Origin of the sequence: Nocardia sp. NPDC051900 (assembly GCF_044452545.1) — a bacterium.
In the GTDB taxonomy this organism is placed as follows: Bacteria; Actinomycetota; Actinomycetes; order Mycobacteriales; family Mycobacteriaceae; genus Nocardia; species Nocardia sichangensis.
On record NZ_JBITBU010000002.1, the window covers coordinates 111547 to 169217 of the forward strand.

At 68.3% G+C, this 57671-nt stretch carries 52 protein-coding genes and 1 tRNA gene (2 of these 53 only partly in view); 28 read left to right on the top strand and 25 right to left on the bottom strand.

Annotation, left to right across the window (positions count from 1 at the left end; translation table 11 throughout):
* Positions 1-224: the beginning of a response regulator transcription factor gene (locus ACIA5H_RS03235; protein WP_040865082.1), read on the bottom strand. It extends 454 nt beyond the left edge of the window; 224 of the gene's 678 nt are visible here — the first part of the coding sequence; its start codon is at positions 222-224; its stop codon lies off the left edge, out of view.
* Positions 225-241: 17 nt separating this feature from the next.
* A complete protein-coding gene (locus ACIA5H_RS03240; protein WP_355073554.1) occupies positions 242-787 on the bottom strand; it encodes a PH domain-containing protein in 546 nt (181 codons plus the stop codon).
* Between the two features lie 159 nt (positions 788-946).
* On the opposite strand from ACIA5H_RS03240, the gene ACIA5H_RS03245 reads away from it, so the two are divergent.
* Positions 947-1900: an acyl-ACP desaturase gene (locus ACIA5H_RS03245; protein WP_379252113.1), complete on the top strand. Its 954-nt coding sequence runs from the start codon at positions 947-949 to the stop codon at positions 1898-1900.
* Between the two features lie 18 nt (positions 1901-1918).
* On the opposite strand, the gene ACIA5H_RS03250 is transcribed toward ACIA5H_RS03245, so the two are convergent.
* Positions 1919-2722, bottom strand: coding sequence for a biotin--[acetyl-CoA-carboxylase] ligase (locus ACIA5H_RS03250; RefSeq protein ID WP_355073550.1), 804 nt, complete (start codon positions 2720-2722; stop codon positions 1919-1921).
* Positions 2723-2749: 27 nt separating this feature from the next.
* A complete protein-coding gene (locus tag ACIA5H_RS03255; RefSeq protein WP_356964601.1) occupies positions 2750-2938 on the bottom strand; it encodes a hypothetical protein in 189 nt (62 codons plus the stop codon).
* A 205-nt stretch (positions 2939-3143) separates the two neighbouring features.
* Between ACIA5H_RS03255 and ACIA5H_RS03260 the strand changes: the two genes are divergently transcribed.
* The 3 genes from ACIA5H_RS03260 to ACIA5H_RS03270 all read left to right on the top strand — a co-directional run bounded on the left by ACIA5H_RS03260 (position 3144) and on the right by ACIA5H_RS03270 (position 5943).
* The gene (locus ACIA5H_RS03260) at positions 3144-4784 is read left to right on the top strand and encodes an acyl-CoA carboxylase subunit beta (protein ID WP_355073546.1); all 1641 of its coding nucleotides are present in this window, start codon (positions 3144-3146) and stop codon (positions 4782-4784) included.
* Between the two features lie 203 nt (positions 4785-4987).
* On the top strand, positions 4988-5314 hold the full coding sequence (locus ACIA5H_RS03265) for an acyl-CoA carboxylase subunit epsilon (RefSeq protein WP_379252112.1): 327 nt from the start codon (positions 4988-4990) through the stop codon (positions 5312-5314).
* Positions 5311-5943 (top strand): nucleoside triphosphate pyrophosphatase, encoded by a 633-nt coding sequence (locus tag ACIA5H_RS03270; protein ID WP_397073599.1) that lies wholly within the window; start codon positions 5311-5313, stop codon positions 5941-5943. Before ACIA5H_RS03265 ends, ACIA5H_RS03270 begins: the two co-directional genes overlap by 4 nt.
* On the opposite strand, the gene ACIA5H_RS03275 is transcribed toward ACIA5H_RS03270, so the two are convergent.
* Positions 5872-6645, bottom strand: a complete 774-nt coding sequence (locus tag ACIA5H_RS03275) for a helix-turn-helix transcriptional regulator (RefSeq protein ID WP_397073601.1) — start codon at positions 6643-6645, stop codon at positions 5872-5874. The two genes, ACIA5H_RS03270 and ACIA5H_RS03275, sit on opposite strands and share 72 nt — an antisense overlap.
* 169 nt (positions 6646-6814) lie before the next feature.
* On the opposite strand from ACIA5H_RS03275, the gene ACIA5H_RS03280 reads away from it, so the two are divergent.
* From ACIA5H_RS03280 to ACIA5H_RS03290, 3 genes are all read left to right on the top strand, one after another.
* Complete coding sequence (locus ACIA5H_RS03280; protein ID WP_397073603.1) at positions 6815-7732, top strand: sulfurtransferase; 918 nt, start codon at positions 6815-6817, stop codon at positions 7730-7732.
* A 197-nt stretch (positions 7733-7929) separates the two neighbouring features.
* Positions 7930-9735 (top strand): acetyl/propionyl/methylcrotonyl-CoA carboxylase subunit alpha, encoded by a 1806-nt coding sequence (locus tag ACIA5H_RS03285; RefSeq protein ID WP_397073605.1) that lies wholly within the window; start codon positions 7930-7932, stop codon positions 9733-9735.
* Between the two features lie 133 nt (positions 9736-9868).
* The gene (locus ACIA5H_RS03290; RefSeq protein ID WP_397073607.1) at positions 9869-10807 is read left to right on the top strand and encodes a patatin family protein; all 939 of its coding nucleotides are present in this window, start codon (positions 9869-9871) and stop codon (positions 10805-10807) included.
* Between the two features lie 179 nt (positions 10808-10986).
* Here ACIA5H_RS03290 and ACIA5H_RS03295 read toward each other — a convergent pair whose 3' ends face one another.
* Positions 10987-12948 (bottom strand): protein kinase, encoded by a 1962-nt coding sequence (locus ACIA5H_RS03295; RefSeq protein WP_397073609.1) that lies wholly within the window; start codon positions 12946-12948, stop codon positions 10987-10989.
* Positions 12949-13118: 170 nt separating this feature from the next.
* Positions 13119-14570, bottom strand: a complete 1452-nt coding sequence (locus ACIA5H_RS03300; RefSeq protein ID WP_397073611.1) for a protein kinase — start codon at positions 14568-14570, stop codon at positions 13119-13121.
* A gap of 183 nt (positions 14571-14753) precedes the next feature.
* On the opposite strand from ACIA5H_RS03300, the gene ACIA5H_RS03305 reads away from it, so the two are divergent.
* On the top strand, positions 14754-15098 hold the full coding sequence (locus ACIA5H_RS03305; RefSeq protein ID WP_355073528.1) for a hypothetical protein: 345 nt from the start codon (positions 14754-14756) through the stop codon (positions 15096-15098).
* Between the two features lie 23 nt (positions 15099-15121).
* Here ACIA5H_RS03305 and ACIA5H_RS03310 read toward each other — a convergent pair whose 3' ends face one another.
* The 3 genes from ACIA5H_RS03310 to ACIA5H_RS03320 form a co-directional block, all read right to left on the bottom strand.
* The gene (locus ACIA5H_RS03310) at positions 15122-16363 is read right to left on the bottom strand and encodes a beta-propeller fold lactonase family protein (protein ID WP_397073614.1); all 1242 of its coding nucleotides are present in this window, start codon (positions 16361-16363) and stop codon (positions 15122-15124) included.
* Between the two features lie 126 nt (positions 16364-16489).
* Entirely contained in the window at positions 16490-17824 is a 1335-nt protein-coding gene (lat, locus tag ACIA5H_RS03315) for an L-lysine 6-transaminase (protein WP_397073616.1), read from the bottom strand.
* Between the two features lie 64 nt (positions 17825-17888).
* Positions 17889-18341 carry an Lrp/AsnC family transcriptional regulator gene (locus ACIA5H_RS03320; protein WP_355073522.1) on the bottom strand — a complete coding sequence of 151 codons (453 nt, stop codon included), beginning with the start codon at positions 18339-18341 and terminating at the stop codon, positions 17889-17891.
* A 112-nt stretch (positions 18342-18453) separates the two neighbouring features.
* Here ACIA5H_RS03320 and ACIA5H_RS03325 point away from each other — a divergent pair, with 112 nt between their 5' ends.
* The 6 genes from ACIA5H_RS03325 to ACIA5H_RS03350 all read left to right on the top strand — a co-directional run bounded on the left by ACIA5H_RS03325 (position 18454) and on the right by ACIA5H_RS03350 (position 22821).
* Positions 18454-19983, top strand: coding sequence for an aldehyde dehydrogenase family protein (locus ACIA5H_RS03325; RefSeq protein WP_397073618.1), 1530 nt, complete (start codon positions 18454-18456; stop codon positions 19981-19983).
* Positions 19984-20190: 207 nt separating this feature from the next.
* Positions 20191-20568, top strand: coding sequence for a DUF4258 domain-containing protein (locus ACIA5H_RS03330; RefSeq protein ID WP_397073620.1), 378 nt, complete (start codon positions 20191-20193; stop codon positions 20566-20568).
* A gap of 62 nt (positions 20569-20630) precedes the next feature.
* On the top strand, positions 20631-20714 hold the full coding sequence (locus tag ACIA5H_RS03335; protein ID WP_364433334.1) for a toxin C-terminal domain-containing protein: 84 nt from the start codon (positions 20631-20633) through the stop codon (positions 20712-20714).
* Position 20715: 1 nt separating this feature from the next.
* Positions 20716-21099 carry a hypothetical protein gene (locus tag ACIA5H_RS03340; RefSeq protein WP_397073622.1) on the top strand — a complete coding sequence of 128 codons (384 nt, stop codon included), beginning with the start codon at positions 20716-20718 and terminating at the stop codon, positions 21097-21099.
* Between the two features lie 18 nt (positions 21100-21117).
* The gene (locus ACIA5H_RS03345; RefSeq protein ID WP_397073624.1) at positions 21118-21414 is read left to right on the top strand and encodes a hypothetical protein; all 297 of its coding nucleotides are present in this window, start codon (positions 21118-21120) and stop codon (positions 21412-21414) included.
* A 63-nt stretch (positions 21415-21477) separates the two neighbouring features.
* Positions 21478-22821: a DoxX family protein gene (locus ACIA5H_RS03350; RefSeq protein ID WP_397073626.1), complete on the top strand. Its 1344-nt coding sequence runs from the start codon at positions 21478-21480 to the stop codon at positions 22819-22821.
* A 13-nt stretch (positions 22822-22834) separates the two neighbouring features.
* Here the strand turns inward: ACIA5H_RS03350 and ACIA5H_RS03355 are convergent, their stop codons facing one another.
* Positions 22835-23218, bottom strand: a complete 384-nt coding sequence (locus ACIA5H_RS03355; protein WP_355073508.1) for a DUF2511 domain-containing protein — start codon at positions 23216-23218, stop codon at positions 22835-22837.
* Positions 23219-23351: 133 nt separating this feature from the next.
* Here ACIA5H_RS03355 and ACIA5H_RS03360 point away from each other — a divergent pair, with 133 nt between their 5' ends.
* Positions 23352-24401 (top strand): glycosyltransferase family 2 protein, encoded by a 1050-nt coding sequence (locus ACIA5H_RS03360; protein WP_397073629.1) that lies wholly within the window; start codon positions 23352-23354, stop codon positions 24399-24401.
* On the opposite strand, the gene ACIA5H_RS03365 is transcribed toward ACIA5H_RS03360, so the two are convergent.
* The 5 genes from ACIA5H_RS03365 to ACIA5H_RS03385 are packed head-to-tail and all read right to left on the bottom strand — an operon-like array spanning position 24402 to position 28141.
* Positions 24402-25277: an ATP-binding cassette domain-containing protein gene (locus tag ACIA5H_RS03365; protein WP_397073631.1), complete on the bottom strand. Its 876-nt coding sequence runs from the start codon at positions 25275-25277 to the stop codon at positions 24402-24404.
* Between the two features lie 17 nt (positions 25278-25294).
* On the bottom strand, positions 25295-26068 hold the full coding sequence (locus ACIA5H_RS03370; RefSeq protein WP_397073633.1) for a hypothetical protein: 774 nt from the start codon (positions 26066-26068) through the stop codon (positions 25295-25297).
* Entirely contained in the window at positions 26065-26679 is a 615-nt protein-coding gene (locus tag ACIA5H_RS03375) for a hypothetical protein (RefSeq protein ID WP_397073635.1), read from the bottom strand. The genes ACIA5H_RS03370 and ACIA5H_RS03375 overlap by 4 nt, the downstream gene beginning before the upstream one ends.
* The gene (locus ACIA5H_RS03380; RefSeq protein WP_397073637.1) at positions 26676-27575 is read right to left on the bottom strand and encodes a hypothetical protein; all 900 of its coding nucleotides are present in this window, start codon (positions 27573-27575) and stop codon (positions 26676-26678) included. Before ACIA5H_RS03380 ends, ACIA5H_RS03375 begins: the two co-directional genes overlap by 4 nt.
* The gene (locus tag ACIA5H_RS03385) at positions 27572-28141 is read right to left on the bottom strand and encodes an RNA polymerase sigma factor (RefSeq protein WP_397073639.1); all 570 of its coding nucleotides are present in this window, start codon (positions 28139-28141) and stop codon (positions 27572-27574) included. Before ACIA5H_RS03385 ends, ACIA5H_RS03380 begins: the two co-directional genes overlap by 4 nt.
* Positions 28142-28396: 255 nt before the next feature.
* On the opposite strand from ACIA5H_RS03385, the gene ACIA5H_RS03390 reads away from it, so the two are divergent.
* The 7 genes from ACIA5H_RS03390 to ACIA5H_RS03420 all read left to right on the top strand — a co-directional run bounded on the left by ACIA5H_RS03390 (position 28397) and on the right by ACIA5H_RS03420 (position 36432).
* Entirely contained in the window at positions 28397-28573 is a 177-nt protein-coding gene (locus ACIA5H_RS03390; protein WP_281875328.1) for a gallidermin/nisin family lantibiotic, read from the top strand.
* A 76-nt stretch (positions 28574-28649) separates the two neighbouring features.
* A complete protein-coding gene (locus ACIA5H_RS03395) occupies positions 28650-31763 on the top strand; it encodes a lantibiotic dehydratase (RefSeq protein ID WP_397073642.1) in 3114 nt (1037 codons plus the stop codon).
* Complete coding sequence (locus tag ACIA5H_RS03400) at positions 31760-33151, top strand: lanthionine synthetase C family protein (protein WP_397073644.1); 1392 nt, start codon at positions 31760-31762, stop codon at positions 33149-33151. Before ACIA5H_RS03395 ends, ACIA5H_RS03400 begins: the two co-directional genes overlap by 4 nt.
* Before the next feature lie 14 nt (positions 33152-33165).
* Entirely contained in the window at positions 33166-34092 is a 927-nt protein-coding gene (locus tag ACIA5H_RS03405; RefSeq protein ID WP_397073646.1) for an ABC transporter ATP-binding protein, read from the top strand.
* Positions 34089-34883 (top strand): ABC transporter permease, encoded by a 795-nt coding sequence (locus ACIA5H_RS03410; RefSeq protein ID WP_397073648.1) that lies wholly within the window; start codon positions 34089-34091, stop codon positions 34881-34883. The genes ACIA5H_RS03405 and ACIA5H_RS03410 overlap by 4 nt, the downstream gene beginning before the upstream one ends.
* Positions 34880-35875, top strand: a complete 996-nt coding sequence (locus ACIA5H_RS03415) for a DUF6895 family protein (RefSeq protein WP_397073650.1) — start codon at positions 34880-34882, stop codon at positions 35873-35875. Before ACIA5H_RS03410 ends, ACIA5H_RS03415 begins: the two co-directional genes overlap by 4 nt.
* Positions 35872-36432, top strand: coding sequence for a hypothetical protein (locus ACIA5H_RS03420; protein WP_397073652.1), 561 nt, complete (start codon positions 35872-35874; stop codon positions 36430-36432). Before ACIA5H_RS03415 ends, ACIA5H_RS03420 begins: the two co-directional genes overlap by 4 nt.
* On the opposite strand, the gene ACIA5H_RS03425 is transcribed toward ACIA5H_RS03420, so the two are convergent.
* The 5 genes from ACIA5H_RS03425 to ACIA5H_RS03445 all read right to left on the bottom strand — a co-directional run bounded on the left by ACIA5H_RS03425 (position 36354) and on the right by ACIA5H_RS03445 (position 41054).
* Positions 36354-37064, bottom strand: a complete 711-nt coding sequence (locus ACIA5H_RS03425) for an ATP-binding cassette domain-containing protein (RefSeq protein WP_397073654.1) — start codon at positions 37062-37064, stop codon at positions 36354-36356. The genes ACIA5H_RS03420 and ACIA5H_RS03425 overlap by 79 nt on opposite strands.
* 2 nt (positions 37065-37066) lie before the next feature.
* Positions 37067-37876 carry an ABC transporter permease gene (locus ACIA5H_RS03430; protein ID WP_397073656.1) on the bottom strand — a complete coding sequence of 270 codons (810 nt, stop codon included), beginning with the start codon at positions 37874-37876 and terminating at the stop codon, positions 37067-37069.
* A gap of 78 nt (positions 37877-37954) precedes the next feature.
* Positions 37955-38209, bottom strand: a complete 255-nt coding sequence (locus ACIA5H_RS03435) for a DUF2283 domain-containing protein (RefSeq protein WP_397073657.1) — start codon at positions 38207-38209, stop codon at positions 37955-37957.
* Between the two features lie 55 nt (positions 38210-38264).
* Complete coding sequence (locus ACIA5H_RS03440) at positions 38265-40292, bottom strand: M13 family metallopeptidase (protein WP_397073659.1); 2028 nt, start codon at positions 40290-40292, stop codon at positions 38265-38267.
* 12 nt (positions 40293-40304) lie between these two features.
* Entirely contained in the window at positions 40305-41054 is a 750-nt protein-coding gene (locus ACIA5H_RS03445; protein ID WP_397073661.1) for a hypothetical protein, read from the bottom strand.
* A gap of 479 nt (positions 41055-41533) precedes the next feature.
* Between ACIA5H_RS03445 and ACIA5H_RS03450 the strand changes: the two genes are divergently transcribed.
* From ACIA5H_RS03450 to ACIA5H_RS03460, 3 genes are all read left to right on the top strand, one after another.
* Positions 41534-41607: transfer RNA gene (locus ACIA5H_RS03450), tRNA-Met, on the top strand.
* A gap of 610 nt (positions 41608-42217) precedes the next feature.
* Positions 42218-42847 (top strand): hypothetical protein, encoded by a 630-nt coding sequence (locus ACIA5H_RS03455; protein WP_355073472.1) that lies wholly within the window; start codon positions 42218-42220, stop codon positions 42845-42847.
* A 395-nt stretch (positions 42848-43242) separates the two neighbouring features.
* Complete coding sequence (locus ACIA5H_RS03460) at positions 43243-44706, top strand: subtype B tannase (RefSeq protein ID WP_379252100.1); 1464 nt, start codon at positions 43243-43245, stop codon at positions 44704-44706.
* A gap of 145 nt (positions 44707-44851) precedes the next feature.
* Here the strand turns inward: ACIA5H_RS03460 and ACIA5H_RS03465 are convergent, their stop codons facing one another.
* On the bottom strand, positions 44852-48325 hold the full coding sequence (locus ACIA5H_RS03465; protein ID WP_397073982.1) for an indolepyruvate ferredoxin oxidoreductase family protein: 3474 nt from the start codon (positions 48323-48325) through the stop codon (positions 44852-44854).
* Between the two features lie 286 nt (positions 48326-48611).
* Here ACIA5H_RS03465 and ACIA5H_RS03470 point away from each other — a divergent pair, with 286 nt between their 5' ends.
* Both ACIA5H_RS03470 and ACIA5H_RS03475 read left to right on the top strand, forming a co-directional pair.
* Positions 48612-49091 carry a hypothetical protein gene (locus ACIA5H_RS03470; protein ID WP_355073468.1) on the top strand — a complete coding sequence of 160 codons (480 nt, stop codon included), beginning with the start codon at positions 48612-48614 and terminating at the stop codon, positions 49089-49091.
* Positions 49092-49483: 392 nt separating this feature from the next.
* On the top strand, positions 49484-50638 hold the full coding sequence (locus ACIA5H_RS03475; RefSeq protein ID WP_379252184.1) for a lipase family protein: 1155 nt from the start codon (positions 49484-49486) through the stop codon (positions 50636-50638).
* A gap of 54 nt (positions 50639-50692) precedes the next feature.
* Here the strand turns inward: ACIA5H_RS03475 and ACIA5H_RS03480 are convergent, their stop codons facing one another.
* The 3 genes from ACIA5H_RS03480 to ACIA5H_RS03490 all read right to left on the bottom strand — a co-directional run bounded on the left by ACIA5H_RS03480 (position 50693) and on the right by ACIA5H_RS03490 (position 53083).
* Positions 50693-51529 carry an SDR family NAD(P)-dependent oxidoreductase gene (locus ACIA5H_RS03480; RefSeq protein ID WP_397073665.1) on the bottom strand — a complete coding sequence of 279 codons (837 nt, stop codon included), beginning with the start codon at positions 51527-51529 and terminating at the stop codon, positions 50693-50695.
* Entirely contained in the window at positions 51526-52473 is a 948-nt protein-coding gene (locus ACIA5H_RS03485) for a patatin-like phospholipase family protein (protein WP_397073667.1), read from the bottom strand. Before ACIA5H_RS03485 ends, ACIA5H_RS03480 begins: the two co-directional genes overlap by 4 nt.
* A 61-nt stretch (positions 52474-52534) precedes the next feature.
* Positions 52535-53083 (bottom strand): histidine phosphatase family protein, encoded by a 549-nt coding sequence (locus ACIA5H_RS03490; RefSeq protein ID WP_379252095.1) that lies wholly within the window; start codon positions 53081-53083, stop codon positions 52535-52537.
* Between the two features lie 108 nt (positions 53084-53191).
* Here ACIA5H_RS03490 and ACIA5H_RS03495 point away from each other — a divergent pair, with 108 nt between their 5' ends.
* Positions 53192-57671, top strand: partial view of an ATP-dependent helicase gene (locus ACIA5H_RS03495; protein ID WP_397073669.1) — the 5' portion only. 413 nt of this gene lie beyond the right edge of the window; the window shows 4480 of its 4893 coding nt (coding positions 1-4480); the start codon lies at positions 53192-53194; the stop codon falls past the right edge of the window.

A 57671-nucleotide genomic window follows, 5' to 3' on the forward strand; every position in this document is an offset into this window, starting at 1 on the left:
GCCAGATCCGCGCCGCGGGCGCGCACCTGACGGCAGACCTCCAGCCCGTCCATGCCGGGTAGGCCGAGATCGAGAATGAGCAGGTCGTGCCCGCCTTCCAGAGCCCGCTGCAGCACGGCGGGGCCGAAACTCTCGACAGTCACCGAGTAGCCCTCGCGGCCGAGCGCGCGCGACAACGGGGCCGCGATGGCATCGTCGTCCTCGGCCAGCAGTACAGCGGTCATACGCCCAGGTTACGGGCTCACCGGTAGCTGCGGCGGTCGTCCCAGCGCTCGTCACGCCCGTCCCGATGGCGTTCGACCTCGAACACTTGGTGGTAGAGCAGCGAATGCACCTGCTGGACTGCGGGGATGTCGTCGTATTCCAGCGGCTCCGAGGAGGACGACTCGATGATCAACGTCCCGGTGCCGAGCAACCGATCGAACAGCCCATGCCGGAACTGCACGCTGGAGATCCGGCTCATCGGGATGTCGATGCCGCTGTGGGTGATGACGCCCTGGCGCACCAGCACCCGCCGGTCGGTGACGATGAAATGCGTCGACTTCCAGCTGATAACCGGTACGGCGCAACGCCATAGCAGAATCGCCACATACACCACGAGCACCGTGATGAGCAGCGCCGAGGCGGTGGTGCCCGTGGCCTTCTGCGAAATGAGTCCCCCTGTGAAACCCGCGAGAGCGGTGGCGACGATCAGCGTCACGATCGGCCAGAAGAGCATCTTCCAATGCGGGTGGCGATGCAGCAGCAACCGTTCGTCGGGCGCCAGCACATCCTCGGGATAACCCATGTAGGAACAGTACCGCGTCAAGATGCCCGAACGGCTGACACCGCAGCGCGTCATGCTGCACAATCGGCACCCTGCGTGTGACTATTTCCGCGCAGTGGCTCTCTGTATCGCGCAACGCCCGGCTCACCATCATCGCCGATTCCGACCGTGGAGGAACGCGTGACCAAAGACCTGACCCCGCTGCAGATCCTGGCCGAACTCGAACCCGTCGCCGAAGAGAACGTGAATCGGCACCTGTCCATGGCGAAAGACTGGAACCCGCACGATTATGTGCCGTGGAGCCAGGGCCGCAACTTCGCCGCCCTTGGCGGCGTGGATTGGCAACCGGAGCAATCGCACCTCAGTGAAGTCGCCCGGGTCGCGATGATCACCAACCTGCTCACCGAGGACAACCTGCCCTCCTACCACCGGGAGATCGCGCAGAACTTCTCCGAGGACGGACCGTGGGGCACCTGGGTCGACCGCTGGACCGCCGAGGAGAACCGCCACGGCATCGCCATGCGGGACTACCTGGTCGTCACCCGCGCCGTCGATCCGGTCGCCCTGGAGGAGGCCCGGATGATCCACATGAGCAACGGGGTCCGATCGCCGGACGGGTGGGGCGGGTTCCTGGCGAGCGTCGCCTACGTCACCTTCCAGGAACTGGCCACCCGTGTGTCGCATCGCAACACCGGCAAGGCATGCAACGACGCCGTCGCCGATCGCCTGCTCCAGCGCATCGCCGCCGACGAGAACCTGCACATGATCTTCTATCGCTCCCTGTGCGGCGCGGCGCTGGACCTGGTGCCCGACCAGGCGCTGCCCGCGATCACCAGGATCATCACGAACTTCCTGATGCCAGGCGCCGGGATGCCCAACTTCCGCCGCTACGGCGTGCTGATGGCCAAGCACGGCATCTACGACCTGCGCCAGCACCTGGAAGAGGTCGTCGAGCCGGTGCTCAAACAGTGGAACGTCTTCGACCGCTCGGACTTCGGGCCGCGCGGCGAGCAGGCGCGCGACGAACTGGGCACGTTCGTGGAGCAGCTGGCCAAAGACGTGATCAAGTTCGAGGAGCAGCGCGATCGCGCACTCGCCCGGGACGCCGCGCGCGACGTCGCCCAGCACGTCTGAGGCCGCCGCGAGAGGCGGTCAGTACTGGGCGCGCAGATGCGTGACGTCGCCCGCGGACACCGCTTCGCCACCGATGAGCAGACGGCCGTAGTCGTCGACGCCCTCGGCGATGCCGGTGAGCTGTCGGCCGCCTGGTAGTTCGGCGCGGACCTCCGTGCCGATGGTGGCGCACCGCTCGCGGTAGGCGGCGGCCAGTTCGTCGGTCGCCCAATCCGCGTCGCGCCACGCGGTGAAGCGACGGGCGAACTCGGTCAGCAGCGACCGCACGAGCACCGTGCGGTCGGTCTGCCGCGCACCCGCGATGGTCAGCGACGTGGCGTGCGGCACCGGCAGTTCCTCTTCGGTCAGGCTCACGTTGAGCCCGAGCCCGATCACGACGGCGGGCGCGCCGCCCCCGCTCGCCGCGACCTCGGCCAGGATGCCCGCGACCTTGCGTCCGTCGATCAGCACGTCGTTGGGCCACTTGAGTTCCGCGGCGACGCCCGCCGTGGTCCGCAGCGCGTCGACCACGGCGACGCCGGTGAGCAGCGCCAGCCAGGCGAGCGAAGCGGGGCCGATCCCGGGCAGACGCACCAGCACCGACATCGCCAGTTGCGCCCGGGGCGGGCTGACCCAGGTCCTCGCGTGCCTGCCACGCCCCTGCACTTGGGTTTCCGCCAGCAGAACGACGTGGTCGGCGTCCGGATCGGCCGCCAGCGCGATCAGATCCGCGTTCGTGGACCCGGTCGACTCGACCACGTCGATCCGCGAGAAGAACGACAGTTCCGGCGAGTCGACGGCACTGCGCCGCAACTGCTCTGCATCCAACGGTGGCCTCTGCACACCGGCAGGCTACTCGCCGCGCGGGCGCTACCCGGCCAGGTCGTACCCGGAGACGAGCGGGTCGCGCGCCGCCATGCCCGCGCGGTCGTTCTCCGGCTCGCCCTCGGCGGTCTCGGTCCAGCACTCGGGCTCGCCGTACTTCGGAGCCGTCTCCGTGGTCCGTGTCCACGCCGCGGCGGCAGCGTATTCGGCGAAAGTCCTACCCCATTCCCACATGACGCGCTCCTCCCCTGAGCCGAAAATGTTTCGCCCTCAGGCTATCCGGACCCGACCGGTGGGCGATACTCATTTTCCGCCTCCCCAACGTCGCTACCGACCAGGAAGTTTGCCTCCGAAAATTGATCTAGCTGCGGTTTTCTACTCGCCGGTAGCCCCCGTCTGGGTTAGAGAGACGCACTGGTACTGGTTACACTCCGATGCCATGACGAGTGTCCAGCAGCAGCCCGCATCAGGTCCCGCGGGTTCCCCCGATATCCACACCACCGCCGGGAAGCTGGCTGACCTGCGGAATCGGCTGGAAGAGGCGAAGCACCCGATGGGTGAGGCCGCGGTCGACAAGGTGCACGCGAAGGGCAAGATGACCGCCCGCGAGCGCATCCTCGCCCTGCTGGACGAAGGCTCCTTCGTCGAACTCGACGCCCTGGCCCGCCACCGCAGCGTGAACTTCGGCCTGGAGCACAACCGCCCGCTCGGCGACGGCGTGGTGACCGGTTACGGCACCATCGACGGCCGCGATGTCTGCATCTTCAGCCAGGACGTCACGGTGTTCGGCGGCAGCCTCGGCGAGGTCTACGGCGAGAAGATCGTCAAGGTGATGGACCTGGCCCTGAAGACCGGCCGCCCCCTGATCGGCATCAACGAGGGCGCGGGCGCGCGCATCCAGGAGGGCGTGGTCTCGCTCGGTCTCTACGGCGAGATCTTCCACCGCAACATCCAGGCCTCCGGCGTGATCCCGCAGATCTCGCTGATCATGGGCCCGGCCGCCGGTGGCCACGTGTACTCCCCCGCGCTGACCGACTTCGTCGTGATGGTCGACGGCACCAGCCAGATGTTCGTCACCGGCCCGGACGTCATCAAGACCGTCACCGGCGAGGACGTCACCATGGAGGACCTGGGCGGCGCGCACACGCACATGACCAAGTCCGGTGTGGCGCACTACGTCGCCTCCGGCGAGCAGGACGCCCTGGACTACGTCAAGGACCTGCTGTCCTACCTGCCGAGCAACAACCGTGCCGAGGCGCCGCGCTTCCCGGCCACCGACCCGATCGACGGCGCGATCGAGGACTCGCTCACCGACGAGGATCTCGAGCTGGACACGATCATCCCGGACTCGCCGAACCAGCCCTACGACATGCACGACGTGATCCGTCGCCTGCTCGACGACGACGAGTTCCTCGAGGTGCAGGCCGAGCGCGCGATGAACATCATCGTCGGCTTCGGCCGGATCGACGGCCGCAGCGTCGGCATCGTGGCCAACCAGCCCACCCAGTTCGCGGGCTGCCTGGACATCGACGCCTCGGAGAAGGCCGCGCGCTTCGTGCGCACCTGCGACGCGTTCAACATCCCGATCATCACCCTGGTCGACGTGCCCGGCTTCCTGCCCGGCACCGGGCAGGAGTACAACGGCATCATCCGGCGCGGCGCGAAGCTGCTCTACGCCTACGGCGAGGCCACTGTGGGCAAAATCACGATCATCACGCGCAAGGCCTACGGCGGCGCCTACGACGTCATGGGCTCCAAGCACATGGGCGCCGATGTGAACCTCGCCTGGCCGACCGCCCAGATCGCCGTCATGGGCGCTTCGGGCGCCGTCGGCTTCGTCTACCGCAAGCAGCTCCAGCAGGCCGCCAAAGACGGCGGAGATGTCGATGCGCTGCGGCTCGAGCTCCAGAACGAGTACGAGGACACACTCGTGAACCCGTACGTCGCCGCCGAACGAGGCTACGTGGACGCGGTCATTCCGCCGTCGCACACCCGCGGCCAGATCGTCTCCGCGCTGCGACTGCTCGAACGCAAGATGGTCACCCTGCCGCCGAAGAAACACGGCAACATCCCGCTGTGATCGAGCGATACCCTCGATAGGCCGCGCACAAAGGGTGGGGCATCGGCCTCGGTAACACTTACGCTGGCGTGTACCGGCTTGTTGCAGAGAAGCAAAGAGTGCGTCCGAGGACGATTGCTTCATCCATAACTTGTCGGAAAACGGGAACAGCCTGATCAGTTCCGCTGATAAGGGCGAAGAGAGGACCTGGCACTGTGACGACCGTGGCAGAAGAAGATGTGTTGAGCGCCGTCGAACTGGATCTCACAGTCGACCCGATCGCAGACGAGGCCGGTGCGTCCACCGGTTCGACCGCGACAGCGCAATCCGCAGAGGCCACCCCGGAGCCGTTCTTCCGTGTCGTGAAGGGCTCGCCGACCGACGAGGAACTCGCCGCGCTGGTGTGCGTCCTGTCCGCCGCCGCGAACAGCGCCGCGCCGGGCGGGCCCGCAGGCCCGCCCGACCTGTGGGGCCACCCGACGCTGATGCATCGCGGCGCTTCCCCGTTCTCCCCGTACTCCTTCCCACAGCTGTCCCACCTGCGCGGGTGACGCGGCTGATCCTGGCCTCCGCGTCCCCGGCCCGCCGGGAGGTGCTCCGCTCGGCGGGCATCGACCCGATCGTCCGGGTCTCCGCCGTGGACGAGGACGCGGTGGCCGCCGCCCTCCCCGAGGGCACCCCTCCGCAGGGGGTCGTGGTGGAGTTGGCGCGCGCCAAAGCGGCGGCCGTCGCCACCGCGGTTCCGGAGTTCGCCGCCGACTGCGTTGTGGTGGCCTGTGATTCCATGCTGCTCGTGGACGGCGAGTTGCAGGGCAAGCCGCACACCCCCGAGGTCGCCCGCGCGCGCTGGGGCGACATGGCCGGACGCAGCGCCGATCTCGTCACCGGGCACTGCGTGCTGCGGATGCGGGACGGTGGGATCATCGCCGAAGCGGTCGACTGCAGCAGCACCACCGTGCATTTCGCCAAGCCCGAGCCGGACGAGCTGGACGCCTACATCGCGACCGGCGAGCCGCTCCAGGTGGCGGGCGCGTTCACCCTCGACGGGCTCGGCGGCTGGTTCGTCGACCGCATCGATGGCGACCCGTCCAGCGTCATCGGCATCGGGCTACCACTGCTGCGCCGACTGCTTGGCGATGTTGGGATCGGCGTTACGCAGCTGTGGGGCCACACGGGCTGACGGCGTGGTGAACGCCTCGGCGTCACCGCCGGGCACCTTCGCGGTCTCCTGGGCCTCGGCGCGCTGCGCCGCGATGAGTTCCAGACGGGCCACGCACAGCTCCGGCTCCACGAACGGATGCATCCGCACGTCGATGGTCCCCTGCGCGCCGCCCCGGCGGAGGACGTCTTCGAGCAGCCCGAGGTGCACGCCGCAGACCACTTCGGAATGCGTTCGCGCGAGTTCGCGCAGCGGACACGCGGTCATCCGGATCAGCACCTTCCCCTCGTTCTCCGGGGAAGAGTCGCGCTCGGGCGCGAAACCCAGTTCCGACATCAACGTCATCGTGAGATCCTTGGCGTCCTCCAGCGACTCGACCCGATGGTCACCGACGTCGAGTCTGCTGCCCCAGGCGCGGCCCGCCGCATTCGCCGCCTCCGCCCTGCGCCGGGGATCCGGGCCGAGCTGGTCGGCGAGCACCTGGGCGAGATCCTGGTAGCCCACCGATCGCTGCACCGCGCTGTATCCGATGCGCGGTCGCCCGCGGCCACGCGGCGGCTGCTGGAACTGCCGGACGAGGGATTCCCTGGTGAGCACATCCAGATGGAACCGGACCGTGGTGACGTGCTGTCCGGTGATTCTGGCCAGTTCCTGGGCGTCGAGAGGCTCGCTGGCGCCACGTAGGATCGCGAGCAGTCGCCGCCGCGGCCAAGAATCGGACATAGCTCACCCCTCCTCCCGGGAGACTTTATCGGATGTAGGTGCCCTTTATTCAGCCCTCATCCGATTTGTGATCTGAAACGAGAGCCACTGTCGCCTCACACCTACCATCGCTGTGAGGCCTCGAACCGCTGCCACCACCGTCCACCCATGCGTGAAGGACCCAAACACCGTGCCCGTCGCTCCGGACCCTCATCCCTCGCTCGGTTCCTACGCACACCCACACCGACTAGTAACCACGGAGTGGCTGTCGGCAAACATAGGCGCGCGGGGACTCAAGATCATCGAGGCCAACGAGGACACGCTGCTCTACGACATCGGGCACGTTCCGGGCGCCACCAAACTGGATTGGCGAAGCGATCTGAACGATCCGGTCACGCGCGACTATATCGACGGAACGCGATTCACCGAACTGATGCGCGCGAAAGGTATAGATCGTGACGACACGGTTGTGATCTACGGGGATCACGGGAACACGCAGGCGGCGCACGCGGCATGGGTGTTCACCCTGTTCGGGCACGAGGACGTGCGCCTGCTCGACGGCGGCCGCGCGGCGTGGATCTCCGAAGGGCGCGACACGACCTTCGAACCCGACTACCCGGTGCACAGCGGCTATCCGGCTGTGCGCAGAGACGACAGCACCTTCCGCGCCTTCCGCGAGGACGTGCTCGCCCACCTCGGCAAACCGGTGCTCGACGTGCGCTCGGCCGAGGAGTACTCCGGCGCGGATGTGCTCCAACCGGCCAACCCCGAGGACGCGGCATTGCGCGGCGGCCATATTCCCAGCGCGTCGAACATCCCGTGGTCCGAGGCGCTCACCGCCGACGGGCGTTTCCGCTCCCGCACCGAACTCGACGACGTCTACCGCGCGTTGGCAGGCGCGGACGAGGTGATCGTCTACAGTCGAGTCGGCGCGCGATCCGCTCACAGCTGGTTCGTCCTGACCTACCTGCTCGGGCGCCAAGGCGTACACAACTACGACGGGTCGTGGACCGAGTGGGGCAACTCGGTGCGCATGCCGATCGCCACGGGGGAAGAACCCGGCGAGGCGCCCGCGCGCGGCGGGTCGCGACGCACGCGGAGCAGGTAGGCGGGGCGCGGTCCCAAACACAGGACGCGTACGTTGTGATCCGCGACCTACTGTTCAGTAGGCCTAGCCGAGTTCGGCGACTGTTGGCAGACTGCCTACACTCGCCCGAGACGTAAGTTTGTCGATTATGGGAGCGGAGCCCGCACAGCGACCCCACCCCCGGCGAAGCGACCAGAAGAATGCACACAGGAGGCTCAGTGCCCAGCCATGCCAGCGCGCGGATCACAAAGGTACTCGTAGCTAACCGAGGCGAGATCGCCGTGCGCGTGATCCGGGCGGCCAAGGATGCCGGTATCGGCAGCGTCGCCGTCTACGCGGAGCCGGATGCCGATGCCCCGTTCGTCAAGCTCGCCGACGAGGCGTTCGCCCTGGGCGGGCAGACCTCGGCCGAGTCGTATCTCGTCTTCGACAAGATCCTCGACGCCGCCGCCAAGTCCGGCGCCGACGCCATCCACCCTGGCTACGGCTTCCTTTCCGAGAACGCCGACTTCGCCCAGGCCGTCATCGACGCCGGGCTGATCTGGATCGGCCCCTCCCCCCAGTCCATCCGCGACCTGGGCGACAAGGTCACCGCGCGGCACATTGCCGAGCGCGCGAAGGCGCCGATGGCCGCGGGCACCAAGGACCCGGTCAAAGACGCGAGCGAGGTCGTCGAATTCGCGAAGACCTACGGCGTGCCGGTCGCCATCAAGGCGGCGTTCGGCGGCGGTGGCCGCGGCATGAAGGTCGCGCACACCATCGAGGAGATCCCGGAGCTGTACGACTCGGCCGTCCGTGAGGCGACCGCCGCCTTCGGTCGCGGCGAGTGCTTCGTCGAGCAGTACCTGGACAAGGCCCGCCACGTCGAGGCTCAGGTCATCGCCGACAAGCACGGCAACGTCATCGTCGCGGGCACCCGCGACTGCTCGCTGCAGCGGCGCTTCCAGAAGCTCGTCGAGGAGGCCCCCGCGCCGTTCCTGTCCGACGAAGTGCGCGCGAAGATCCACGCCTCGGCCAAGGCCATCTGCAAGGAAGCCGGCTACTACGGCGCGGGCACCGTCGAGTACCTGGTGCAGGGCGAGACGGTCTCCTTCCTCGAGGTGAACACCCGTCTGCAGGTCGAGCACCCGGTCACCGAGGAAACCGCGGGCCTCGACCTGGTGCGCCAGCAGTTCCGCATCGCCAACGGCGAGAAGCTGGAGATCACCGAGGACCCGACGCCGCGCGGCCACTCCTTCGAGTTCCGCATCAACGGCGAGGACGCGGGCCGCAACTTCCTGCCCGCCCCCGGCCCGGTCACCGTCTATAAGGAGCCCACCGGCCCCGGTGTCCGCGTCGACTCCGGCGTGGTCCAGGGCAGCGTGATCGGCGGGCAGTTCGACTCGATGCTGGCCAAGCTGATCGTCACCGGCGAGAACCGCACGCAGGCCCTGGAGCGGGCGCGGCGCGCGCTGGCCGAGTTCGAGGTCGACGGTCTGGCCACGGTCATCCCGTTCCACCGGGCCATCGTCGAGGACCCGGCGTTCATCGGCGACGGCGAGAAGTTCGAGGTCTACACCAAGTGGATCGAAACCGAGTGGGTCAACACCATCGAGCCCTTCACCGGCGCGGGCGCCCCGGCCGACGAGGACGAGGAAGCGCCGCGGCAGAAGGTCGTCGTCGAGGTCGGCGGACGCCGGGTCGAGGTCTCGCTGCCGGGTAACTTCACTGTTGGCGCCGGAGCGGGCGGGGCAGCGGGCAACGGCGCGGGCGTGATCCGCAAGAAGCCCAAGCCGCGCAAGCGTGGCGGCGCGGGCGGCGGCGCGGCCTCCGGTGACGCCGTCACCGCTCCGATGCAGGGCACCGTCGTCAAGGTCGCCGTGGAAGAGGGCCAGTCGGTCGAGGCGGGCGATCTGATCGTGGTGCTCGAGGCCATGAAGATGGAGAACCCGGTCAACGCGCACAAGGCGGGTGTGGTCACCGGCCTTTCCGTCGAGGCGGGCGCGGCGATCACGCAGGGCACCGTTCTGGCGGAGATCAAGTAGTACCCGGCGCAGACCGGGAAACGGGGCGGGCGCGGACCTGGAGGTTCGCGCCCGCTCCTTTGTTCACGCGGCGGTCCCTCCGTCGTCACGCCGCTGGACCGATACGCATACCGTGGTGTCGTATCGTGATCCGGTGACCAGCTCGACAAGTCTCTCTCCTGTCGCGGAAGTGATCCGCGCGCGTCGTGCCACGGGCGGCCGTGCCGACGGTCACCGCCTGGCGCTGGTGGTGGAGGGAGGCGGCAGCCGGGGCGTGTACTCCAGCGGCATGGTGTCCGCGCTGGAGGAACTCGGACTCGCCGGGATATTCGATGCCGTATACGGCACGTCGGCGGGCGCGATCAACGGCGCCTGGCTGTTGTGCGGGCGCGCGATCCCCGGCATGCGCTCATGGACCGATCCTGCCATCATGCGCCGTGCCATCGACCCGGCTCGGCTGCTGCGCGGGCGCCCCGCGTTCGATCTGCGGTATCTCGTGCATCAGGTGTACGACGGCATCGAACCGATGGACTTCGAGGCGATCCTCGCCAACTCCACGACGTTCCATCCGATCGCCACCGATATCCGGACCGGGCAGGCGGTCGACCTGCATCCGCACATCACCGACAAGCGGACGCTCATGCGCGCGCTGCGCGCGTCGGCGGGCCTGCCCATTCTGGCCGGACCTCCGGTCGCCCTGGGCGGTTCGGCCTTCTTCGACGGAGGTCTCTCCGAGACCGTGCCGATCCGCACCGCGGTCCGAGCGGGCGCCACCCTCGCCTTGGTCCTGCGTACCCGGCGCGTGGACGAACGGCGCCCGGCCGCGTCGCGCCTGCACCAGATCGTCGGCGGCGGTTATATGCGCGCGGTGGCTCCCGGCGCGTACCGGGCGTGGCTCGAACGCCCTCGCCAACAGGACATCGAGGATCGCGCGCTCGCCGAACTCGGCGACTCGGTACTGCAAATCCACCCGCCCCTCGGCTCTCCCGACATCGACAGCGCCGCTCGCGACACCACGCTGCTGGCCGCGGGCCTGCGAATCGGCCGCCAAGCCGTCCTCACCGCGCTGTCCGCCGTCCTCCCAGCCGCCTGAGCGGGCTCGCCGCTTCCCATCCACAGCGGGCACGCCGAGAGCATCGCGGATCCGCGTACAGGTGGCCGAGATCGACACCGCGCTCGCCGCGCCGTGCAGCGGAGTCAACCCGGTAGCGAGGTGTTCGGGCGGAGAGCATCCGTTTCCGGATCGGCACCGGCATCGCCGCGCGAAGACGTTCAGCCGAGGGCGACTCGGACGCCGTTGGACAGAACGAAGTCGTGGAGTTCCAAATGGTCGGGAGTGACCGTCGGCGGGAGGTCGAAGACGAGTTGGGTCGTGGCGGATTGCCCCGGGCGCAGCTCGAAGGAGTAGCCGAGGCGCTGTTGGGTGTTCTGCCACATGGTGGCGGTGGCGTTGTGGTCGAACGGCGTGTTCTGCGTGTCCAGCAGGCGCTGGCCCAGCGGCAGGAACCACTTCGATTCGTCGGAGATATTGCGGACGGCCAGCGTGACGATCAGAAACGAACCGGCGGCCGTCTGCAATCCGATGCGTGACACGCCCGCGTCGACCTTCGTTACGACGAATTCGAATTTGCCGTCGCGAACGGGAGTGCCGACCGGCGCCACGGCAGCCGGATCGGTCATGGGGTCGTCCCGGGACGGTCCGGGTTGTTCCACCGCCACCGCCGCGGGCGGCAGAGTCGGCGCGGGCGCGCCGGAGTCGCCGGTTCTGGTTCCCGCGGCGATCAACGCGACGCAACCGGCCGCGAACGCGAACGGCGCGAGGAACATCACGATCAGCGCGCCGATCAGCTTCGACAGCAAGCTCCGCCGACGCCGGGGGATCGGGGCGCCCGGCCGCTGGGGAACCGACCGCCGACCCGGACGCGGGACCACCGGGAAGACCTTGCGCGCCTGCGCGCGGTACGGCGGCGCGATCGGGCCGGGCTTCGGGGACAACACGCGCGCTTGCAGGGCGAGCAATCTGCCCTGCCAACCCGGCTGTCCGCCTCCAACGGCGTACGGCGCGTTTCGATACCCGCCTGCTGAATATGGCTGTCCCGCAGCGGGGTGACCAGGGACGACCGACGGACCGGCATATCCCCGCACCGGCGGACCCGATTGCGAAACGTCCTTGCCCGGGGCGGGGATCGGCCCAGGGGTGACCGTGGACCAGTCGAGCCTGGTCGCCACGAGCGTCGGCGTCGGGCCTGGCTGGGGCATGACTTTGGTCGGGGTAGGCATGCGCCGTGGCGGTGCACTCGGCGCTTCCGAGAAACGCTCTGCCGCAGCTCCAGCTGACGGACGCGGCGAAACATCTTCTCGCCCAAGGGGACCGCCGTCGCCACCCGCCCCGGGGGCCGACGGCGGCACGGCTCGCGAGTCGGGAACGCCGATCGCCGATCGCGCGGCTGCGGCGAATTCCCCGGCGGTCGCGAATCTTTCGTCCGGCTCCTTGGCCAGACCGCGGGCGATGACGGCATCCAGAGCGGCGGGGACAGCGGCGCACACCGAACCGGCTCGCGGGGGCGTCGCCATCAGATGGGCGTGCATCTGCTGTGCGGGGTCGGTGTCGCCGTAGGGCCGGGAGCCGGTCAGGCACTCGTAGAGCACGCAGGCGAGCGAGTAGACGTCGGCGCGTCCGTCCACCTTCCCGGTGAACCGCTCCGGAGCCATGTACGCGAGGGTGCCGATCGCCATGCCCGTGGTGGTCACGGCGGTCTGGCCGAGCCCGTGCGCGATGCCGAAGTCGATCAAGTAGGTGAAGCCGCTGGGGTGCACGACGATGTTCGACGGTTTGACGTCGCGGTGCACCAGCCCGCGCCGGTGCGCCACATCGAGCGCCGCGGCGACGTGGCCGATGACGCCGACCGCGACGGCCGGTGGCAGCGCTCCCTCGGCGAGTAGTTTGCCCGCCAGATCCGTGCCCTCGACGAACTGCATGTCGATGTAGAGCCGGCCGTCGATCTCGCCGAACCGGTGGATCCGGGGTACGTGCGGATCGCGCAGTTGCGCCACCGCTTCGGCTTCACGCTCGAATCGCTTGCGATATCCCGCGGCGGCGGCGAGTTCGGCAGGCAACAGCTTCAACGCCACCCGCCGCGCGGCCACCGTGTCGTAGGCGAGCCACACTTGCCCCATACCGCCCTTGCCGAGCAGTCGCTCCAGCCGGTAGCCCCCGAATCGCACCTCCCCCATCGCGAACCTCCAGTCCCCGTTGACATCTGGCCGATCCGGCCTCCCCGCGGCGCGGAACGAAAATCAGCAGGTCACCGCGCGAATGCCGTAAAAGTGGCCCTCTTCGGAGCGTAACCCCGCCCCGCGTCACACACCACTGTGGGCTCGACGACAGTCCGGCAACGGCCCGCCTACTTGCCCGGTTTGGGCTTGTCCCTGCCATGTCCCTGGTTCGCGTGATCCGGCTTGCCACGGTCATGCTTGTCGCCGGAATCCTGCTGCCCGGACCCGGTCGAGTCGTCGGCGTTCCGCACGGCGACACCGCCGGACGCGGACGACGTGGGAAGCCAGCTCGTGCGGCCCGCCGACGGAGTACAGGTGAGCACCAGGCCGTCCACAACGACGCTGTGCACGTCGACCACCGGATCGCACGGCTGGCCCGCGCCGGGCAGGACCACGATGGGCGCCGAGATCGGCGCAGGCGCGGCCGGGGCTTGCGTCGGCGGGTTCGACGGTGCCCCGTGGTCCTGGTTCGACGACGGCAGCGGCATTGTCGCCGGTCCCGCGTCGGCCGCGTCCGGCCGTCCCAGCCACAACGACCCGGCGACCGCCGCGGCGAGCGCCCCGAACGACGCCAGCGCCAGGCGTGGTCCGAGGGACGCACGCGCGCCGGGCGAGACACCGGTCGTGGGCGAGACACCGGTCCGGGGCGAGACACCGGCCCGGGGCGAGACACCGGCCCGGGGCGAAACACCGGAGGCGGCCACCGCACGGAGCGGCGGCAGCACGACGGTCGGCACCGCGGAGGCGAGCTCGACCGTGTTCGCGTCCCGGCCGGTCAGCGCCACGTGCGCGGCCGAAGCCAGTTCCCCCGCACTGGACCAGCGCTGGTCCGGGTCCTTCGCCATGCCGCGCGCGATCACCGCGTCCAGCGCGGGCGGGAGGGCCGGATTCAGCGCCGATGCCGACGGCGGGGCTTGCATGAGGTGGGCGCGCAACAGGCGTGGCGGCTCGCCGTCGTCGAACGGCCGGTGCCCGGTCAGGCACTCGAACAGCACACAGGCCAGCGAGTACTGATCCGAACGTGGGCCCGCGGCCCGGTCGAACCGCTCCGGCGCCATGTAGGCCAGCGTGCCCACCACGTTGCCGGTGGCGGTGAGCGCGGGCTGGTCGCTGCGGTGCGCGGTGCCGAAGTCGATCAGATAGACCGTGCCGCCGGGCGTCACCATGATGTTCGACGGCTTCACGTCGCGGTGCACCAGGCCGGCACGGTGCGCGATGTCGAGCGCGGCGGCCGTCTGCGCGACGATCTCGATCGCCCGCTCCGGGTCCAGCCGCCCCGAACGCCGCAGCAGCGCGGCCACGTCGCAGCCCTCGATGAACTCCATATCGATGTACAGGCGGCCGTCGAGCTCGCCGAACGAATGGATCGGCACCAGGTGCGGCCCGCGCACCTGGGTGGCTAGCCGAGCCTCCCTGGTGAACCGCTGCCGGAATTTCGGGTCCGCCGCGTACGCGGTGGGCAGCAGCTTCAACGCGACCACACGGTCGGTCGTGGTGTCGTGCGCAAGCCAGACCTCGCCCATGCCGCCGCTGCCCAGCAACCGATCGAGGCGGTAATGGCCGAACCATAGCTCGCCCATATCGATAGAACCTCCCGCTAGCCTCTTCCTCATGATCGAGCTACCCGAAATCCGGTTCGTTACCGCGAAACGCGCAAAAGCGACGTGGCGGCCATCCGATCATGTCGCAGCGAGGCCGTTCGGTGTCGCGGAATTCGGCGGAGTGCCCGCCGGCGACACGCGCGGCGGAACGGCCGAACGCTGATGGAGCCGATCGAAATCAACGCGGGCGCCTGGTATCTGCGCGCCCTTCGCGCCGACGACCGCATCGACGACCGCCCCGCGCTGGCCGCGGGCGGCATCACCGAACCGGACTACGTGGCCCGGCGCGGTGCGGGCTGGGCGGAGGAAACGCACTTCTCCTGGGCGGTCTGCGAACCGACCACAGCCGAGCTGGTCGCCGAAATCGGGGTGACGCCCGAGGCCGACGGCACCGCGAAGGTGAGCGGGTGGGCGCGCCCCGGCTACGAGGCCGCTCTGGACGCCGGGCTGACGTCCGTTCAGCGCTTCGTCGAAGGCGGTCTGGGGTTGCGTCCGGTCAGGTCCTGACCGCTGCGCAGGCCGGGCCGAGGTCAGCGCATGACGCCGGTGTGGCCCGTGGAGTAGCGGCCCGGCTGCGGCCAGATCGTGAGTCCGTGTGGCCCTTTCCCTACCGGGATGCGAGCCAGCAGATTCCAGTTGACGATGTCGATGGCGTACACCTCGTCGTGGTGTCGGCCGGACGCCCAGAAGACGCGACCGTCCGCGGAGATGTTGCCCATATCGGGACTGCCGCCGCCGGGCACGAACCACTTGCGCACGAGCCCGTTCGCCGCGAAGTCCCACACCGAGACGCTGCCTTCGTGCCGGTTGGTGATGAGCATCTGCGCGGAATCGCGGGTGATGTAGAGGCCGTGGGCGCCCTTGCCGGTCGGCACGAATCCGGTGTTCTCGAAAGTGTGCGCGTCGAACAGGTAAATGCCGTCGGCGGTCATGTCGGCGACGAAGAAAGTGTGGCCGTCCGGGGACAGCTTCACGTCCTGCGGCATGCCCGAGCGACCGCGGGGCAGATCGACCAGCTTGACGACTTTGCGCTCGGCCACGTCGAAAACCAGCATGCGGCCGCTGAATTCGCACGAGACCAGGGCGAAACGGCCGTCGGCCGTGAAGTCCATGTGGTCGACTCCGGCGCAGTCGGGCACCGCCATGGCATGCGTCTTCTGCCAGGTTCGCGGATCGTAGAAATCCAGCGACTTGTCCGCCTCCGCGACCACGAGCGCGTACCGGCCGTCCGGCGTGTAGTACATGTTGTAGGGATCGCGCACAGGAAACGGTTCGCCCGGCTTGCCCGTCCTCGGGTCGATCGGCAACAGGCTGCCCGCGCCGATCGGCAGATCGTTGGTGACGTAGAGCGTCTGCAGGTCGTACGACGGGACGACGTGTTGTGGTTCCGAGCCGCCCGCCGCATAGGTGTCGATCACTCGAAAGGTCTCGGGATCGATCACCGAGACCGTATTCGACTTGCTGTTGGGCACGTAGACGAGCGGGCGGTGGTCGGCCACGGTGGGGCTGAGCTCTCGGTCGGCCACGTACACGTCGGTCGCTGAGAGCGGCGGCGGCATCCCCGGCAGCGGATCGGTCATGTGCGGTGGGAGCACGCCTGTAGTGGGGGCCGCCGCGGCGGCCGGGGTCGCGACGGTGATCTGGGCGGTCCGGCTCTGCTCGTCGCCCACCGTGCCGGCGTCACCGGCCGCGCAGCCGGCCGGCGCCGACAGCAGCAGCATGGAGACGACGAGGTGGGGCGCGCAACGCCGAAACATCCGCTGTCGGTTCACCTGCTGCACCTTGTCGGAGCGTGGTGAAGACGAGATGACATGGGTGCGAAGCCTAGGAGCCGAATCCGGAATTCCGGCGCACCCGCGCCGGAGTGCACCGGAATGTCCGGATCGAACCTCCGTGCGTTATTCGAGGCTGGTCAGCACCCGATCCAGCGCGTCGACGGCCTCGTCCAGTTCGGCGCCGGTGACCGTCAGCGGAGGACGGAACCGGATGCCCCGCTCGCCGGTGCCGAGGATCAGCACGTGCTCGCGCTCACGCAGCGCGGTGAGCACCTCGTCGCGCAGCCGGGAGGACGACAGGGTGATCGCGCACATCAGGCCGCGCCCGCGCGGCTCGCTGACATCGGCGTGCCGGGCGGCGAGCGCGCCAAGTCGTTCGAGCAGGTGCGCCCCCAACGGCCGGGAGCGTTCGATCAGCGCGTCCTGCTCCAGCACCTCCAGGGTGCGCCTGCTGCGCACCATGTCGGCCAGGTTGCCGCCCCAGGTCGAGTTGAGCCGGGAGCTGACCGCGAAGACGTTGTCGGGCACCTCGTCCACCCGTCCACCCGCCATGACGCCGCACACCTGGGTCCGCTTACCGAACGCGACGACGTCCGGCGCCAAGCCGAGTTGCTGATAGGCCCAGGCCGTTCCGGTCATGCCTACGCCGGTCTGCACCTCGTCCAGCACGAACAGCGCGTCGTTCTCGTGACACAACCGTTGCACGGCCTGCAGGAACTGTGGACGCAGATGCCGGTCGCCGCCCTCGCCCTGGATCGGCTCGGCGATGAAACACGCGATGTCGTGCGGGCTTTCCTCGAATGCCCGCCGCACCTGGGTCAGCGCGGAGGCCTCCGCCTCCTCGACGTCGAACGCGTCGGTGAGATAAGGCGACTTGACGCGCGGCCAGTCGAATTTCGGGAAGCGCGCGGTCTTCACCGGATCGGTATTGGTGAGCGACATGGTGTAACCGGTGCGGCCGTGGAACGCGCCGGTCAGGTGCAGCACTTTGGCGCCGAGTTCCGCTGGGTGGCCGTGTGCTTCGTTGTGCCTGCTCTTCCAGTCGAACGCGATCTTGAGGGCATTCTCCACCGCGAGTCCGCCGCCATCGATGAAGAACAGATGCGGTAGCCGCGGATCGCCGAGCACCCGTACGAACGTCTCGACGAAGCGGGCCATCTCGACGGTGTACACATCGGAGTTGCTCGGCTTGTTCACCGCCGCGGTGAGCAGCTCGGCCCGGAACTGGGCGTCCTCGGCCAGAGCGGGGTGGTTCATGCCCAGCGCGTTGGACGCGAAGAAGCCGAACATGTCCAGGTAGGGGCTGCCGTCGCGTTCGTCGACGAGGCGGCAGCCACGGGAACGGGTGAGGTCGAGGACGAAGTCGAAGCCGTCGGCCAGGATGCTCGCCGACAAGATCTCGTGCACCCGGGCGGCGGGGGTGACCGCCGGGCGGGTGCGTTCCAGTTCGATGGTCACGCCCTGAGGGTACGTAAAAATTTACGGAACCTCTACAACATGGCGGATTAATTACACCAAATCGTCACTTGTCATAGAATGTCTGAAGGATGATGGTGCTCCTGGTGCGCACATTGGCGGTGGCTCTGATCTCTTGGAGCAACTGCTCGAGGTGCCGCGGGGACGCCACGCGCACCAGCAGGATGTAGCTCTCCTCACCGGCCACCGAATGGCAGGCCTCGATGCCGGGGATGTGCTGCAACACCGCCGGCGCGTCATCGGGTTGCGACGGGTCGAGAGGAGTGATCGCGACGAATGCCGACAGCAGCTGGCCGAGGGCTTCCGGATCGACGTGCGCGGTGTACCCGCGGATCACACCGCGCGCCTCTAATCGGCGGACCCGTGACTGCACCGCGGACACCGACAGACTCGCCTTTTCGGCCAGGTTCGACAGAGTGGCCCGTCCATCGGCCATCAGTTCACGAATCAGCAGGCGATCGATGTCATCGAGTACGGGTCTTGCCGGTGTATCCGCCATCAGCGAAGGCTAACTCAGGCAGCCCGCCTCATGTCCGGAACCTGACCTCCACCCTCCCGCTATGTGGGACAGACACGCCGCGACGCGGCCGAAAGGTATGGCGGAACAACAGATGACCGATGTACTCGACGACCAGGCCACCCAGCGACTCGCCGCCCGCGCGGAAGCGGTGCTGCGCCAATTGGGCGCGCCGCCACCGGAACCCGGCGATCTGCCCGCACGCACTCCGATCACCGGAGGGCAGCTGACCACCGTGCGATCCAGCTCGCTCGACGAGGTCGACGCCGCGATCGGCCGGGCCGCTACCGCCTTCCGCGCCTGGCGCGGTGTTCCAGCGCCCGTCCGGGCCGGGGTCGTGCGCAGCCTCGGTCGGCTGCTCACCGCGCACAAGAGCGACCTGGCCGAACTCGTCACGCTCGAGGCGGGCAAGATCCCCGCCGAGGCCGCGGGTGAGGTGCAGGAGATGATCGACGTCTGCGAATTCGCCATCGGCCTGTCCCGGCAGCTGTACGGCCACACCATGCCCTCGGAGCGTCCTGGCCACCGGTTGATGGAAACCTGGCATCCGCTCGGCGTGGTCGGGGTGATCTCGGCGTTCAACTTCCCGGTCGCGGTCTGGGCATGGAATACGGCGATCGCGCTGGTCTGCGGCGACACCGTGGTGTGGAAGCCGTCGGAGACGACGCCGCTGACCGCGCTGGCCTGTCACGCGCTGCTGCGGCGAGCGGCCCGCGAAGTGGACGCGGACCCCGAGATCCATCAATTGATCCAGGGTGCGAGCGCCATCGGCTCCCGCCTGGTCGACGACGAGCGGGTAGCGCTGGTGAGCGCGACCGGCTCGGTGCGGATGGGTCGGCTGGTGGCGCCACGGGTGGCCGAGCGGCTCGGGCGCTGCCTGCTGGAACTGGGCGGCAACAACGGCGCGGTCGTCACCGCGTCCGCGGACCTCGACCTCGCGGCGCGAGCCATCGTGTTCGCGGCGGCGGGCACGGCCGGGCAGCGCTGCACGACACTGCGCAGGCTGATCGTGCACCGAAGCGTGGCCGGCCCGCTGCTGGACCGACTCGAACGGGCCTACCGGCAACTGTCCGTCGGCGATCCGTTCGACGACGGGGTGCTGGTCGGGCCGCTGATCGACGGCAAGGCATACACCGGAATGCGCGCGGCACTCGACAAGGCCGTGACCGACGGTGGCGAACTGGTCTGCGGCGGCGAGCGAGTCGATGGGTTCGGTGACGACGCCTACTACGTGCGGCCCGCCATCGTGCGCATGCCCGCCCAGACCGCGGTGGTGCGGGAGGAGACCTTCGCGCCGATCCTCTACGTGCTCACCTATGACGACTTCGATCGCGCGATCGCCCTGCACAACGAAGTGCCGCAGGGCCTGTCGTCCGCCGTCTTCACCACCGACCAGCGCGAGGCCGAACGCTTCCTCGCCGCCGACGGATCCGACTGCGGGATCGCCAATGTCAACATCGGTACCTCGGGCGCCGAGATCGGCGGCGCTTTCGGCGGCGAGAAGCAGACCGGCGGCGGACGCGAATCCGGCTCGGACTCCTGGAAGTCGTACATGCGCCGAGCCACCAATACCGTGAACTACTCCACCGAACTCCCCCTCGCCCAAGGCATCGAGTTCGGCTGAACGCCACACCCCTCCCCGGCTGCCACACCTGCGGCGGCTGCCACATCCTGACCGGCTCGGCTGCCATGCGGGTGCCATAAACCGCATGGGCCGACGTTTCCCGAGCCCAGCGGGGCACTATGGGATCCGCTGTGGGTGGGCAGCCCGGTTCGGACGCCACCCGGCCACCGGGCGGTAGCGCGCCCGAAGTCATTCAGGAGGGGAACTATGCGATCCATCATCCGCGCGGCCGCGGCACCGTTGGCCGGCTTCGCCATTCTGCTGTCCGGCATACCGTTCGCGGCGGCGGCTTCCGCCGTCGTTCCGGGCCCGAGTTCCGCCGTCGTCCTGAGCGAGCGGCCCGCGACGGTGACCGAGATCGACTTCGACGCGGTGGCGGGGCGCCGCCCCCACTACATCGCGGGATACACCGATCACGCACGCCAGCGAATGGCCGAGCGCCGGATCAACGAGGATCAGGTCGAGTCCGCCATCTACAGCCACTACGAGGGGCAATGGCAGCCCGAGCACCGCACCTGGCTGGTGACCTGGGGCGGAGTCTCCGTGGCGATCAACGAGGACGCCTACATCGTCACGGTGATGTAGCGGTCTTCCGAGCCGGCAACTGCCGATGACAGCCCGCATGTGTGTGGCGCTCGCGGCACCCGATGGCGAGTTCCCCGGAAAGGCTCGCCTCGAAGGACACCCGGATGGGGACGTACGACGAAAACCTCAACCGGATTGGTGACTGACTTGGATCGTCCGAACGACCGGATCCCGGCTGCTCCGGCCGCCGCCGGAACGTGGCAAATACGCTTCGAACCGGGGATCACGAAGGAGAACGTCGAGCGTATCGCGAATTACGCGGTCGCAGAGGGCATGGCCCCTGCGGACTCGGCGGCTTTCCTCCGGACGGGGCGAGACCCGCGGTTCTGGTTTTCGGGCGTCCTCGACAGCACCGAAGTGGATGCTTGCCGCCAGGTCTTGCGCAAGGTGGTGAACAACGAGCCGACGGCCGGCCAGGACTTGGCACCGATCCGCGGGCTCATCCAACGGTTCGACGACTGGTTGCGAGACCTGGCGTATCCGCGCGAGGAAATCTATGACGCGGACGACAGTTTCTTCGACTTCGACTGACACGATTGGAGCACCATCATGGCCGAGCCCGCAGCGCATCGGTGGCAGATCCTCTTCCCGGATGGCCTGACCGAAGAGCAGGTGGCCCGGTTGGCCCGGTTCGCGGCCGACAACGGCATCGAAGAGCCGATGCACGGCATCGACGACCGGGCGACGTTCCGCTATGACTACGACCGGGCGACGGTCGAGCTGTACCGCCACATCTTCCAGAAAGTCCTCGACGGCGCCGCACTCACCGCGAGCAATCAGCTCGTTCTCGTCGACTTCCTGGCGGAACTCGACGACTGGCGCACGGCGTCCATCGCACCGGATTGACCCGCCCGCCCCGCGGGCGCTGACCGCGCTCGTCGGCACCGGCGAGTGCAGGATCGAGATCGAATGACGGTGATCATCGCTGCGCAGCCGCGTCAGGAACAAGACGATGCCCCGGCGGTGCGCGCGTGGCACCCACTGACGCGCATCGCATTCCGCTTCTGTTTCGGCTATTTCGCTCTCTACTGCTTGTGCACCCAGGTGATCAGCCCCTTGCTCGGGTTCGTGAGCAGACCGTCCGCGGGACTGAGCGCAGGACTGCTGCCCGCTCCCCTCGTGGACTGGGCCGCCGCGCATGTCTTCGGCGTGCACGAACCGCTGGTGCACGAAGCGACCGCGAGCAGCGACCGGACCTACGACTGGGTGCTGCTGTGCTGTCTGTTGGTCATCGCTGCCGTGGCCACCCTCGTCTGGACCGTTCTGGATCGCCACCGAGCTGCCTACCCGGCGCTGCTCGTCTGGTTCCGGCTATTTCTGCGGTTCACGCTTGCGGGGCAGCTGATGCTGTACGGCACAGCGAAAGTGTTGTTGACGCAGATGCCGTCACCACCGTTGACCACGCTGGTGACGCCGTTCGGCGAGCTGACGCCGATGGGGTTGCTCTGGTCGTCGGTCGGCGCCGCACCTGCCTACGAGATCATGATCGGCAGTTTCGAAGCCATCGGCGGCATGCTGCTCGTGCTGCCGCGTACGACGACCCTCGGCGCGCTGCTCGGCACCATCGGCTTGACCCAGGTCTTCGTGCTGAATCTGACCTACGACGTACCGGTCAAGTCGATGTCGTTACATCTGTTGTCGATGAGTGTCTTCCTGCTGGCGCCAGACCTCGGCAGGCTGCTGAACGTGCTTTTGTCCCATCGACCGGTCGGGCTGTCGACCCTGCCTGCACTGTTCGAGACCCGCCGGTTGAACCGCATGGCATTACTCGGACAGATACTGCTGGGGCTGTGGATCGCGATCCCCATTGCGCAGGACTGTCTGGTCGCGTGGAGCGAACATGGCGAAGGGCGACCGAGGCCTCCGATGTACGGAATATGGCAGGTGGATCGGCTGGTATCGGACGGCCGTGAGGTGCCGCCGCTCGTCACCGATGACCGACGCTGGCGGCGCGTGTTCTTCGAATACCCCGGCGAGTTCAAGGTGCAGCGTATGGACGACTCCATCACCGCCTACCGAGCAACCGTCGACCTGGCCAACCATCGGTTGGATCTGAGCCGGTACGACTTGCCGAACGTCATCTCGACGCTGACGCTCGAAACCCCGACAGCGGACAGCGCGCGATTGTCCGGCACGCTCGAGGGTCACCGCGTGGAGATCGGGCTTCGGCATCTCGACACAGGCACATTTCCATTGCTGAGCCGCCGGTTCCACTGGGTGCAGGATTACCCGTACAACCCGAACAGCCGCTGAGCCACCCGACTTCCTAGCCCGCGAACTTGCAGAGCGCCAGCGCGCGGCTGCGCAGGGCGCCGAGACTGATCTTGTCGCCCCCGGCACCGTTCGCGCGCAGGGGTTCGATACTGGCCAGCCCGGCTTGTTCTGCTCTTTCGTTGAGCGCGTACGCCTTTCCGTCCGGAGCGACGAACACCGCAACCTCGCCCGCGCGGCATTCGATGGTGCCGTGCGCGATCGTGAACGGCCACAGGTAGCCGAGGTTCTCACTGGCCACCGCTTGGCTGTTGGATGTCGGCTCGGGCACCGGAACCGGATTCGGATGATCCGGGTCCTTGGCCCCCGAACCGCCACCACACGCCGCGACGGCCAATACACCGCAGGAAACCACACCGATCACTAGACGCCGAATCATCGTCCCCTCCTCCGAGCACAGTGGAATTCTTCTATCCATAACGTTGCGCACTGCCACCTTTCGGTTCATGAGCAGCGATGGCAGCCGCGGCGAATAAGGTCGAGAACAGGCCCCACCCGACCCAGGAGAGTTGTTGTCCGTTCACCGGCCGTCCCGGATCGATATCGTGTGCGCGACGTTCAACCGTTCCACGGCGATCCGGGCAACGATAGACAGCGTATTGGCGCAGACCGTCGCCGACTGGACGCTGCTCGTCGTCTCGGACGGCTCCACCGACGACACCGACGACGTCGTCCGCGCCTATCGCGACCCGCGGATACAACTGCTGCGCGTCGGCCCCTACGGGCACCCCGGAGGGCCGCGCAATGCGGGGGTCGCGGCAGCGACGGCGCCGTATGTCGCGTACCTGGACCACGATGATCGGTGGTCACCGATCCACCTCGCGACACTGCTCGGGCTGCTCGACGGCGGCGCCGCGCTCGCCGCCACCGGCTGCATACGGGTCGACGAGTCCGACGCGGAGCTGGATCGCAGTGGCTTCACCGATCTGATCTGGCATCCCGAATTGCAGACCACCAATGCCATGTTCGAGCCGACCCGCGTCGGTCACGTGCGAAAGCTGCTGGCGGAGGTCGGTTACTGGACGACCGAACACGCCGGATACGAGGACTGGGATCTGTGGTTTCGCTCGGCCCGGCACGGCTTCGACTTCGCGGTCGCCGCCGAGCGCACCGCGCTCCTTACGGTCGGCCCGCACACGAGGCGCAACGGACTTCGCCCGCCGCAGGCGGTCGTACTGCAGTGGGTGGACAGCCAGGCCGAGGCCGAAGCGGTTCTGCAGGCCATCGGAACGGACGAACACCGCAGTGCCGCCCGCGCGATTCATCTCACCGAACTCCGCGATTGGTATGCGGCTCTTGCCGATTCCAGCCGCTACCGCACGGCAGAGGGCATAGTCCGCGACGAGGTCGACGACAAGCTACGCGAGTTCTTCGTTCAACAGGGGAAACACTGTCTGCTGGAGGAGCTGGGTAGCACGGCCGTGGGCGGCCGATACGCCATCCTGCTTCCGCTGTGGTGCGCCACCGACCAGCACGCACAAGCGATCGGTGGTGTGCTGCGTGCCCGGTTCCCACGTCAGCACGCTTACCTGCGGACACTCACCGGCGGCGCGACGGCGTGATCACGGCGTCCCCGCCCTGGCGGTTCGCAGCAGAGCGATATAGCCGTCGTCCAAGGTCGGAGCAACCGGACGCGAGCCGGGCGGCGGCGTCGGTCCGACGATCCGGTACTCCGGTCCCTCGGCGGTGCTGGTGACGTTCACCACGGTGAAGTCGCCGCGCGGCTCGTGGGAGGCGCGCACCAAATGCGTCCGGCCCTCGGCCAGGGCAACCAATCCGGGCGTCGTGCCGTGATAGGCCATCCGGCCTTCGGTCAGCACGGCCGCCATCGGGCAACTGTGCGCCACGTCGTCGAGGATGTGGGTGGAGAGGACTACGATCCGATCGCCGCCGAGCCGGCCGAGCAGAGCGCGAAAGCGAATCCGCTCCTCGGGGTCGAGTCCGGCCGTTGGTTCGTCCACGATGATCAGCTTCGGGTCCCCGAGCAGTGTCTGCGCGATACCGAGTCGGCGTTTCATGCCACCGGAATACCGGCCGATCCGTTGCGCACCGGCCGAATCCAATCCGACCCGCTCCAGCAAGCTGTCGATCTGAGACCACCGGTTCCGTTTGTCGTCGACACCCTTGAGCAGAGCGACATAGTCGAGGAACTCTCGTCCGGTCAAGTCCGCGTAGAGCGTGAGCTCTTGCGGCAGATAGCCGAGCAGCCGCTTCACAGCGGTGCGACCCGCGGTGGTGGACAGGTCGTGGCCGCAGACCGATACCGTCCCCGAGGTCGGCCGAATGGTTCCGGTCAGGATCCGGATCAGGGTGGTCTTGCCCGCTCCGTTGGTGCCGAGCAGTCCGGTCATGCCTTCAAGGACGGTCAGGTCTATCTCGTGCAAGGCGACCGTGCCGCCTCGATAGACCTTGGTGACGTTGCGCAGGGTGATGGTCATCCGAACTCCATTCCAGCTCAGCGGCTCTCGGCCAGCAGCAGATGGCCGACGAGAAAGGCGAGCGCCGTGGTCGCGAGGGTGATTCCGAGCGCGGCGACTCCATGGAGGAAGCCGGGCGCCGGATGCAGCCAGCCGCCGTCCTGACGGGCCAGCGTGACGTCCAGCCATTGCGCCGCTTGGTAGTCGCCGAGCGGGGACAGCACTGTCCTGGCCACCGTCGGGAGAGGGATCAGTGGCGTCAGCACCGTAGCCCAGTACCAGAACGGTAAGAGCAGCACGCGTACGACGGTGCTGGGCAGCAGCAGGCTCGCGACGTTGGCCAGGACGGTGAGCAGCAGCGATCCCGGCGCCACGATCGTCAGCAGTCCGACTGCCGCCGCAACCGACAGCTCCGGCTCGCCGGTGGTGATAGTCAGCCACGCGCCCATGGCCGACAAGACGAGCGCGCTGGGAATCGACGCGATCAGCCACGGCCCGAGAAGGACACCGAGAGACCTGATCCCACCGCCTGCTGGGGTGGCCCCGAACAATTCGCGCAGACCGGGTCTGCGCTGCCCGGCCAAGCGGTCGGCCAGCGCGATGGCGATGCCGAGGGAACCGAGGAAATTTATCAGCAGAGCGGTGTCACCGATCGCGGCCATCTCCCCGCTTCGGTTCCGGCCGTGCGGAAAGCCGCCGAGTACCATGATCAACGCGGTGAGCGGGAGCAGCGACAACCACAACACCCGCTGCCGGAGTGCGAGCGTCGCCTCATAGCGGATGGTCGCACCCAGCCCCAGGAAGGCGCTCATCGGTGTGCTCCGCGCAACTGTGCCTCGCTGTCGGTGACGCGCAGGAGGGTCGGCCGGACGCACGACGCCGCGAGGGCGAGCAGTAGCACCGCCTGAGTGTGCCGCGCGACCTCGCTCAGCAGCAACAGTTTGACCAACCACGCCGTCGTGACGACGGCGGAGGCTCCACTGGTGGAACCGAAACCGGCGCCGACCCAAGTCGCGATGCTGATCAGCGCGAGCGCGAAGACCAGATTGCCCGCCAGGACGGCGGGCCCATCGGTGACCATCGCGGACAGGCCGCTCAGCACCAGGGCGCAGGCCGTCGTACCGAGGACGAGTGCGACCCGCCGCCCGACGGTCACCGGGTACGGCGTCGGCACACTCAGCTGCAACTCGATCGACCGCTCTCGCCCTACGGCTGTCGCACAAGCCAGTCCCGCCACCAGCGGGATGGCTTCGAACGCGGCGCTCCACAACACTTCGTCGGCGCCGAACACGGCCGACGCGAGGGCGATCAACGCGGCCACCAGCAGCGGAAGGGCCAGCACACCTCCCCCGCAGCGGCGAGCTTCGTACAGCCAGATCGGATTCACATCGTGGTGGTAGCGGGTCGGCGCGAATGGGTTCATCCGACCACCGCGTCGTATCGCGGCCTGCTCATCCCGACCGCAGCGACGACCAGCAGCAGCGCCGCGAGCACGAGCGATGCCGTCGAGGTGGACCACAGTGGCTCGATCAGCGCGCCGATTCGTCGCGCCGGACCGGCATCCGAGGACGCGGCGGCGCCGAGCAGCCATACGACTGCCCCGGCCACGGCCCCGATCTGCGCGGAACGCCAGACCGCGCAGACGACACCGACCGCCGAGGCGAACATCGCCGGACCGAGCCAGCCCGCGATCATGGCCGAGACGTCCGACGCCGCGCCCAGGCGGTTCGCCACCACGGAGGTGAGCAGCGCGAGCGCGGTGTCGGCGAGCAGAACCAGCACCAGCCTGCACGCGAACACCACGGCGGGCGGGATGGGCAGAGTGCCGAACAACTCCAGCCGCGGATCCGATCGCGATCGGCACGCGGTCAGGGTTCCGGCCTGGAACACCAGGGTTACCGCAAGGCCGAACACGGTCGGCGCGAACTCGCTTCGCTTCGTCACCACGGCCACGACGACGCACCCCACGAAGCCGAGCACGCTCAGCACGAGCAGCGCGCGCGGCAGTAGGCGCAGCTGTGCGCGCACCAGCGCCGCGGCCACCGACATCGCCCCGGGCCATCCGAGGGCCCGCGCTCGCCTCGGCGTGGACCACGGCATGCCGAGGGCATCGCCGAGCAGCGCATCGAAGGAAGGGGTGCGGAACACACCGGCCGATGCGGCGGAGGCCTGCCGCGCGGCGACTGCCACGTTCTGCCAGCCCTCGGCGCGGGTCTGACAATCAGGACAGGCACTCAGGTGCGCGGCGGCGGCATCGTCGCGTCCACCGACCAACTGGTCATCCGAAAGATGCGGCCCCCATGAGATCGGGGAAGTCACTTCTCACCTCCATATCGGGTGGACAGGTCGGCGGTGGTGCCGGCCAACGCCAGCGCCAACCGCCTACGGGCATGGGACATCCGGCTCTTCACCGTGCCGACCGGGATACCGAGGATCGCGGCGACGTCCGGATAGGACAGGTCGTCGACCAGGACGAGCAGCAACACCTCACGCAGATGCTCGGGCAGTTCGCGGATTCCCGCGACGAGATCGCCCCTGGCGGCATTGGCCAGGACGATGTCTTCGACGGTGCCGGTCCGGTCGGACAGTTCCGCGGTCTCGTCCAGGTCGACCGTCACCAGCACGGACTTGCGCAAATAGTTGTGGGCCTGACGCTTCGCGACGCCGAACAGCCAGCCGCGCGCCGACGACTCGCCGCGGAAGCTGTCCGCCGAGCGCCAGACGGCGAGCCAAGTCTCCTGCAGGATCTCCTCGGCGACCCCGCTCTGCGTCGTCATCCTGCGAACCAACCGCAGCATCGTCGGCGCGTGCCGCTCGTAGAGCACGCGCAAACATGCCTGGTCCCCCCTTGCCACCGCGGCCAGCAGCGCTTCGTCCGAGTCCACACCCACTTGTGTAGCGGTCGGGTTCCGAATGGTTCAACCGCGGCGGGGGCGAGATTCGGGCGGCGGTGCCCGGCGCATGTTGGCAGCCAAGGCGCGGCTGCCAGATACCGATCGCGACGTTGTACCGCCGCAGGGGCGCTGCTTTTCTCGATACCCGGGGGGACAGCACCGGCCGCAGGGCCCGGTGGGATCGCTGGGCCTCCCTCGGCCGAGTCGTTCGATCGGCCGGGCACTCGCCTCAGAAGGGAGAACACCGTGAGTACGGCGTCCGTGGAACCGGTGGAGACAGTGGAAACCGTCGACCTGTTCGATCTCGACATCCGTGTGGGTGTCGGCAACATCCAGGGCAACGCGGCGGTCACCAGCTGGTCGTACTGCACCCCCGGCTGCACCAGCTCGGGTGGCGGCAGCGGCTGCAGCCACTGCTGTTGATCCTGAGGTCCGGGTCGAGCACCGCCGCTCGGCCCGGACACCCCACATCATCGAACACTTCGAAGGAATTGGGCTGGTGTCGGATTCGATCTTCCGCGCATGGGACGTCTTCCTGCTTCGGGCTCCGCTGCGCGTCGGGGGCAGCGGCGTGCCGACGACGGGCAGCCACCTCGACATCGTGCGGGCCGCGGTGGCGGACCACGAGCTGCGCGCCGCGATCACGCTGGCGACGCCGAGTCTCGGCCGCCTGCTCGATCGCGTCCACCGTGGAGAGCACGCGGAGATCAAGGCGAACCAGTTGCGGCGCGCCGCCCTGGCGGTGCTGCGCTACGACATCAGAACACGCACCCGACCGACTCCGTTCGGGGTCTTCTCCGGTGTGGCGGGCGGGCGCTTCGGCTCGTCGGCGAAGCTCGATCGCGGCACCGCCCACCGCACCAGGACGCATCTCGACATGCAGTGGCTCCTCGGTGTCGTGCACGACTTGCAGACCCTTCCGGGATTGTTGCCCCACTTGCGTGTTCGTACCCACACTGCGCTGACCCGTCACGGCGAGCGGGTCGTGCTCGATTGTCCGTCCCCGCTGGGTGCGCCACTGGACGGAGCGACCCGATCGGTCGTCTCGATACGCAACTCGCCCGTGGTGGAGGTGGTGCTCGACGCGGCCGCGCGCACCGTCGCGGTAGGTGAGCTCACCACGACGACCGCGACGCGGTTCGGCGCCCCACCGACACGTGTCGCCGAATTGATCCGAATGCTGGTGGAGCAGGAATTCCTGCTTACCGATCTGCGGCCGCCGCTGGACGGCGGCGATCCGCTGTGCCATGTGATCGAGGTTCTCACCGAGATCGACCAGCCTGCGGCGCCGATCGCGAACGCGTTGCGCGCACTGCGCGAAATCGACGAGCACCGGCGGTCGAGCGACCGGCTACCACTGGGTCCCGGTACCGCACGGCTGATCGAGACAGCCGACTTGGCGCGCGAATTCCACGCCCACGAGACGCCACTGCACATCGACACCGCCTTGGATGTCGAGGTTCAGCTCCCCGACGAGGTACGCACCGAAGTCGAGCGGGCGGCGGCGCTGATGTGGCGGATGTCGGCACCCAAGCTCGGGCTCGCAGCGCTGCGGGACTATCACGAGAAGTTCCTGGAGCGCTACGGTACCGATCGGATCATCGGCATCCGTGAACTCCTCGATCCCGCCCGGGGCCTGGGTGCGCCCGCCGGATACAGCTGGCCGAACAGTGAAGAGGCGGCGGAGCGGGCGATCGACCGCGACGCGTCCCGGATTCGGTTGTTGCACCGCCTGATCGGCACCGCCCTGCGCGATGACGCCCGTGAGATCGAGCTGTCCGACGAGCTGCTCGACGAGTTGATTCCCGGCGACGAGCCCGCCGCCGACATACCGAACTCGTGCGAGATCACCTTCCACGTCATCGCACGATCGCTGGACGCGTTGTCCGCCGGTGACTTCCGTGTCGTGGTAGCCCCGAGTCCAGGCTCGCACCACGCCGGAGCGACCCTGGCCCGGTTCGCGGACCTGCTGCCGCCGGACCTCCGTGCGCACGTCGCGGCGGAGTCCGCCGCGATTCCGGTCCATGTCACGAATGCCGCCCGGGTCGATCTGTCCTTCATGCCCCGGTCCGGCAAGGCCGCGAACCTCGCGCATTCCACGGTGCACAGCGGTGTCCGGATCAGCGTCGGTCTGCCCGATGCTCCCGGTATCGACGAGATCCCGCTTGCCGACGTGGCCATCGGCGCGACGACGGAGCGAATATGCGCGATACATTTGCCGACCGGCCGTGAGATCGTTCCAGTGCTCAACACCATGATCAGCCCGATGACGCAAGCGCCCAACGTCTCCCGGCTGCTCTGGGAGATCGGGCTCGAAGGCCAACGGTTGTGGGAGCCGTGGACCTGGGCCGGCTTGTCGGAACTGCCGTTCGTGCCGCGTGTCCGGCACCGCCGCCTCGTCCTGGCGCCCGCGGTATGGCGTATGGACGCGCTGATCGATGTGCCCGAATCGGAATTCGCCGCCGCGGTCGATCAGTGGCGCCGCCAATGGCGGGTGCCGGATCGAATCCTGGCCGTACAGATGGATCAACGGCTGCTGTTCGACCTGACCGATCCGGCGCATCTGGAACTGCTGTGGGACGAGCTGCGCAAGGACCCGGCCATCGTCGCCCACGAGGTGCCCGGCGACGACGACTTCACCGACGGAATCCACGGACACGCGATGGAGGTGGTCGTCCCACTGTCGCGCCGCGACGCACGACCGGCCCGATCGCCGCACGGCGGGTACCTGGAAGCGGACCGCCGACCGGCCGGACTCGGAAGCGACTGGCTGTCTCTCGCGTTGTACCTGCCGGCGTCGCGCCAGAGCGACTTCCTCCGCGTTCACTTGCCGGAACTGGTCGAGCAGGCACGCCGGCATGGTTGCGACCGCTGGTTCTTCATCCGGTACACCGACCCCGACGGGCCGCATCTACGGGTTCGCTTCCACGGCGTGCCGGACGAGATCTGGGGCGCTGTCGTACGCCCGCTCGGCCGGCGACTCGACGACTTGCACCGCGGTGGTCTGATCCGAGCTCATCGCCTCGACCAGTACGACGCCGAAACCGAACGATACGGCGGTGCGGCGGCGATGGCCGCAGCCGAGCGGGTGTTCGAAGCCGACAGCGAGGCCGCGATCCGCTTCTTGGATCTGGTCGAGGAGCCCACGTGCACCCACTCGCTGGACGCATTCGCGGCGGTTTCCGTCGCTGCGATCGCTGACGCTTTCGGGTTGCCAGAGGCGGACCCGGCAGGTCACGGCGCCCGGAGCGACGACGCGGCGATGGCCTGGCTGTCGATGACGGGCTCACGCAAGACCCTGCCCGGCACATACCGGGTGGATGCGCAGCGCTGGCGCGGGATCGTCGACCCTTACGGCGGGTGGAGCACGCTGCGCGCCGACCCGCACGGCGCGGCGGCGCTCGAGGCACTCCGGCCACGAGACGCGGCCGTCGGCGAACTGCGCCTCGCATCAGCGGGCAGCAGGACCCGGCCCCACCGGCTCATCGGCAGCCTGATGCACATGACCTGCAATCGGCTCTTCGGTGGGGACAGCGATCGGGAGCGGGCAGCCGTCGCCATCGCACGCGGAGCGGTGCAGGACAACTTCAACAGGAGGAGCTACGCGCGATGAGCAACGTCGATCAGCGGCAGGTCGGCACGGTGGCCGAGCGGGCCGCCGAAATAGTGTCGCTCGTTGCCGCCCGTCTCCGCGACCCCGCCGCCGTCGCCGGCATAGCCGGCCGTCCGGACAACCGCGATCCCATCTACGGCGCCGGCATGTGGGGCCCGACGACCTTGTCCAACGGCCTGCCGGGTACGGCGCTGTTCTACGCTGAGTTGGCCGCAAGAATTCCCGACTGGTTCAGCGTCACTCATCGGCATGTGCAAGCGGCGGGGGCCGTGCTGCCCGATCAACCGAGCCGGGGCTTGTACGCGGGACCGGCTTCCTTGCTGGCGGCCACCCAGACCTGCAGCGACCACTATCCCGGTCTGCGGCGCAGGCTCGCCGCCTGGCTCGCCGCTGATCAACTGACCCGGCTGCGGCAATGCCGCGCCGCGCCGGTACCCGGCATCTCCTGGGAGTGCTACGACATAGTCAACGGCTTGTCCGGCACGGCACGGCTGCTGCTCGATTCGGTCGAGGATCCCGTCGAGAACGACACGCAGGTCGAGCACGCCCTGCGGGAGACGCTCGGTTACCTGGTGACCATCAGCCAGCCGATCACCGTCGATGGCCATGAAGTACCTGGTTGGTGGGTCCCCGCAGCACGGCAAGCAGTCGAGCAGGACCGACGCGACTACCCGCGTGGTGACTTCAATCTGGGTCTCGCGCACGGAATTCCAGGGCCGGTCATGATCATGTCGCTGGCCCTACGCCGTGGCCACGAGGTGCCGGGCCTGCGAGAGGCTCTGGTGCGAATGGTCACGTGGTTGATCCGGTGGATACGCACCGACGACCAGGGCACGTACTGGCCCTGCCGAGTCGGATTCGATGACGAAGTCGCCGCCGCACCGCCGCGCAGCCTGTTCACGCGGACCGCCTGGTGCTACGGCGCGCCGGGAGTCGCGGCGGCGGTGCACCATGCGGGCGAAACCCTCGGCATCGCCGAGTGGCGCCTGCACGCCGTCCGTGCTCTACACGATGCCCTCGCCAGGGACGAATCGCGCTGGACCCTCGCGGGGCCGACGGTATGCCACGGTTACGCGGGCTTGCTGCAGATCGTCCATCGAATCGGCACGGCAGAGCGGGACGACGTGCTGCTCGGCGCGAAAACCCGTCTCGCCTCCACCATTTTGGCCATGGCGGATGCCGACGCGCCATTCGGCTTCCGGCATCCGATGCGGTATCCGCGGTCGGCGCCGGGGCCTACGGAGTTCAAGTTGTTGGATGTCGCCGGGATCCTCGAGGGCTCCGCGGGGGTGGCGTGCGCGCTGTTGTCGGTGATTCCGGACGGGATGCTCGGCACTGCGGCCGAGGCTCCCGCGCGTCCGTGGGATCGCGTCCTGGCATTGAGCTGAAAGGTGCACTTCCGATGACGGTCAACGCCTTCGAACTCACCGAGATCGTCGTGCGGTACGGCGCCACGTCGGCCGTCGACTCGGTGTCGCTGAGTTCGGCCCCCGGCCGCCTGACCGCGCTGCTGGGGCCGAACGGTGCGGGCAAATCCAGCCTGCTCAATGTGCTGTCCACCGCGGCCCAGCCCGTATCCGGGACCGTGCGTATCTTCGGCAACGATGCGCGCACCGCTCCGATGCGTGCCCGCGCGCAGCTGGGTCTGGTGTTCCAGGAACGAACGCTGGACAAAGAACTCACCATCGAGCAGAACCTGTGGTTTCACGCCCGGCTCTTCGGTATGCGCCGCGCCGACGCCGCGGCACAGATCGATCGGCTGCTCGCCCTGTTGGATCTGACCGAGCAGCGGCGCGCCACCGTCGAACGCTTGTCCGGCGGAACCGCCCGGCGGGTCGAATTGGCGCGCGCCCTCTTGCATCGTCCCGGTCTGCTCATCCTGGACGAGCCGACAACGGGACTCGATCCGCGGTCTCGCCGGGTCTTCTGGCGCGATCTGCTTCGCATGCGCGACGAACTCGGTATCACCACGATCTATTCCACGCACTACCTCGACGAAGCCGAGTACGCGGACAGAATTGTGATCATGGCCGGTGGAAGGATCGGCCGATCGGGATCGCCGGTAGACCTCAAAGACGATTTGCACGTCTCCTGTGTGCGACTGCGGACCCACGACGACGCCGCGGCCGGTGAGCAATTACGCGCGGCCGGGTTCGAGGTGGTCACCGGGCTCACGACGCTGGAGATCCGGTGCGCCGAGCCGGATCGGCGGGTCGCCGACATCGTGCGCGTGCTCCAGCTGCCGATTCTGAGTGTCACCGTGCACAACCCGTCGATGGACGACGTCTACGCCGCCGCGACTACACATACCGGGAAGGACATGCCGTGACCGCATCGCAGGCGATGACCGACCATCGGCCGGAACGCGTCATGGTCGGCAGCATCAGGGCCGTTGCGGTGATCGCGTACCGGGACCTGCAACGCCAGATCCGTCGTCCGGGACTACTGATCAGCAATGCCGCCCAGTTGCTGTTCTTCATCGTCATCTATGCCGTTGGTTTCGACGCCATGGTCGGCAGCGTGGGCACGGTCTCCTTCAGCGCCTATATCCTGCCCGGCATCATCGCCATCCAAGTGGCGACGATCGGAATCGCCACCGGATTGTCGTACGCCTGGGATCGGGAGTTCGGCGTGCTGCGCGAGATGACCGTCGCGCCGGTGCCCCGGATGTGTCTGCCGATGGGCAAAGTCGCCGGCACCGGGGTGGTTGTCGGGGCGCAGAGTTCGCTGTTGCTGTTGTGCGCGCCGGTATTCGGATTGTCACCGACAGCTGCGCAGATCGCGGCAGCCGCGGCGGTCTACCTGTTCGGGTCGGCGGTCTTCAGCCTGCTCGGATTGTTCCTGGCTACCGCGCTGCGGCAGATCCAGACGTTGCAGGCCGGCGTCCAGATCACGATGCTGCCGATGCTGTTTCTCTCGGGCTCGGTGTTCCAACCCGCCGGGGTGCCGTCCTGGCTCTCGGTGTTGATTCGCCTCAATCCGCTGACCTATCTGGTCGACATGGGCAGACAGGTATTGGTCGGCGGCCCAGGCTTCGCTTCGATGGGCGTGGACGCGCTGGTCCTGGTGTGCCTGGCGCTGTTCTTCACCGCCACGATCCGCATCAGGATCGGGCGATGATGCCGGCGACCGGCCTGCACCCCGCCGAGGACCAGCGCGGCCGGGTCCACGGCTTTCCGCTATGGCCCGCAGTGGCCGCGGTCGATCACGAGGCGAGTACTCCGATACTGGAAGCGGCACTGGACTGGCTCGCCGCGAACCTACGCTGGTTCGATCCAGCCCAGTGGGAACGTTTTCTGCCGGCCCGGCAGTTCCCCGAAGGCGCTGCGCTCGAACTGCTCGTGCTGTGCCGTGTGCTGTGTCGTGGGCGATGGCGCGATCATCCGCTCGTCGACGGCGCGACCGGGCTGGCGCGCACGCTGGTGGAAGCGGCCGCCTTCCACGACGCACTGGGGCGTGCGGACGACAAGTTCACGTATCGCGCCTACTTGGTGGCCTTGCTCGCTGATCTCGGCTGCCCGATACCAAGTGCTGCGCAACGGGTACGCACGGTACTCGAAACGGGAAGCGGTGGCCGGGAAGGCGCTTGGCACCCACCGCTGTCCCGTCTGGAGCTGCGGTATGCGCTCGAGCTCGGCCGGTTCCCGCATACCCTGCCGCCGATGGACGAGTTGGTCGGGGTGACCATTGCCGCCGCGGAGCCCGACCCGATCTGGCTGCGCGACGACGAGGTCTACGCGCTCACCCACGTTGTCTTCTATGCCACGGATTTCGCAGCGCGGCCGCTGCGTACCGCACCGGCGCTCGTAGCCACGATGCGGACCCTGCTGGGGACTTATCTCGCGGCCGGGGACATGGATTTGGCGGGCGAGCTGCTGCTGTGCCTACTGGCGGTAACGCAGGACGACAGCGCGATCACCACGCACGGATGGCGAGCGCTGACTCGCCGCAGGCTGGCCGACGGCGCGGTGCCGGGTCCCCTGTTCGACCCGATCCGACTGTCGGGACTGAGCGGCCGGGTCGCCGAGGCATACACGTTCGGAACCTGCCATCACACGACAATGGTTGCGGCGATGGCCGCAGCGGAGCGAGAACGGCATCGTGCACGATGAGATCCACTGATTCCGGTCCGGCGCTCGCCGACCGCTCTTTGGCGGCTGCGCGGAAGTGGTTGGCGGCCACGACATCAAGGGAGCATCCGGCCGGCCGAATACCGGAGCGCAACGCGCAACGGCCCGGTTCGCCGCCTCGAGAACCGCTGACCATGTTGTGCTCCGATCCGACGCGCTGGCGTGCGCTGGCCGCGGTCGACGCCGCAGCTGCCTCGGCCGCATCCGCTGCCGAGTGGGCCGCCGTCCTGGACTCTCTTCTGGTGCTGGCGATTCGCCGCTACGACCTTGATGCGCTTGCCACCTTGCTGCTGGGCTGCGCCGAGTTCGGACTCACCCAGCAGCCGATTCCCGCGCGGGCAGTGGGCTTCCTGCTAGCGCAGCAACAGGTCGACGGCGGATTCGGATTCGTGCCCGGGACCGAGGAGCCCGCCGACACGGCGATCCGAATCGCCCTCACCCGGCGTTGCGTGCAAGCGCTTCAGCGGATCTGCGAACCGCACGATTCGAGGATGCGGAAGAACCCCTCCTCGAGATCACCGTCGCCCGCGATCCCCTGAACGGTGCCCTCGTAGCGCGTCTTTCCGGCGACCAGAATGGCGACCCGGTCACACACCTGAGCGATCTCCGACAACTGGTGGCTCGAGATGAAGACCGTTGTTCCCTCGGCGGCCAGAGAACGAATGAGTTCCCGCATCTCTCGGATGCCCACCGGGTCGAGGCCGTTGGTCGGCTCATCGAGCAGTAGGAGTTTCGGCCGCGCCAGCAAAGCGATCGCGATACCCAGACGCCAGCGCATTCCGAGGGAGTATGCCTGTACCTTGCGGGTTCGGACCTCGGTCAACTGCACGACGGCCAAGGTCTCCTCGATCCACTCCTCGGGCACACCGCGCAGTCTGGCGTGAATGCGCAGATGCGTCACCGCGTCCAGTTTCGGCCACAATCCCGGTGTCTCGATCAATGCGCCGACATCGACCAGCAGCGTCCGATCATAGGGTCGGCCGAACAACTGGATGACGCCGCTGGTCGGCCGCTGAAGCCCCAGAACGGTTTTCATCAAAGTGGACTTGCCCGCGCCGTTCGGGCCGAGCAGCCCGTAGACCTCTCCCGTGCGGACCGACAGATCGACCCCGTCGAGAGCGTGGTGTTTTCCGTAGTGCTTGTGCAGCTGCGCCACTTCCAAAGCAAACACGGTCAGATCTCCTTGCGCGTCATGTGGAACGAGCCGAGAGCCAGAACCAGCACCGCTAGTCCGATCGAGAGCGCGATGGCCGGCAGTATGACACCGTGGTCCCGGACCGGACTGTCGGCCGGTAGTGGAACGCCGTTGGGGCCGATCCCGGCCAAGGGCAGGATCACGCGCATGGGCCAGGCGAACGGCACCGCCATCCACCAGCTCTTGTCCGCGATGAGCATGCCGGACATCATGCCGACGACACCGGTCGTGATGGTGGGGCCCAGGCCCCAAACCACCGAGACGACCAGGGCCACGGCTGCGGTGCCGAGCCCGGCCAGCCAAGGCAGGTAGGACGCGGCGACGATAGTCGCGACGCTGGTCGCGAACCGGCCGCTCAATGCGGCCCCAACGCTGAGCAGCAACGCGAGCAGCGTAGTGGACACCGCGGTCAGCGCGGCCAGCCCCAGATACTTGCCGAGCAGATACTTGTTGCGCGGCACCGCGTACGAGAAGAGCAACCGCCAGGCGTCCTGATCGGCTCGCACCGAGAGGGCGGCCAGCAATGCGGCCGTCATGGGGATCAGAACTCCCCAGCCTTCGAGAACCACGTCGCGAAACACCGTCCAGGTATGGCCCGACCGGCCTTCTGGCGATGCCAACGACATGGGATACAGCGGAACGGTGATGACGACAGGTACCAGGATGGCGAACCAGCCGATGAAGCCGCGACGCATCCTCGCCAGTTCTGTCGCTGTGACGTCCCACAAACTCGGCTGGTCTCGCCGTGGGCGAAGGTCGGGCCCGTAGCGTGCCACGGTGGCGGCCATACTCTCTCCTCGAGTCGTTCGGTTCCATCGAGGTTGTAGCTGTCGAACGCGATGTGGTTCACGTCCGGCGCGATCGGGTCACTCGCCTTCCCCCACGCGGGCACTCCTCTTCAACGCCGCGCCGAGCTGGACGTTCGCGTTCAGCAACTCGATGCCGATGAGTTCGCCGTCGTCACCGAAGTCGAGGGCGGCGACGATCTCGCCGCTGTCCTCGTCGCGTACGCGCAGGGTGCGGGCAGCGTGGCGCGGCCCTTTGTTGTTCTGCCGAAGCGCAAGATAGGCGATGTTGTGCTGTTCGTCCCAGGTCAGGTAGTCGAGATAGTCGAGTTGCATATCGTATTCCTTGTCGTCGTTACTTCTGGAAAAGCAAAATTCAGGTGGCGCTTCGTCACAGAACGACTCGCTGCTCTGGTGGAAGGAACAGTCGATCTCGCGGTGTGACGTCGAAGGCCGAGTAGAACTCCGATACGTTGCGGACAACTTGGTTGGCTCGGAACTCACTCGGTGCGTGGCTGTTCGCGGCCAGCGCCGCGGCGGCGAACTGTTGTGTCTGTTTTACCCGCCAGCACCGCGCCCACGATAAGAACAGTGTGCGAAAGTCCGGCACGGTGCCACGACGGTGCGCGGCCCGTCGGTAGGCGGCGACCGCGACCTGGAGACCGCGCAGATCCGCCATGTTCTCGCTGACGGTCAGCCGCCCGTTGACCCGGTGTGTGGCATCGAAACCCTCGGGAACGAGGCTGTCGTACTGATCGACCAATTGCTTGGTCCTAGCGTCGAACGCGGCGCGGTCCTCGGCAGTCCACCACTCGCGCAGCCTGCCGTCACCGTCGTATCGAGCGCCTTGGTCATCGAACGCATGCCCGATCTCGTGCCCGATGATCGCACCGATCGCGCCGTAGTTCACCGCCGGATCCGCGTCCTTGTCGAAGTATGGCGCCTGCAGGAAGGCGGCGGGAAAGACGGCTTGGTTCGTCGATCGGTCGTAGAAGGCGTTGACGGTTTGTGCGGTGGTTGTCCACTCGCCCTTGTCGACCGCAGTGGCAAGTCGGTCGAACTCCCGCCGCCTGGCGAGATCGCGGATGCTACGCAGCGAATCTATCAACTTGTCCGGATCGACCGACGCGCCCGCACAGTCCGGTCGGTGCCGCGGGGAGCCGATCATCATCGTGATCTTGTCGAGTTTGGCGACGGCGGCCGAACGCGTGGACTGCGACATCCATAGCGAGTCGAGCAATGCCACACGGTAGGCCGCGAACAGATCGTCGACCAGCTCGCGCAGCGCGGCCTCGGCCGCGGCCGAAAAATGCTTCGCCACATAGAGTTTTTCCAGCTGGCCGCCCAACTCGGCATTCACCGTGGCGACCGCTCGTTGCCAGGGCTCGGCCGGTCGGCCCGCACCGCCGAGGAACTTGCGGCGAAACTCGAAATTGACGTCGGAGATTCCGGAGGGCAGGAAACGAGAGAACTCCTGGAGCAGACTCAATCGTAGGTAGTCACGCCAGTGCGCGATATCCGTATCGGCCCACAGTCGGCCGACCGCGGAGATGAAGTCGGGCTGCCGCACCACGACATGGGCGAACAGTTCCGGCGGCTGCGAGGTTCGCCCGGCGCGCCACGCGTCGAAGTCGAAATCATCTGCCAGACCGCATACTTCGGACCAGCGCATCGGGTTGTAGGTAGCCGTGGCGTCCTGGTCTCGCACGGCGTCCCAGTGAGCGACGGCGAGCTGCCGCTCGAGTTCGAACACTCGGTCGGACATGCCCGCCGGATCCGCGAAATTCGCGACGGCCGCGACTCGCGCCAAGAATGCCCGGTACGCGTCACGGTGCGCGCCGAGATCGGAGTTCCGGTAGTACCGGCTGTCCATCCCGAGGCCGGACTGCGCGAGGGTGGCGACATATCGGCGGGCATCCCTGGCATCGATGTCGACATACAGAGAGATGACTCCCGGAATCGGCAGCATGCCCATGACGCCGGCCAACTCGGATCTGGACGCGGCCGCGTCGATCGCCGCGAAGAGGTCGGCGAGCGGCGTCGTGCCGAGGCGTTCGACAGCCGCGGTGTTCAGGCAGGCCAGATACAGGTCGCGCACCTGCTGCTCGGAAGTACCGGGCCGGGGTTCGCGGATTTCCTGGATGACGGTCGAGAGTTGTTGTTCGACGCGCCGCATCACTTCGGTCATCGGGCTGCTCACCGATTGATCAGGAGGCAGCCGGTAGTTGCGCAACCACCTCCCGTTGACATGCCGGTAGAGGTCGTCCTGCGGACGGACAGTCTCGTCGAGCCCATCCGGGCCGGGCACGCCGGGTGGTGCGGCCGGACGGCATGCAGACGGAACAGCCCCGGCGGCAATCACTCCGAACGTGCGCAATGCGATACGACGGCTCACTTTTCGGGGCGGATTCGACAGCACCGTCGCTACCGATCAGCCGCGCAGCACGGTGAGCGGAAAGGACACGTCCGCTCGATGTTCCGAACCGACCAATTCGGCCCGGCTTCCCACGCCCAAGGTGTCGTACAGGCTGCGGATGCGTCGATACATCGACCGCTCCGAAAGATAGTTCAGGCGTGCGATCTCGGCGACGGTCATCGACGTGCGCAGCATGCGCAGCAGCCGGGTGTCCGACTCGGTCAAACCATCTCGGCCGGACTGATCCGCGCCGGTGGCCGGTGTAGCGGCTCGGCCGCGCAGGCGTTGCCGTGTCGGTTCGTTCGGTTCGCGGCCGGTCACCGCACCGAGCACCGCCGGGAGCGGCTTCCCCGGTGCCGAGCGCGTGCGGTCGAGGAGTTGCGCGCGAACGAGGTCGGCCTGGCGCTCGACGGATATCGCGACGTTGATCACGAAGTTGGCGCCGGAGCGTATCGCGGCATAGGTCGAGTAACCACCGACGTCATCGGTGACCGCGACGATGAGCCCCATGGCGTGCCGGGCGCGAACCGACCGCAGGCTTTCGGCTTGGGTTTCACTGTTGACGGGTAGCACGATCGGGGCGCCGCCGGCGTCCCCGCGCATGGCCAGTTGGTCGTAGTCGGCGAACTCCAACTCGAAATGCGGCCCGAACACGCTCCCCCACGACCCATCCGCGGGATCCAGATAGTCGCGCAAGCCCGGGTGGACGAATGCGACACGCCCGGTTGCTTGTTCGGAATCCCTACTGGTTCGAACGGCGTTCAAGAAAGCCCCCTTCACTTCGATCAGCGCGCTTTCGCGCGCCTCTTACCTATCCGCCGGCGCTACGCGCAGGACGGGCAGTACTCGAGCCCCCGACCGAGCGGCAAGCCTTCGACCCTGTACCTCGAGTACCGTCACAATAGGCGCGATGGCGCTTCGGCGCAGCCACGCCGGTCGCCGGGACCACCACCACACCGCGGCCCATCGGCCGGAGCCTGCGGCCGCGCCGCTAACGCATCACGCTCTTGCGGCGGGCCACCCGGGCTCGTGCCACTGCCCGCACGCTGGACGTCACCATCCACTCCTCGTCTCGCAATCTGTGTCCGATACTTCTCGTCACATGGTTGGACGCGGCGTCGGCGCATTCGGTTCCACCCGTGCGCAACAGATTGCCCAGGCCTCGCCGAGTTACCCGCAACATGCCCTCTCACCAGCACGATTGGGTTATTCGCGCCCACCATGTGTACTGTTGGAAAAGCCGACGCGGGGTGGAGCAGCTCGGTAGCTCGCTGGGCTCATAACCCAGAGGTCGCAGGTTCAAATCCTGTCCCCGCTACTGCGGAACGGTCCGGAGCACACGCTCCGGGCCGTTTCTCTTTTGCCGGGTCGAGTCACGACCATGGGTCACGCACAGCGGGTCGTCCGGGCACTACACCCCGTAGAACGCGGTGGCTTCCGGATCCGGCGAGGTCTCAGCGATGCACGGAGAGCCGGCGGTCCAGCGAGGTGGTCGGCGAGGATCCCACGCTGGGCGCATCGCGTAGACCCTTGCCACCGACGTCGGGAACCCCGACAGTCGAAGTGCAGATTATTTGACTACCGATGTCGGTTACTCCGACGCGCTCAATCCTGCGATGCGGTTCGACGCTTGCCTGTTCCGTAGCTCACATCCGAAGCTTCGGCAGAATGACCAGCCGCCGATCGCGATTGCGAATCGGCGGTTAAAAGATCGTTACGACACCGTCCTGGATTGGTGACGTCCGAGTTGTCATGTCACGATACTTTCGAGTCACCTGGACAAATCATCCCGAAGTGTTTTCCCGCAGGCAACCCCCGGTTCCCATCACCGCACCCGCCTTGTCTCCTTCGGCGTGTTCGTAATGATTCGATCGCCAATGTCGGCCATCTCTGCGTGCAACGACAACAATCTGTGAGGAAAGTTCCGCGTGAGTGATTTCTGGAATGTGAGCTCGTCTTTGGCGTGTCTCAGCGTCGGCATTTCATTGTTCGGTGTCATCGCGTACCTGGCGGGGATACTGGAAGGGGACACCCGGCCGCGCATCGCGTCGTGGGCGGCCTGGTGCACCGCGAACACCGTGTTCGCGGTGGTGGCGTACCTCGAGGGCGGCTATCTGGCCGCGGCCATCAACGCCGCCGCGGCGGCGATGAACGCGGCGGTCATCGTCGTCGGCATCACCCGCGGGTCCGGCCTGCGACCGGAAGACAATATCGATTGGGCCTGCCTGGTCTCCTCGATCGCATGCGTGCTGGTGACGGTCGGCGTACAGGAAAAGGCATTCGGCGCGCTGTTCGCGATATGCGCCAATCTCATCGCCACCATTCCAACGCTCCGGCATGTGTGGTCCAAACCGCACGAGGAAACCTGGCAAACCTTCGCGGCGAACGCACTCGCGAACGGCCTCGGCCTGCTCGGTGTGCTCCTGGTGAGCGGGTTCGAATTCGTTTCGATCGCCGGCCCGATGATTTCCACGGCGGGCAATGCCGGTTTGGTCGCCCTTACCGTCGGTCGTGCTCGATTCGCCGCCGTCGCGGTCGTCCCGGTGAAAGTCGGCTGATCTCGCGTGCGATCGGTCACTTCCAATATCGGCGACTGCTTCACCGATCCGGGCGAACTCACCGAGGGACAAGCCCGGCGCGCTCTCGAAATCCACGTCATCTGTTCCTCGCGCTGCCTCGTCCTGCGACGGGCCAAGCGAGTGCTGGGAGTAGATGACCCGACCGACGCGCCACCAGGCGGTCGTTGACCGCCGACCGGCAGGTTGCGCCCGACGCCCGCCTTTCGGCGGACGCGTCGGGCGCAGCCGCGCAGGTACGCGAGCGCGGCGTCTCCTACCGCTATCCTTCGATCTCAGCGACCCGATGACCAGCTGATTCGTTCCGGGCAAGAGTTCTACCGACGCCGCTACGGCCGCGACGCCGAACGCTTGCCACGAAGGCGAAGGAGAGCGCTGTGCGGCGCAGGGCGATGCTCGAGGGGTGTGTGGCGGCGGTTGCCGCACCGATGTTCGCCGCCTGCGGCCTGCTGAAAAGCGACGCGCAACCGGCGGACGAGTTGGCTTTCGACCCGGACGAATTCACGGTGCGGAAGAAGACCGTCGCCACCTTCGAGCGGGACAAGAACGTGACCTACCGGTTCTACGACAGCGTTGTCTACGTGGCGAAACCGGTGAACAAGACGTATCAGAGCTTGAACGTCAGCGTTCCCGTCGAGATCGATGGGAACACCGTCGACGCGAGCAAGGCTCCGATTCTCTTGAGCAACTCCATCGGCGGCTATCTGTCGTCGGCGGCCGAGGGCGGCAAGCCGGACGACGGCGGTGATCGGGGCAGGAACCGCGAGCTCGCCCTCGCGGCGGGTTATGTCGTCGTCGAGCCCGGTGCGCGCGGGCGCGACCTGGTCGCCCCGGACGGCACGTACTACGGCGTGGCGCCCGCCGCCATCGTGGATCTCAAGGCCGCGGTCCGATACCTGCGGCACAACTCCGGCCGGGTTCCGGGAAACACCGACCGGATCGTCGCCACCGGTGTCAGCGCGGGCGGCGCGCTGTCCGCGCTGCTGGCTGCCTCCGCCGACAACCGGATGTACGACCGGTATCTCGCCGAACTCGGCGCGGCGGACGCGAGCGACGCCGTTTTCGCCGCCGCCCCTTACTGTCCCGTGACCGATCTCGACCACGCGGACATGGCCTACGAGTGGAATTGGGGCGCCAACCCGCTGCGCTCCGGCGAACTCGACGCGACGGCCTCGCGCGAACTGAGCACTGCGTTCGTGGACTACCAGGCATCGTTGGAACTGCAAGGGACGGACGGATTCGGGCCGATCACGGCCGACAACTACGGCAACTACCTCGTGCGGACCTACCTCGAACCGGCGGCGACCAGGTATTTGACCGCTTTGCAGGACTCCGAGCGTTCCAGCTACCTGGCGGCCAACACGTGGATCACCTGGTCGGGCGACCGGGCGGAGTTCACCTGGCCGAATTTCCTCGCGCACGTGGGCGAGCGGAAGAAGGGCGTGCCCGCGTTCGACGCCTTCGACCTGTCCTCTCCGGAGAACAACCTGTTCGGTGCCGGCACCGTCAAGGCCAGGCACTTCACCCTGTTCAGCCTGCGGCGAGCGACGGGCGACCCGGGCGCGCAACTCGACAGCGACCTGCCCGAGAAGATCAGCATGATGAACCCCATGTTCTTTCTCCGCCAACGCAATCCCGCCCGGGCGAAGCACTGGTGGATTCGCGTCGGCACCAAGGACACCGATGCGTCGCTGACCATCGTGGGCAACCTCGCCGCGAGCCTGGCGAATCTGGGCGACCAGGTCGACGCCGCGATGTATTGGGACGCGGGGCACGGCAGCAACGAGGACGCCGCGGATTTCGTCGCGTGGATCGGCAAGGTGACCGGCTACACCGGCTGAGGCCTTCGCCGACGAGCGGCCTTTCCACGAGCTCGCCGGGTCACCAGGTGGCACACCGGACTCGGTTCGCGGCGAAGACCTGCTGAGGCGTTGGTCCCGGCAACGCCCGCGCGGCGCTCCGACCGGCCACCGGCGTCGGGGACCGCTAACAGCACGGCGGCTCGATGCCGAGCTCCCGCAGACGTTCGATGTAGACCGCCACGCCGGCGAGTTTGATGTCCTCGTATCCGCGCACCACGTCGGCGAGCGCGGCCGCCCGCACGGCGCGGTCGTAGCCCGACCGGTCCAGCCCCTCGGCGAGGTCTGTCACCATCGCGGTGTAGTGAGTGCGCAACTCACGTTCCACGCGTCGCACGTGCGCGTATCCGAACGGGTCGAATCTCGTGCCGCGCAGCCGCTTTCCCTTGGCCAGCAAGCGCAGGGCGAAGTGGCTGCCCGGCCCCATTCCGATCTTGTCCTTCCGTCCCAGCGCACGCAGGACCGGCGGGTGCAGCCGATAGGTGAGGTTCGCCCCCTCGGGTACCTGCGCGGCGACCTCGGCCAGGAACGACGGATCGGTGAGCCGTCGCGCCACCTCGTACTCGTCCTTGTATGCCGTGAACTTGTACAGCCCGCGCGCGACCTGCTCGCTGAACTCGGTACGGTCGGTCACCTCACGCTCGGCAGCCCAGACTCGTTGCATCGTGGCCACGTAGTCGCGCGCCATCGCAACGCTCTGGAAGCCGATCAGCTCGACGGCCCGCAGCTCGACCAGCCGCCGCGTCTCGCCCGTCGCGGTCAGCTCGTCGAACAGGTCCGCTGGCACCGGTACCGGAGTGCGTTCGGACGTGCGACGCGTGGTGGCGGCGGCGAACTCCTCCGGCCGAGCTATCGCGACCCGGCCCCAGCGGAAGGCCGCGAGGTTGGCGTCCACGGCCACGCCGTTGATCTCGATGGCCTCCTCGATCGCCGTGCCCGGCAGCCGCAGGCCACCGAGTTCGTAGGCTGCGCCCACCAGGAGGAAGTTCGCGGCGGCAGTGTTGCCGAAAAGCGCCTCCGCGGCGGCGAGAGCATCGAAGGACCGCACCGAGCGCGAGACCTGTTCCAATCGCCGCAGCAACGTCGCCTCGCCGGGGTAGGTGACGGACCGGTCGTAGACCATGTCCCCGGTCGGGGTCTCGCTGGTGGAGGCGACCGAGACGGTCGTCTCGGCGCAGCCGTAGGCCAGGTTCTTGTTGTCGGTGGCGGCCAGCAGGTCGAACGCCACGATGCAGTCGGCCGAGGCCGGGGCCAGCCGGTTGGCCGGCTCCAGCGCCCCGACGGCGAAACGCAGATGCGAGACCACCGGCCCGGCCTTCTGGCTCATGCCGATCTGGTCCAGGCTCGCCACCTCGTACCCGGCGCGCATCGCGGCGGTCGCCAGTACCTGGTTCACGGTGACGATGCCGGTGCCGCCGATACCGGCGAGAAAGACGTTCTGCGTGGTCGTCGGCGGTTCGTGCACCAGGTCCGGCAGCCGCGGCGGCTGCGGCGCGCGAACGGCTCGGCGCGGCTTCCGCGCGGCCGGGTCGGGCAGTTCGACCGTGACGAACGCGGGGCAGTCGCCCTTCAGGCAGCTGTAGTCGGTGTTGCACGAGGTCTGGTCAATCCGCGTCTTGCGCCCGAACTCGGTGTCCACCGGCTGCACCGACAGGCAGTTGCTCTGCACGCCGCAGTCGCCGCAGCCTTCGCACACCGCCTCGTTGACGACCACCCGGGTGCGGCGCACCGGCAAAGCGCCCCGCTTGCGCTGCCGCCGCGCGTCGGCCGCGCAGTGCTGGTCGTAGATCAGCACGGTGACGCCGGGGATCTCGCGCAGTGTGCGTTGCGCTTCGTCGAGGCGGTCGCGGTGCCATAGGAGGGCGCCGGGAGCGAGATCGCGCTTGCGGTAGCGCTCGGGCTCGTCGGCGCAGACGATGATCCGCCGGACGCCCTCGACGGCGAGTTTGTGGGTGAGCATCGGCACCGTGAGCGCGCCCTCGGCGTGCTGCGCGCCGGTCATCGCGACCACATCGTTGTGCAGCAGCTTGAAGGTGATGTTCACGCCAGCGGCGACGCACGCCTGCACGGCGAGCTGGCCGGAGTGGAAATACGTTCCGTCACCGATGTTCTGGAACAGGTGCGGCACGTCGGTGAACGGCGCTTGACCGATCCACTGCGCGCCTTCGCCGCCCATCTGGGTCAGCCCGGTGACCTTGCTGTCGGCGCGGCCGGACATGGTCACCAGGGTGTGGCAGCCGATGCCGCCGCCCGCCAGTGAGCCCTCCGGAACGGCGGTGGAACGATTGTGCGGGCAACCGCTGCAGAAGTAGGCCGCGCGCTTGGCGGGCAGCACCGACAGCGACAGCGGCTGCGGCAGCGGACGTTTCAGTTCGAGGCGCCCGTCGAGCACGCGGCGCAGCGGTGCGGCGACGCGCCCGGAGGTCAGTTCGCCGTCGGCGCCGAACAGCGGGCGGTCCGCCTCGTCGCGCTTGCCGAGGATTTCCGGCGCGCCCGCGACCCCGTACAGGATGTCGCGGATCTGGGTCTCGATGAAGGCGGTCTTGTCCTCGACGACGATCAGCTGGTCGAGCCCGGCGGCGAACTCGCCGACCCGGTCGGGCGCGAGGGGAAACGGCATTCCGATGCGCAGCAGGCGGATCCCCGCGCTGTACAGCGCTTCGTCGTCGGCGCCGAGGTCGATCAGCGCTTGGCGGACCGCGTCGAAGGTGGTCCCGGTGGCGGCGATGCCGATCGTGGCGCGGGCCGGGTTCACCTCGATCACGTCCAGGCCGTTGCGCGTGCTGTAGGCGCGCACCAACTCCCAGCGGGGACCGTAGAGGTCCGCTTCGGCGAGCAAGCTGTCGGCGGGCGCGGCCATCGGACGCTGCCGGTAGTGGAACCGATGACCTTCCCAGTCGATCTCGGGCACAACGATGTCGATGTCACCCACCGAACCGTCCACGGTCCACGCGCCGTCGGCGACGTCGGCGACGATCTTCAGCGCCACGAGGCAACCCGAGGCGCGCGACAGGGCGACGCCGTGCAGGCCCATGGTGATGATCTCGCGGGCGTTGCGCGGGAACAGCACCGGAATGTTCATCGCGGCCAAGGAGCGCTCGCTCACCGCGGGCACGGTGGAGGACTTGGCCGCCGGATCGTCGCCGACCAGCAGCAGGACGCCGCCGCGCGGATGCACGCCGTACATGTTGGCGTGGCGCAGCGCGTCGGTCGCCCGGTCCAGGCCGGGGCCTTTGCCGTACCAGACACCGACGACGCCGTCGTGGGTCGCCGCGCCCGCGGGCAGCTCCGCCTGGCTGCCCCACACGGAGGTCGCGGCCAGTTCCTCGTTCAATCCCGGGACGAACGAGATGTCGTGCTCGGCGAGCACCTCCGGCATGCCGGAGAGCATCTTGTCGACGCCGCCGAGCGGACTGCCCTGGTACCCGGACACGAACGTGCCCACTCGCCGCCCGGCGCGCAGATCACGCACATGCTGCTCCACCAGCTGCCGCCCGATGGCCTGCACGCCGGTGAGGACAACGGTCCCCGAGCCGACGCGGTAACGGTCGGCGAGGTCGTAGGGAGCTGCGATCAGATCGCGGTCGGCGAGCTCGGTCATCCGGATCCACCCGTCCGCTCGGCGCCGATCCGGCGCTTCGCATCGTTGAGCACTTGGTGCCGATATCGTGTCTCCGAAGATCTGAACGCACAACCTTTGAATAATAAGTTGAGCAATCTGCTCAATTCGACGTGTCATAGATGGGCACCGGCTAAGCACTGTGCGAGGTCGCTGTGACGACGCGCACACTCTCACGTCGAGGCGTCCGGTCATTTCCGCGAGCCGCACCGGTGCCACACCGCGCATCCTCCGCCGCGCCCGCGCCTACCTGTGTGAAGGTGGAGAGGTGGCACTGCGCAGGATGGGTACGGCGATCGTCGCCGCCATCACGTTCGGAACGCTGACCGCGTGCGGGCAGCAGGCGGACCCGGCCGTGCCCGCCACTCCGGAGCGCACCGCGGAAGCGGCGGCGGGGATGCGGGCCGACCCGGGTCCCCGGCGATACGCGGGCGGGACGATGGTCGTCATCCCGCATGCCGCGGACTTGGAATCCAGTTCCGCCTTGCCCTTCTCGGAGTACGACGTCGAGGACGGGACGGACAAACTCGGGATCCACATCCCCGGCCCGGTCGGCTGCCCGAGCATAGGATTCACCGCGCGGGTGGAGGAATCGGCCGACCTGGTGAGCGTGCGATTGATCCATGGCCTGCATCGCGGCATGCCGCCGTGTCAGGGCGCGAACCCGGAGCAGAAGCGCGAGTACGGCGTGGTCGTCGTCGACCTGCAACGCCCGCTGGGCGGACGGGCGGTGCTCAGCTTCACATGATCCGGATCGGTGCGCGACCGGGTAGGCCACCTCCGTTAGTGATCTTGTCGAATGGCGGGCCGCGGGCTTTGTGACATGTCCGGTTCGCCTGTGCCGGAGCGGCGTCCGGAGAATGTCGGGCGCTATCTTCGCAGCGGATGGTGCCGCCTTCGCGGCTACCGGCGGTCCCGGAGTCGAAGGAGGTGCGGCAGTCCGCCATGATCGACTCAGGGTTCCCACGGCGGCGGTTCCTTCTGCTCCGCCCCGCAGTGAAGGTTCGCTGCGGTTCTCGTGTAGTGCCGGTGCGTCCGAAGCACCGCCCCGCGGCGTGCCCGCCGCGGGGCGGTGGGTCGGTGACGGCTGACTTTCGAAGGAAACCCGTGTCCAGAGTTCCGTTCAGGATCGCGATCTTGCTGGTGAGCATCGTCTCGCTCGGCCTGCTCGGCCTGCCCGCTACTGCGCAACCCCTCTATCCCACTCCCGATCCCGATCCCTTCTACACCGCGCCGCCCGACCTGGGGGCGCTCACGCCGGGCGACGTCGTACGGAGCCGCAGGATCGACACCGGTATGTATGTCGGGACCGAGGGCTGGCAAGTCGCGTTCCGCTCCACAAATTCGCAGGGCCAGCCCGTCATGGGCATCACAACGGTCCTGATGCCCGCCGGGGTGAAGAATCCGCCGCTGGTCTCCTACCAGGCGCTGATCAATTCCCTCGGCACCCAGTGCAATCCGTCGCGCTCGCTGTTCAACGGCGAACTACAGGACGCGGTCGGCGCGATGTTGCCCATCGGACGCGGATGGGCGATCTCGCTGCCGGACTATCTGGGCCCCACCTCCGCCTACGGCGCCGCGCGCCTGGCCGGAATGATGACCCTCGACAGCGTGAAGGCCGTCCGCAAGGTCGCCGCACTGGGGCTGTCCGACTCCCCCGTCGCCATCGCGGGCTACTCCGGCGGCGGCATGGCCACCGCGTGGGCCGCCGCCATGCAACCCACCTACGCGCCGGATCTGAAACTCACCACCGCCGTGGCCGGTGGCATCCCCGCCGACCTGGAGGAGATGGCGATGGCGCTCGGCTTCGAGCCGCACCCCGGATTCGGCCTCGCATTCGCCGCCGCCATGGGGCTGGAGCGGGAGTACCCGGACCGGCTGCCGATCTCCGATCAGCTCAACGAGAACGGTTTGTGGTTCCGGGAATTCACCCACGACGCCTGCCGCCGATTCCTGCTCTTCCACGGCGCCTTCCGCAGCGCGGAGCAGATGGCGGCGTCCAAGAGCCTGATGGACAGCCCGGAGGCGCACGCCGTCCTGCGGGAGAACAGCCTGAAGTACTTCGACGGCGTTCCGACCGTGCCGACCTACATGTGGCAGGGCCGCTTCGACACCCTCACCTTCTACAACCCGGTCGCCGAGGTCGCCGACCGGTACTGCAAGGCGGGTGCGCGGTTGACGTTCCATACCGTCGACATCTCCGAGCACCTGACCGCGGCCGCCGCCGGATTCGCGGACGCGTGGAACTACGTCGAGGCCAGGTTCCGCGGCGAACCCGCACCGACCAGCTGCTGAACCCAGAAGACAAGCGGGCCCGGGAGTGCTTCTCCCGGGCCGCTTCTCGTTGCATCAGCTGATGGAACGCACCTCTTTCTCGTACTGCGCGCGGACCGTCTCGTCGGCCGGGTGCAACGCGCGATCCCCGTCGAACAGGCCCCGGATCAGGCGCACCGCGCGTTCCGGCGCGGCGGCCAATGCGATGTCGAGCGGGCCGAGGTAATTCGGCACGGCCACCTCGGCTTTGCGGGTGACGCAGGTGCGCAGGATCGCGCCGGCGACGTCTTCCGGGTCGACGGTCGGCATGCCGTGGCCGAGTGTCAAACCCGAGGAAAGGCGGGTTCGCACGGCCGACGGCAGGACGCAGCTGACACTGACGCCATGCCCGGCGAATTCCAGGCGGGTCGCCGCCGAGAGACCGACCGCGGCGAACTTGCTCGCGTTGTACACGGCCAGCCCCGGAATCGGGATCTTGCCCGCCAGCGAGGCGACGTTGACGACATGGCCGCGACCACGCTCGATCATGCCCGGCGCGACGGCGCGCATGCCGTGGATGAGACCCCAGACGTTGATGTCCAGCGTGGCCTGACCGACCACGTCCGGTTCGTCCAGGAACGCGCCCGCAGGCATGACACCGGCGTTGTTGACCAGCACGTCGATTCCGCCGACCGCAGCGGCCACCGCGTCCCATTGCCCGCGCGAACGCACGTCGAGTTCGAACGCGCTCGCCCCGATCGCGGCGGCCGCCTCCTCGGCGGCGGGTTTGTCCACGTCGGCGATTACGACCCGAGATCCTTTCGCGGCGAATAATTCCGCGGTGGCCCGGCCGATTCCCCGCCCGCCTCCGGTGATCAGGACTGTCGCCTCGCGCAGGTCGATCGCGGGGTAACCGGATCCGAGGATTCTCATACGAATGCTCCTTGTTCGAGCGTGCGGCGGGTACTGCGCAGGCTGTGTTCGAAGGTGGCGAGACGGCGGCGGCCGTCCATGAAGTTCGGTCCCGTCACCGCGAGGTCGTCGGCGGTCGCGCCAACGAACAGCACCTTGGTGCCCGCGGCGCGCAGTCGTGCGATCTCGGTGCGGAGCTTGTCGCTCATCCGGTTGCGCAGCTGCCGTTCCAGCAGGTGCCCAGGGCCGGTCGCCGGGATCCGGGCCGCGGAGGCCATCGGAGCCAGCACGAGGAGTTCGTCCAAGTTCTCGGCGACGAGCAGGTCCACCGAGGCCGTGGAGCCCGCGCCGCCGTCGACGAAGCGGCGGCCCCCGATGGTGACCGGAGGGAACCAGCCGGGCACGGCCCACGATGCCCGCAGTGCCGCGCCGATGGTCGCGGCGGGCGCACCGGGCGCGCCGAACGCGACGCGCTCGCCCGTCGCGTAGTCCATCGCCACCAGCCGGGTCGCCGGATGCGGCACCCAGTCGCGGCCGGGGTTCAGTCGTTCGGCCAGCCGTTGCAGCCAGCCCGGGTCGCCACCGCCGACCGGCAGCAGTCCGCTGCCCGCGGCCAACAGCGCCTGGCCCGGCTCCTGGCGACGCAGCGGCAGTCGAAGCGAGCCGAGCCGCGGGCGCGGCAGCGGCGGAAACCGGCCGGGCTCGGCGGCGCGGAGCTCGCGCAGGATCGGGTCGGTCGCGGTGCCGCGCTGCAACGCGACCAGGTCGTCCACCGAAACGCCACTGCCGAGCATCGTCACCGTCTCCGCACCCGCGGACGTGCCGAGCAGCACGTCCGCCTCGCGCGGATCCCAGTCGAGCACATCCCGGGCGGCGGCGAGGGCGGCGACGATCCAGGCCGCTCCCACGGTGCCACCGCATCCGATGGCCAGGCCGCGCCGCTGCGACCCTTTGTTGTTACCCATAGTCTCAGACACTAGCTCGGCTCGGCCCGAAAGCCACCCCTCTAGCGGTCGGTTTCCGGGCTCAGGCCGTGAAGTGCAGCGTCCATTCGCCGCGATAGTGCAGGCGGGTGACGCTGCCGGGCGGGATATCGATGCGCCAGAAAGATTTCGGTGGAGCGTCCAGCGTCACCAGCAGCGCGGCCCGGACGACCGCCGGGTGGGTGACCGCGATCGTGGACACCGACCGCGCGGCGACCTCGGCCATCCAGAGCCTGGTCCGTTCGATCACGTCCAGCACGGACTCGCCGCCGTGCCCGCGGAACGCCGGGTCGGTCAACCAGGCGTACAAGTCGTCCTGGGGCACCGACATCAGTTCGCCGCCGCGCCAGGCGCCCGCGTCCAGGTCGCGCAGCCGGTTGTCCTCCTCATCCGGCAGCAGCCCCAGCAACGCGGCGGTCTCCACCGTCCGGCGTTCCGGGCCGGTGAGCACTCGCGCGGCGGTGAGCGGCCCGCATCCGGCCACCGCCCGCCTGCCCGCCTCGGTGAGCGATTCGTCCACCGGGAACCGTGCCTTCCGCATCGCCTCGGTCATCCCATGGCTGACCAGGTCGAGTCTGAGCACTTTTTGCACCTGTCGAAGCGTACGGCCCGGCGTCGGCGGCCGTTGTTCGATTGCTCCCGCTTCGCTCGCGAAACGGTACGGGCGTACTTGTCGGTGGGCCGGTGCACACTTGAATCCATGGCCCAGTTCTCCCGCGCGACCCAGGAGTGGTTCGACGGCGCGTTCCCCGCGCCGACCTCCGCTCAGCTGGGGGCGTGGAAGGCGATCGCGGCGGGCGAGCACACTCTGGTCGTCGCGCCCACCGGATCCGGCAAGACGCTCTCGGCGTTCCTGTGGGCGATAGACCAGCTGGCCGGCCGGGAACGTCGGCCGGAGCGGGCGGGCACTTCCGTGCTGTACGTGTCCCCGCTGAAGGCGCTGGCGGTGGACGTGGAACGCAATCTGCGAGCGCCGCTGGTCGGCGTCACGCAGACGGCGAAACGCCTGGGACTGGAGCCGCCGGAGATCACCGTCGGGGTCCGTTCCGGCGACACCAGCGCGTCCGATCGGCGGTCCATGCTGCGCACCCCGCCGGACATCCTGATCACCACGCCGGAGTCGCTGTTCCTCATGCTCACCTCGGCGGCCAGCGAGACGCTGCGGGACGTGCGCACGGTGATCGTTGACGAGGTGCACGCGATCGCCGGTTCCAAGCGCGGTTCGCACCTGGCGCTGTCGCTGGCCCGGCTGGATCTGCTGACCGAGCGGCCCGCCCAGCGCATCGGGCTGTCGGCGACCGTCCGGCCGCCGGAGGAAGTCGGCCGGTTCCTGGTCGGCAACGCGCCGATCACCCTGGTCGCGCCGCCCGCGCCCAAGACGTTCGACCTGTCGGTGCGCGTGCCGGTGGCGGACATGACCGAGCCCGGCGACTCCGACCAGCCTGGATCGATCTGGCCCCACGTGGACGAGGCGATCGTCGAACTCGTGCTGGAGCACCGGTCCTCGATCGTGTTCGCGAACTCCCGCAGGCTGGCCGAGCGGCTCACCGCCCGGCTGAACGAGGCCTACGCGGCGCGGCTGGGCGAGCCGGTGGAGACCGAGCACAAGCCGCCCGCCCAGCTCGGCCCGTCCACCGAGGTGATCCACGGCGCGGGGCCCCTGCTGGCGCGCGCGCACCACGGTTCGGTCAGCAAGGAGCAGCGAGCGCTGATCGAAGACGATCTCAAGAGCGGGCGGCTGCGCTGCGTCGTCGCGACCAGCAGCCTGGAACTCGGCATCGACATGGGCGCGGTCGACCTGGTGGTCCAGGTGGAGGCACCGCCCTCGGTGGCCAGCGGATTGCAGCGGATCGGGCGGGCCGGGCACCAGGTCGGCGAGATCTCCCGCGGGGTGATCTTCCCCAAGCATCGCACCGACGTCATCCATTGCGCGGTGGCGTCGCGGCGGATGACGGCCGGACAGATCGAGGCGATCCAGATCCCGGCGCATCCGTTGGACATCCTCGCGCAACAGACCGTCGCCGCGTGCGCGCTGGACCCGATCGACGTCGACGCGTGGTTCGACGTCGTGCGCGGCACCGGCAGCTACGCGTCGCTGCCGCGCTCGGCCTACGAATCGGTGCTGGACCTGCTCTCGGGGCGGTATCCGTCCGACGAGTTCGCCGAACTGCGTCCCCGGCTGGTCTGGGATCGCGACGCGGGCACGCTCACCGGGCGGCCCGGCGCGCAACGGCTGGCCGTGACCTCGGGCGGAGCGATCCCCGATCGCGGCATGTTCGCGGTGTACATGGTGGGCGAGAAGGCCTCCCGGGTGGGGGAACTCGACGAGGAGATGGTCTACGAGTCCCGGGTCGGCGACGTGTTCGCGCTCGGGGCGACGAGCTGGCGGATCGAGGAGATCACCTTCGATCGAGTGCTGGTCACGCCCGCGTTCGGACAGCCGGGGCGGTTGCCGTTCTGGCACGGCGACGGGCTCGGTCGGCCCGCCGAACTCGGCGCTGCGCTCGGTGAATTCGTGCGCACGGTCGCACAGGACCTCGCCGCCGAGGCGTCCACGGGTACCGGGAAGACCGCACGGCGCGATGCCGGAACACCTCCGAAGGCGTCGAAACAGACTCGCGCGCAGGCGGATTCGATACCCAACGGCACGGGTCGCACGCCCGCGGTACCGGAGCGCGTCGCGGATATCATGCTTTCCGCCGGTCTCGACGACAACGCGACCGCCAACCTGCTCACACTCTTGGACGAACAGCGCACCGCGACCGGACATCTGCCCACCGACCGCACGCTGGTGGTGGAGCGGTTCCGCGACGAACTAGGCGACTGGCGGCTGGTGCTGCACTCCCCCTACGGTCTTCCGGTCCACGCCCCCTGGGCGCTGGCCATCGGGGCGCGGCTGCGCGAACGGTTCGGTGTGGACGCCGCGCCGAACGCCTCCGACGACGGCATCGTCGTGCGGCTGCCCGATACCACCGACGATCCGCCCGGCGCCGAACTGTTCGTCTTCGAGTCCGACGAGATCGATGACATCGTCACCGAGCAGGTGGGCGGCTCGGCGCTGTTCGCTTCGAGGTTCCGCGAGTGCGCCGCCCGCGCATTGTTGCTGCCGCGCCGCGACCCGGGCAAGCGAGCGCCGCTGTGGCAGCAGCGGCAGCGCTCGGCCCAGTTGCTGGACGTCGCGCGCAAGTTCCCCGAATTCCCGATCCTGTTGGAGACGGTGCGCGAATGCCTGCGCGACGTCTACGACCTGCCGTCGCTGCGCGACCTGCTCGGACAGGTGGGGCGGCGCCGGATACGGCTGGTCGAGGTGGAGACCGCGACGCCGTCACCGTTCGCCAACGCCCTGCTGTTCGACTACATCGGGCAGTTCATGTACGACGGCGACAGCCCGCTGGCCGAGCGGCGCGCCGCCGCGCTCTCGCTCGATTCCGGTCTGCTCGCCGAGTTGCTCGGCCGGGTCGAGCTGCGCGAACTGCTCGACGCCGCGGTCATCGAGCAAACCGAGCGAGAACTGCAGCGGCTCACTCCGGAGCGGCACGCGCGCGACGCCGAGGGCTTGGCGGATCTGCTGCGGCTGCTCGGGCCGCTCACCGCCGCCGAAGCCGCCGAGCGCTCCGACGAGGATCCCGTCGCCTGGTTCGAGAGCCTCGTGTCCGCACGCCGTGCGCTGGAGGTCTCCTTCGCGGGGCGCAGCTGGTGGGTCGCGGTGGAGGACGCGGCCCGGCTGCGCGACGCGCTCGGGGTTCCGCTGCCGATCGGCACGCCATCGGCGTTCATCGAGCCGGTGGCCGATCCGCTCGGCGATCTGGTCGGCCGCTACGCCCGCACGCACGGCCCGTTCGGCACGGAGGCGGTGGCGGCCCGGTTCGGGCTCGGCACCGCGGTCGCCGCCACCGCACTACACCGGCTCGGCATCGAAAAAAGGGTGGTCGAGGGGGAGTTCACGCCCGGAGCCGCCGGGGCGGAGTGGTGCGACGCGCAGGTGCTGCGCCGGCTGCGCCGCAGATCGCTCGCCGCCGCCAGGCACGAGGTCGAGCCGGTCTCGACCGCCGCGTTCGGGCGCTTTCTCCCGTCCTGGCAGCACGTCGGCAGCGGCGAATTGCGCGGCGTCGACGGCGTGGCGGCCGTCGTGGAACAGCTCGCGGGCGTGCCGATCCCGGCGTCCGCCTGGGAATCGCTCGTCCTGCCCGCGCGGGTGCGTGATTACACCCCGGCCATGCTCGACGAGCTCATGGCGACGGGTGAGGTGATCTGGTCAGGACACGGCGCCATCACCGCCAAGGACGGCTGGATCGTCCTGCATCCGGCCGAGCAGGCGCCGTTCACCCTCGCACCGCCGGACGAGGTCGATCTCACCGATGTCCAGTTGCGTCTGCTCGCCGCGCTCGGCGCGACCTTCGTGCCATGGACGCCACCCGGCCCCGCGGAAACCGTGCCGGATCGACCGCCCGTGCCGTTGGACGAGCCGGATCCGCCGACCGGCAGTGCGTCCGACGGTCGCGGCGCGCGCCGGCGATCCGCCGAGACGGCCGGTGGCGCCACACCGAACGAGTCGGACAACGGCCGACGTGGCCGACGATCACCAGTCGGCTCGGAAGACGTGGCCGACGCGGGGCATTCGATTTCCGGCGCTCCCGCGGAACGACTGATACCCGTGCCGCAGGGCGGCGGCGCGTACTTTTTCCGGCAACTCTCGGACGCCACCGGCCTGCTCGACGACACTGCCGCGGCCGCCGCATTGTGGGAATTGGTCTGGGCCGGAATGGTTTCCGGTGACACGTTCGCGCCGGTACGGGCGTTGCTATCCGGCACGGCCCGGACCACGACGGCCCACCGCACGCCCCGCCGCGCCCCGCGAGGACGGGCCTACCTGCCCCGGCCGAGCATGCCCACCCGTTCCGGCCCGCCCTCGGTCGCCGGGAGATGGTCTTTGCTCCCGGAGCGAGTCTCGGACAACACGCTGCGCGCCCACGCGACCGCGGATCTGCTCCTGGAGCGGTACGGCGTGCTGACCAGGGGCTCGGTGCAGAACGAGGGCGTGCCGGGCGGGTTCGCGCTGATGTACCGGGTGCTCACCGAGTTCGAGGACCGAGGACGCTGCCGCCGCGGTTATTTCGTCGATTCGCTGGGCGGCGCGCAGTTCTCCACCACCGACGTGGTGGACCGGCTGCGCTCCTTCG

What these genes read in the sequence shown, in the direction of transcription:
- ACIA5H_RS03240 (WP_355073554.1), bottom strand. Translation starts at nt 787, where the DNA reads ATGGGTTATCCCGAGGATGTGCTGGCGCCCGACGAACGGTTGCTGCTG.
- ACIA5H_RS03255 (WP_356964601.1), bottom strand. Translation starts at nt 2,938, where the DNA reads ATGTGGGAATGGGGTAGGACTTTCGCCGAATACGCTGCCGCCGCGGCG.
- ACIA5H_RS03260 (WP_355073546.1), top strand. Translation starts at nt 3,144, where the DNA reads ATGACGAGTGTCCAGCAGCAGCCCGCATCAGGTCCCGCGGGTTCCCCC.
- ACIA5H_RS03275 (WP_397073601.1), bottom strand. Translation starts at nt 6,645, where the DNA reads ATGTCCGATTCTTGGCCGCGGCGGCGACTGCTCGCGATCCTACGTGGC.
- ACIA5H_RS03295 (WP_397073609.1), bottom strand. Translation starts at nt 12,948, where the DNA reads ATGGGGGAGGTGCGATTCGGGGGCTACCGGCTGGAGCGACTGCTCGGC.
- ACIA5H_RS03300 (WP_397073611.1), bottom strand. Translation starts at nt 14,570, where the DNA reads ATGGGCGAGCTATGGTTCGGCCATTACCGCCTCGATCGGTTGCTGGGC.
- ACIA5H_RS03305 (WP_355073528.1), top strand. Translation starts at nt 14,754, where the DNA reads ATGGAGCCGATCGAAATCAACGCGGGCGCCTGGTATCTGCGCGCCCTT.
- ACIA5H_RS03320 (WP_355073522.1), bottom strand. Translation starts at nt 18,341, where the DNA reads ATGGCGGATACACCGGCAAGACCCGTACTCGATGACATCGATCGCCTG.
- ACIA5H_RS03325 (WP_397073618.1), top strand. Translation starts at nt 18,454, where the DNA reads ATGACCGATGTACTCGACGACCAGGCCACCCAGCGACTCGCCGCCCGC.
- ACIA5H_RS03330 (WP_397073620.1), top strand. Translation starts at nt 20,191, where the DNA reads ATGCGATCCATCATCCGCGCGGCCGCGGCACCGTTGGCCGGCTTCGCC.
- ACIA5H_RS03335 (WP_364433334.1), top strand. Translation starts at nt 20,631, where the DNA reads ATGGCGAGTTCCCCGGAAAGGCTCGCCTCGAAGGACACCCGGATGGGG.
- ACIA5H_RS03345 (WP_397073624.1), top strand. Translation starts at nt 21,118, where the DNA reads ATGGCCGAGCCCGCAGCGCATCGGTGGCAGATCCTCTTCCCGGATGGC.
- ACIA5H_RS03350 (WP_397073626.1), top strand. Translation starts at nt 21,478, where the DNA reads ATGACGGTGATCATCGCTGCGCAGCCGCGTCAGGAACAAGACGATGCC.
- ACIA5H_RS03355 (WP_355073508.1), bottom strand. Translation starts at nt 23,218, where the DNA reads ATGATTCGGCGTCTAGTGATCGGTGTGGTTTCCTGCGGTGTATTGGCC.
- ACIA5H_RS03365 (WP_397073631.1), bottom strand. Translation starts at nt 25,277, where the DNA reads ATGACCATCACCCTGCGCAACGTCACCAAGGTCTATCGAGGCGGCACG.
- ACIA5H_RS03370 (WP_397073633.1), bottom strand. Translation starts at nt 26,068, where the DNA reads ATGAGCGCCTTCCTGGGGCTGGGTGCGACCATCCGCTATGAGGCGACG.
- ACIA5H_RS03375 (WP_397073635.1), bottom strand. Translation starts at nt 26,679, where the DNA reads ATGAACCCATTCGCGCCGACCCGCTACCACCACGATGTGAATCCGATC.
- ACIA5H_RS03400 (WP_397073644.1), top strand. Translation starts at nt 31,760, where the DNA reads ATGAGCAACGTCGATCAGCGGCAGGTCGGCACGGTGGCCGAGCGGGCC.
- ACIA5H_RS03405 (WP_397073646.1), top strand. Translation starts at nt 33,166, where the DNA reads ATGACGGTCAACGCCTTCGAACTCACCGAGATCGTCGTGCGGTACGGC.
- ACIA5H_RS03415 (WP_397073650.1), top strand. Translation starts at nt 34,880, where the DNA reads ATGATGCCGGCGACCGGCCTGCACCCCGCCGAGGACCAGCGCGGCCGG.
- ACIA5H_RS03420 (WP_397073652.1), top strand. Translation starts at nt 35,872, where the DNA reads ATGAGATCCACTGATTCCGGTCCGGCGCTCGCCGACCGCTCTTTGGCG.
- ACIA5H_RS03430 (WP_397073656.1), bottom strand. Translation starts at nt 37,876, where the DNA reads ATGGCCGCCACCGTGGCACGCTACGGGCCCGACCTTCGCCCACGGCGA.
- ACIA5H_RS03435 (WP_397073657.1), bottom strand. Translation starts at nt 38,209, where the DNA reads ATGCAACTCGACTATCTCGACTACCTGACCTGGGACGAACAGCACAAC.
- ACIA5H_RS03465 (WP_397073982.1), bottom strand. Translation starts at nt 48,325, where the DNA reads ATGACCGAGCTCGCCGACCGCGATCTGATCGCAGCTCCCTACGACCTC.
- ACIA5H_RS03480 (WP_397073665.1), bottom strand. Translation starts at nt 51,529, where the DNA reads ATGAGAATCCTCGGATCCGGTTACCCCGCGATCGACCTGCGCGAGGCG.
- ACIA5H_RS03485 (WP_397073667.1), bottom strand. Translation starts at nt 52,473, where the DNA reads ATGGGTAACAACAAAGGGTCGCAGCGGCGCGGCCTGGCCATCGGATGC.